This window comes from Clostridium beijerinckii (assembly GCF_036699995.1).
Lineage (GTDB): Bacteria > Bacillota > Clostridia > Clostridiales > Clostridiaceae > Clostridium > Clostridium helianthi.
The window spans coordinates 3,811,714-3,869,384 of sequence record NZ_CP144906.1 but is presented as its reverse complement, the minus strand read 5'-3'; the positions used below and the strand labels follow the sequence as shown (position 1 = coordinate 3,869,384).

The 57,671-nt window shown below is 28.7% G+C and carries 57 protein-coding genes (2 of these 57 only partly in view); 48 read left to right on the top strand and 9 right to left on the bottom strand.

What is annotated here, in order from left to right; translation table 11 throughout:
* Positions 1–66: the 5' portion of an FAD-dependent oxidoreductase gene (locus PZA12_RS17865; protein WP_103697798.1), read on the bottom strand. It extends 1,248 nt beyond the left edge of the window; only the first 66 of its 1,314 coding nucleotides appear in the window; the start codon lies at positions 64–66; its stop codon lies beyond the left edge, outside the window.
* 419 nt (positions 67–485) lie between these two features.
* On the opposite strand from PZA12_RS17865, the gene PZA12_RS17860 reads away from it, so the two are divergent.
* The 12 genes from PZA12_RS17860 (at position 486) to PZA12_RS17805 (ending at position 14,388) form a co-directional block, all read left to right on the top strand.
* Positions 486–1,208 (top strand): MBL fold metallo-hydrolase, encoded by a 723-nt coding sequence (locus PZA12_RS17860; RefSeq protein ID WP_103697797.1) that lies wholly within the window; start codon positions 486–488, stop codon positions 1,206–1,208.
* Positions 1,209–1,380: 172 nt separating this feature from the next.
* A complete protein-coding gene (locus PZA12_RS17855) occupies positions 1,381–2,292 on the top strand; it encodes a PhzF family isomerase (protein ID WP_103697796.1) in 912 nt (303 codons plus the stop codon).
* A 77-nt stretch (positions 2,293–2,369) separates the two neighbouring features.
* Complete coding sequence (locus PZA12_RS17850) at positions 2,370–3,587, top strand: MerR family transcriptional regulator (protein WP_103697795.1); 1,218 nt, start codon at positions 2,370–2,372, stop codon at positions 3,585–3,587.
* A 133-nt stretch (positions 3,588–3,720) separates the two neighbouring features.
* The gene (locus PZA12_RS17845; RefSeq protein WP_103697794.1) at positions 3,721–4,980 is read left to right on the top strand and encodes an MFS transporter; all 1,260 of its coding nucleotides are present in this window, start codon (positions 3,721–3,723) and stop codon (positions 4,978–4,980) included.
* A 297-nt stretch (positions 4,981–5,277) separates the two neighbouring features.
* Complete coding sequence (locus PZA12_RS17840; RefSeq protein ID WP_103697793.1) at positions 5,278–6,072, top strand: DUF692 family multinuclear iron-containing protein; 795 nt, start codon at positions 5,278–5,280, stop codon at positions 6,070–6,072.
* A gap of 128 nt (positions 6,073–6,200) precedes the next feature.
* Positions 6,201–6,800, top strand: coding sequence for a Crp/Fnr family transcriptional regulator (locus tag PZA12_RS17835; RefSeq protein ID WP_103697792.1), 600 nt, complete (start codon positions 6,201–6,203; stop codon positions 6,798–6,800).
* 64 nt (positions 6,801–6,864) lie between these two features.
* A complete protein-coding gene (locus PZA12_RS17830) occupies positions 6,865–7,665 on the top strand; it encodes an SDR family oxidoreductase (RefSeq protein ID WP_103697791.1) in 801 nt (266 codons plus the stop codon).
* Between the two features lie 122 nt (positions 7,666–7,787).
* Positions 7,788–8,294 (top strand): HTH domain-containing protein, encoded by a 507-nt coding sequence (locus PZA12_RS17825; RefSeq protein WP_103697790.1) that lies wholly within the window; start codon positions 7,788–7,790, stop codon positions 8,292–8,294.
* Between the two features lie 181 nt (positions 8,295–8,475).
* The gene (locus tag PZA12_RS17820; RefSeq protein ID WP_103697789.1) at positions 8,476–9,024 is read left to right on the top strand and encodes a flavin reductase family protein; all 549 of its coding nucleotides are present in this window, start codon (positions 8,476–8,478) and stop codon (positions 9,022–9,024) included.
* 715 nt (positions 9,025–9,739) lie between these two features.
* Complete coding sequence (locus PZA12_RS17815; RefSeq protein ID WP_103697788.1) at positions 9,740–11,455, top strand: methyl-accepting chemotaxis protein; 1,716 nt, start codon at positions 9,740–9,742, stop codon at positions 11,453–11,455.
* A gap of 496 nt (positions 11,456–11,951) precedes the next feature.
* Positions 11,952–12,773 carry a methyl-accepting chemotaxis protein gene (locus PZA12_RS17810; protein ID WP_077838416.1) on the top strand — a complete coding sequence of 274 codons (822 nt, stop codon included), beginning with the start codon at positions 11,952–11,954 and terminating at the stop codon, positions 12,771–12,773.
* A 418-nt stretch (positions 12,774–13,191) separates the two neighbouring features.
* Positions 13,192–14,388, top strand: coding sequence for an IS110 family transposase (locus tag PZA12_RS17805; protein WP_103697787.1), 1,197 nt, complete (start codon positions 13,192–13,194; stop codon positions 14,386–14,388).
* A 196-nt stretch (positions 14,389–14,584) separates the two neighbouring features.
* Here PZA12_RS17805 and PZA12_RS17800 read toward each other — a convergent pair whose 3' ends face one another.
* On the bottom strand, positions 14,585–14,905 hold the full coding sequence (locus PZA12_RS17800; RefSeq protein WP_077843988.1) for a winged helix-turn-helix transcriptional regulator: 321 nt from the start codon (positions 14,903–14,905) through the stop codon (positions 14,585–14,587).
* A gap of 148 nt (positions 14,906–15,053) precedes the next feature.
* On the opposite strand from PZA12_RS17800, the gene PZA12_RS17795 reads away from it, so the two are divergent.
* The 14 genes from PZA12_RS17795 to PZA12_RS17730 all read left to right on the top strand — a co-directional run bounded on the left by PZA12_RS17795 (position 15,054) and on the right by PZA12_RS17730 (position 27,514).
* Positions 15,054–15,605: a flavodoxin family protein gene (locus tag PZA12_RS17795; RefSeq protein ID WP_103697786.1), complete on the top strand. Its 552-nt coding sequence runs from the start codon at positions 15,054–15,056 to the stop codon at positions 15,603–15,605.
* 157 nt (positions 15,606–15,762) lie between these two features.
* Positions 15,763–15,999, top strand: coding sequence for a helix-turn-helix transcriptional regulator (locus PZA12_RS17790; RefSeq protein WP_041898271.1), 237 nt, complete (start codon positions 15,763–15,765; stop codon positions 15,997–15,999).
* Positions 16,000–16,452: a peptide deformylase gene (gene def, locus PZA12_RS17785; protein WP_077838415.1), complete on the top strand. Its 453-nt coding sequence runs from the start codon at positions 16,000–16,002 to the stop codon at positions 16,450–16,452.
* Positions 16,453–16,905: 453 nt separating this feature from the next.
* Complete coding sequence (locus PZA12_RS17780) at positions 16,906–17,535, top strand: class I SAM-dependent methyltransferase (protein ID WP_103697785.1); 630 nt, start codon at positions 16,906–16,908, stop codon at positions 17,533–17,535.
* A 24-nt stretch (positions 17,536–17,559) separates the two neighbouring features.
* Positions 17,560–18,009 carry a MarR family winged helix-turn-helix transcriptional regulator gene (locus tag PZA12_RS17775; RefSeq protein ID WP_078116660.1) on the top strand — a complete coding sequence of 150 codons (450 nt, stop codon included), beginning with the start codon at positions 17,560–17,562 and terminating at the stop codon, positions 18,007–18,009.
* 183 nt (positions 18,010–18,192) lie between these two features.
* Positions 18,193–18,498: a hypothetical protein gene (locus tag PZA12_RS17770; RefSeq protein ID WP_078116659.1), complete on the top strand. Its 306-nt coding sequence runs from the start codon at positions 18,193–18,195 to the stop codon at positions 18,496–18,498.
* A 239-nt stretch (positions 18,499–18,737) separates the two neighbouring features.
* Complete coding sequence (locus PZA12_RS17765) at positions 18,738–19,700, top strand: ketopantoate reductase family protein (protein ID WP_078116658.1); 963 nt, start codon at positions 18,738–18,740, stop codon at positions 19,698–19,700.
* 97 nt (positions 19,701–19,797) lie between these two features.
* On the top strand, positions 19,798–21,675 hold the full coding sequence (locus tag PZA12_RS17760) for a MutS family DNA mismatch repair protein (RefSeq protein WP_078116657.1): 1,878 nt from the start codon (positions 19,798–19,800) through the stop codon (positions 21,673–21,675).
* Between the two features lie 428 nt (positions 21,676–22,103).
* Entirely contained in the window at positions 22,104–22,883 is a 780-nt protein-coding gene (locus tag PZA12_RS17755) for a polysaccharide deacetylase family protein (RefSeq protein WP_078116656.1), read from the top strand.
* 263 nt (positions 22,884–23,146) lie between these two features.
* Complete coding sequence (locus tag PZA12_RS17750) at positions 23,147–23,719, top strand: CDP-alcohol phosphatidyltransferase family protein (RefSeq protein WP_078116655.1); 573 nt, start codon at positions 23,147–23,149, stop codon at positions 23,717–23,719.
* A gap of 29 nt (positions 23,720–23,748) precedes the next feature.
* On the top strand, positions 23,749–25,014 hold the full coding sequence (locus PZA12_RS17745; protein ID WP_078116654.1) for a ferredoxin reductase family protein: 1,266 nt from the start codon (positions 23,749–23,751) through the stop codon (positions 25,012–25,014).
* 204 nt (positions 25,015–25,218) lie between these two features.
* Positions 25,219–25,776 (top strand): DUF1697 domain-containing protein, encoded by a 558-nt coding sequence (locus tag PZA12_RS17740; protein ID WP_078116653.1) that lies wholly within the window; start codon positions 25,219–25,221, stop codon positions 25,774–25,776.
* 205 nt (positions 25,777–25,981) lie between these two features.
* Positions 25,982–26,449, top strand: coding sequence for a flavodoxin (locus PZA12_RS17735; RefSeq protein WP_077829824.1), 468 nt, complete (start codon positions 25,982–25,984; stop codon positions 26,447–26,449).
* A 315-nt stretch (positions 26,450–26,764) separates the two neighbouring features.
* Positions 26,765–27,514, top strand: a complete 750-nt coding sequence (locus tag PZA12_RS17730; RefSeq protein WP_078116652.1) for a MerR family transcriptional regulator — start codon at positions 26,765–26,767, stop codon at positions 27,512–27,514.
* Between the two features lie 219 nt (positions 27,515–27,733).
* On the opposite strand, the gene PZA12_RS17725 is transcribed toward PZA12_RS17730, so the two are convergent.
* Entirely contained in the window at positions 27,734–28,591 is an 858-nt protein-coding gene (locus PZA12_RS17725) for a LysR family transcriptional regulator (protein ID WP_078116651.1), read from the bottom strand.
* 199 nt (positions 28,592–28,790) lie between these two features.
* On the opposite strand from PZA12_RS17725, the gene PZA12_RS17720 reads away from it, so the two are divergent.
* The 15 genes from PZA12_RS17720 (at position 28,791) to PZA12_RS17650 (ending at position 45,462) form a co-directional block, all read left to right on the top strand.
* Complete coding sequence (locus PZA12_RS17720) at positions 28,791–29,339, top strand: DUF4865 family protein (protein WP_078116650.1); 549 nt, start codon at positions 28,791–28,793, stop codon at positions 29,337–29,339.
* A gap of 326 nt (positions 29,340–29,665) precedes the next feature.
* Positions 29,666–30,826 (top strand): hypothetical protein, encoded by a 1,161-nt coding sequence (locus PZA12_RS17715; RefSeq protein WP_078116649.1) that lies wholly within the window; start codon positions 29,666–29,668, stop codon positions 30,824–30,826.
* Positions 30,827–31,145: 319 nt separating this feature from the next.
* Positions 31,146–31,718, top strand: coding sequence for a class I SAM-dependent methyltransferase (locus PZA12_RS17710; RefSeq protein ID WP_078116648.1), 573 nt, complete (start codon positions 31,146–31,148; stop codon positions 31,716–31,718).
* A gap of 220 nt (positions 31,719–31,938) precedes the next feature.
* Positions 31,939–32,745 carry a type II CAAX endopeptidase family protein gene (locus PZA12_RS17705; RefSeq protein ID WP_103697784.1) on the top strand — a complete coding sequence of 269 codons (807 nt, stop codon included), beginning with the start codon at positions 31,939–31,941 and terminating at the stop codon, positions 32,743–32,745.
* A 622-nt stretch (positions 32,746–33,367) separates the two neighbouring features.
* Positions 33,368–33,979: a hypothetical protein gene (locus tag PZA12_RS17700; protein WP_078116647.1), complete on the top strand. Its 612-nt coding sequence runs from the start codon at positions 33,368–33,370 to the stop codon at positions 33,977–33,979.
* Positions 33,980–34,151: 172 nt separating this feature from the next.
* Positions 34,152–34,583 carry a hypothetical protein gene (locus PZA12_RS17695; RefSeq protein WP_078116646.1) on the top strand — a complete coding sequence of 144 codons (432 nt, stop codon included), beginning with the start codon at positions 34,152–34,154 and terminating at the stop codon, positions 34,581–34,583.
* Positions 34,584–34,639: 56 nt separating this feature from the next.
* On the top strand, positions 34,640–35,386 hold the full coding sequence (locus PZA12_RS17690) for an AAA family ATPase (RefSeq protein WP_078116645.1): 747 nt from the start codon (positions 34,640–34,642) through the stop codon (positions 35,384–35,386).
* 58 nt (positions 35,387–35,444) lie between these two features.
* Complete coding sequence (locus PZA12_RS17685; RefSeq protein WP_078116644.1) at positions 35,445–36,275, top strand: 4Fe-4S binding protein; 831 nt, start codon at positions 35,445–35,447, stop codon at positions 36,273–36,275.
* 98 nt (positions 36,276–36,373) lie between these two features.
* Entirely contained in the window at positions 36,374–37,210 is an 837-nt protein-coding gene (locus tag PZA12_RS17680) for a CPBP family intramembrane glutamic endopeptidase (protein WP_078116643.1), read from the top strand.
* A gap of 334 nt (positions 37,211–37,544) precedes the next feature.
* The gene (locus PZA12_RS17675; protein ID WP_078116642.1) at positions 37,545–38,177 is read left to right on the top strand and encodes a CatB-related O-acetyltransferase; all 633 of its coding nucleotides are present in this window, start codon (positions 37,545–37,547) and stop codon (positions 38,175–38,177) included.
* Positions 38,178–38,394: 217 nt separating this feature from the next.
* On the top strand, positions 38,395–39,504 hold the full coding sequence (locus tag PZA12_RS17670; RefSeq protein WP_078116641.1) for a C45 family autoproteolytic acyltransferase/hydolase: 1,110 nt from the start codon (positions 38,395–38,397) through the stop codon (positions 39,502–39,504).
* Between the two features lie 17 nt (positions 39,505–39,521).
* Positions 39,522–40,394 carry an AraC family transcriptional regulator gene (locus PZA12_RS17665; RefSeq protein WP_103697783.1) on the top strand — a complete coding sequence of 291 codons (873 nt, stop codon included), beginning with the start codon at positions 39,522–39,524 and terminating at the stop codon, positions 40,392–40,394.
* A 257-nt stretch (positions 40,395–40,651) separates the two neighbouring features.
* A complete protein-coding gene (locus tag PZA12_RS17660; protein WP_078116639.1) occupies positions 40,652–41,278 on the top strand; it encodes a hypothetical protein in 627 nt (208 codons plus the stop codon).
* A 74-nt stretch (positions 41,279–41,352) separates the two neighbouring features.
* Positions 41,353–41,799: a GNAT family N-acetyltransferase gene (locus PZA12_RS17655; protein ID WP_171983654.1), complete on the top strand. Its 447-nt coding sequence runs from the start codon at positions 41,353–41,355 to the stop codon at positions 41,797–41,799.
* Positions 41,800–44,091: 2,292 nt separating this feature from the next.
* Positions 44,092–45,462 carry a TPM domain-containing protein gene (locus PZA12_RS17650; protein ID WP_078116637.1) on the top strand — a complete coding sequence of 457 codons (1,371 nt, stop codon included), beginning with the start codon at positions 44,092–44,094 and terminating at the stop codon, positions 45,460–45,462.
* A gap of 195 nt (positions 45,463–45,657) precedes the next feature.
* On the opposite strand, the gene PZA12_RS17645 is transcribed toward PZA12_RS17650, so the two are convergent.
* The 4 genes from PZA12_RS17645 to PZA12_RS17630 form a co-directional block, all read right to left on the bottom strand.
* Entirely contained in the window at positions 45,658–45,975 is a 318-nt protein-coding gene (locus PZA12_RS17645; protein WP_078116636.1) for a hypothetical protein, read from the bottom strand.
* Between the two features lie 234 nt (positions 45,976–46,209).
* On the bottom strand, positions 46,210–47,010 hold the full coding sequence (locus tag PZA12_RS17640; protein ID WP_078116635.1) for an epoxyqueuosine reductase: 801 nt from the start codon (positions 47,008–47,010) through the stop codon (positions 46,210–46,212).
* 587 nt (positions 47,011–47,597) lie between these two features.
* The gene (locus PZA12_RS17635; RefSeq protein ID WP_078116634.1) at positions 47,598–48,308 is read right to left on the bottom strand and encodes an AraC family transcriptional regulator; all 711 of its coding nucleotides are present in this window, start codon (positions 48,306–48,308) and stop codon (positions 47,598–47,600) included.
* Positions 48,309–48,524: 216 nt separating this feature from the next.
* Positions 48,525–49,244 carry a helix-turn-helix domain-containing protein gene (locus PZA12_RS17630; RefSeq protein ID WP_243156841.1) on the bottom strand — a complete coding sequence of 240 codons (720 nt, stop codon included), beginning with the start codon at positions 49,242–49,244 and terminating at the stop codon, positions 48,525–48,527.
* Positions 49,245–49,938: 694 nt separating this feature from the next.
* Here PZA12_RS17630 and PZA12_RS17625 point away from each other — a divergent pair.
* The 3 genes from PZA12_RS17625 (at position 49,939) to PZA12_RS17615 (ending at position 52,636) form a co-directional block, all read left to right on the top strand.
* A complete protein-coding gene (locus tag PZA12_RS17625) occupies positions 49,939–50,961 on the top strand; it encodes a zinc-binding alcohol dehydrogenase family protein (protein WP_078116632.1) in 1,023 nt (340 codons plus the stop codon).
* Positions 50,962–51,135: 174 nt separating this feature from the next.
* Positions 51,136–52,143 (top strand): 3-dehydro-L-gulonate 2-dehydrogenase, encoded by a 1,008-nt coding sequence (gene yiaK / locus PZA12_RS17620; RefSeq protein ID WP_078116631.1) that lies wholly within the window; start codon positions 51,136–51,138, stop codon positions 52,141–52,143.
* Between the two features lie 19 nt (positions 52,144–52,162).
* Positions 52,163–52,636 (top strand): YhcH/YjgK/YiaL family protein, encoded by a 474-nt coding sequence (locus PZA12_RS17615; RefSeq protein ID WP_078116630.1) that lies wholly within the window; start codon positions 52,163–52,165, stop codon positions 52,634–52,636.
* A gap of 300 nt (positions 52,637–52,936) precedes the next feature.
* Here PZA12_RS17615 and PZA12_RS17610 read toward each other — a convergent pair whose 3' ends face one another.
* The gene (locus PZA12_RS17610) at positions 52,937–53,830 is read right to left on the bottom strand and encodes an AraC family transcriptional regulator (protein WP_078116629.1); all 894 of its coding nucleotides are present in this window, start codon (positions 53,828–53,830) and stop codon (positions 52,937–52,939) included.
* A 163-nt stretch (positions 53,831–53,993) separates the two neighbouring features.
* On the opposite strand from PZA12_RS17610, the gene PZA12_RS17605 reads away from it, so the two are divergent.
* The 3 genes from PZA12_RS17605 to PZA12_RS17595 all read left to right on the top strand — a co-directional run bounded on the left by PZA12_RS17605 (position 53,994) and on the right by PZA12_RS17595 (position 56,344).
* A complete protein-coding gene (locus PZA12_RS17605) occupies positions 53,994–55,241 on the top strand; it encodes an MFS transporter (protein ID WP_078116628.1) in 1,248 nt (415 codons plus the stop codon).
* 36 nt (positions 55,242–55,277) lie between these two features.
* Positions 55,278–55,892, top strand: a complete 615-nt coding sequence (locus PZA12_RS17600; RefSeq protein ID WP_077839914.1) for a sugar O-acetyltransferase — start codon at positions 55,278–55,280, stop codon at positions 55,890–55,892.
* 62 nt (positions 55,893–55,954) lie between these two features.
* The gene (locus PZA12_RS17595) at positions 55,955–56,344 is read left to right on the top strand and encodes a VOC family protein (protein ID WP_017210922.1); all 390 of its coding nucleotides are present in this window, start codon (positions 55,955–55,957) and stop codon (positions 56,342–56,344) included.
* Between the two features lie 296 nt (positions 56,345–56,640).
* On the opposite strand, the gene PZA12_RS17590 is transcribed toward PZA12_RS17595, so the two are convergent.
* Positions 56,641–56,757, bottom strand: a complete 117-nt coding sequence (locus PZA12_RS17590; protein ID WP_241407488.1) for a putative holin-like toxin — start codon at positions 56,755–56,757, stop codon at positions 56,641–56,643.
* 239 nt (positions 56,758–56,996) lie between these two features.
* Here PZA12_RS17590 and PZA12_RS17585 point away from each other — a divergent pair, with 239 nt between their 5' ends.
* Positions 56,997–57,671, top strand: the 5' portion of a protein-coding gene (locus PZA12_RS17585; protein ID WP_078116627.1) for a helix-turn-helix domain-containing protein. Its footprint extends 165 nt past the window's final position; only the first 675 of its 840 coding nucleotides appear in the window; it begins with the start codon at positions 56,997–56,999; its stop codon lies off the right edge, out of view.

Here is a 57,671-nt window from a genome sequence, read left to right as displayed (position 1 = left end):
TCTCAAAGTTGGATACTCTTTGTCTGAGGGAGTTATTACCCTTCCTGTTAATCCATTTAATCTCATTTTCTTTCTCCTTTGTTAAAATGCATTTTTCTTTATTTTATGTTGCGAGTATCATAGAAGTGATTATGTAGAAACTTAAAAAATACCGGTTATCACCATTATTTTGTATAAGAAGAATGTTAATGATAATTCTATGAATATAAGAATTTGTATATGATAATGAATAAGCTTAAGATTCTAAATAAAATATAAAATTGATAATAGGCAGAGTTGAAAAGAAATTATTTTTGGAAAAATTATTTGGAAATTGAATTTTCACATTTTTTTATTGAGTATTTGGTTTACCAAAATTTTAGATGTAAGTTTATCACTGCAATATATATGTGCATAAATGATACAGAAATATTTAAGAATTAACTATAGTGTTTTTGAACATGATATTATTTTCTATAATTGAAATCTTATTAGGAGGACTTAAAATGAGTAAAATAAACGTATTAGATATATTTTTCGATTTTTCAGGACAAAGTGATGCTATACATCCAGTTATATTGGAAGATGAGAATGAAATGATATTAATCGACTGTGGATATCGAAATTTTTTGAGTTTAATAGAAGAAGCTGCATTAGCTAAAAATATTAATATAAAAAATTTATCTAAAATAATTATTACACATCATGATTATGATCATATAGGAGCTTTAGCAGAATTTAAAAGAAAATATCCTAAAGTAAAAGTATTAGCGTCAGAAGAAGATGCTCCATATATTGGTGGAAGTAAAAAATCATTAAGATTACAACAAGCTGAAAATATATATGATTCATTATCAGAAAATGAGAAAGTAGAAGCAGATCATTTTCATAAAATGCTTCAATCTATAGAAAGTTGTAACGTTGATATAAAGTTAAAAGATAGGGATTATTTCGATTGTTGTGGAGGAATTGGAATCCTAGCTACACCTGGGCACATGCCTGGACATATATCCATTTATCATAAAGAAAGTAAATCATTAATAACAGGAGATGCCTTAGTTGTAGAAAACGGAGAACTTGTTATTGCAGTACCTCAATATACCCTAGATATGAAAGAAGCCCAAAATTCTGTTAAAAAGTTTTTGGATTATGATATTGAAAGAATTATGTGCTATCATGGTGGAATATTTGAGAATGAAATCAGTGATGCTCTTAAAAGAGTTTTTTAAGTTAGGCAATTTTTATTATTTTTTCAATCCAAACATAAATCTTACTTTTAAAATGCGCACTTGTAAGTGAATTAAAGTAAAACTATAATTAATTATATTACGGATAGGTATTAATTCCCATGGATTAAAGAAATGGTTTTAGCCTATAAATTAAAGTATATCTGGAGGTAACATGGCAAGAAAATATAATTTATATCAAGTTGATTCATTTACAAAGGAGAAATTTACAGGAAATCCAGCAGGGGTAATATCAAATGCAGATGGATTAACTGATTATGAAATGCAGAAAATTGCTAGAGAGCTTAACAATTCTGAAACAGCATTTATTTTCTCTTCAAATAGTAGTGAGTATGATGTTCAAGTACGCTTTTTTACACCTATAAGCGAGGTTCCTATTTGTGGACATGCCACTATTGCAGCTCATTATGTACGTGCTATCGAAAATGAACTGGAAACTTCAAGGATTTATCATAAGACAGGAGCAGGAATTTTACCTGTTGATATAATAAAAGAAAATGATGATTACAAAATTATTATGACGCAGGGAAAAATTGAATTTGGCAAAATTATTGATGGTATAAATAAAGAAGAACTTTTAAAAGCACTTAAAATTAAAGAAAGTGATTTACTTGATGATTATAAAATTCAAATAGTGTCAACAGGTCATTCTAAAGTTATGATAGGTATTAAAAGTATTGAAACCTTAAATACATTGCAGCCAGATTATAGTGCACTTTCTAAGTTAAGCGAGATCATTAAATGTAATGGATATTATATTTTTACTACTGATTCAAAAGAAAGTGATATTTTAATACATGGAAGAATGTTTGCACCATCAATAGGTATTAATGAAGATCCTGTTACTGGTAATGCAAATGGTCCACTAGGTGCATATCTTGTTCATCACAATCTTGTTAAGCATAATAATTCCTTATTTAGATTTAAAGCTAAGCAAGGAGAGGCTATAAATAGGCCTGGTATAATCGAAGTTGAAGTAAAGATAGAAGACAATGAACCAATAGAGGCCAAAGTTTCAGGAAACGCCGTTATAATATTTAAATCAGAATTATTATTAAATGATTAAAAAAGTTTATTCTATGAATAATATGTGGAGCAATTAAAAGAGCTGTTATCGAAGTTCATTATAGATGGAGGAGTTATATGAAGATTGGTAAATTCGTTAAAGCTAACAATTTAACTATTGATACTGTGCGTCATTATATAAATATGACTTTGATAATGCCTGAAAAACATGGAGGGCAATATGACTTTGATGATAGATGCCAAAGTGATTTGGAAGATATACTATTACTTAAAGGAATGGGATTTTCATTAAGTGAAATTAAATCAATTTTCATGTTTAAAAGATTAGCGAAGCTTACAAGATATGAGGAAAATGAATGTTTTAAAGCATTTTTCGTAAACAAAGATAAAGAGATAGAAAATAAAATAAGAGAACTTAAATTAATGAAGCAAAAGCTTAAAACAAAACTAGATTTGCTTTCAAATGTAGAAATTAAAGATAAATCTATTATAGGCATAGATTTTAAAGCTCTTGATCTTTTGAGATGTTTTAAATGTAAAAAGGATTTAAAGCTTCGTGAAGGAAATATAGCAAATAACCAAGTTATAAATGGGAAATTGATTTGCTCTTGTGGAGAGGAATACATAATTAAAGATGGAGTATTGAGAGTTTCTAATATAAAAATAGATTCTGATTTTAAGTTTGACTTTAATTACATCACAGATTATATAAATTCTACTGATACAACCTATCTTGATAATGTCTATCGTGGAATGGATTGGATTTATAAAAAGATTGATTTTGAAAATTTGCAAAACAAAGTTTTGCTTGAATTAGGTTCAGGAATTGGATTTTTTCTAAGAAATGTTTATAAAAATCTACCTGATGATTCAATATACATTGCTGTTGATAATGATATAAATAAGCATTTATTTTTAAAAAATATATTAGAGAGTATAAATTGTAAGAAAAAGATATTATTTATTTGTTCTGATTTTGAGCAAATTCCTATAAAAGATAAATCTATTGATATGCTTTTAGACATTTCAGGTACAAGCAATTACAGCTTTGATCATGAAGAGTTTTTATTGGAGCTAGCTGATAGATATGTAAAGGATAGTTCAAATATAATAGGGACGTATATTTTATTTAAAAATTTTGCATCAAACTGTTTAATTGAAGATAAATATCGGAAAAATTTTATTTTAAACAATGTTAAAGAACAGATTTCAAAACTTGACTATAATATTTTTGAGGAAAATGTATCAAACTATATAGAAAAAGGTGGAAAATATGAAAGCTATTTTAGAGATGGAGAAAAAGTATATTCATATTTAATCTTTGGTAAAAGGTAGGGTTAACCCTATCTTTTATTTATTTTATCATTAAACTTTGTTAATTAACCTATTGATATGGTGATAACACTACTATTTAAAATTAAATTGAATTTAAAAAATAGATTATCATTAAGAGAAAGCGAGATTAACAATGTTAATAAAAGTTCTATCACTAAAAAACTTTTCGAGGAATAAAGAGTTATTAAATATAGTTTTATTTTCAATTGCAAGCTTTATATCTGTATTTGGAACATCTATATATAATTTTGCTATTAGCTTGTATGTATTAAAAATTACTGGTTCAGGTCTAAATTTTGCTATGACTTTAGTAATAGGAGCATTATCTACTGTTCTTGTAAATCCATTTGCTGGAGTGCTTGCTGATAAAATTAATAAGAAACTACTCACAGTAATTACAGATACTTTAAATGGTATGCTATTTCTGGTTCTATACATTCTAACCATTGAACATCCTTTGAGTTTATCTATGATTTATTTAAGTACCTTTATATTGAATGTATTTTCTAATATATATGGGATAAGTATTGAAACTGCAAAACCAAATCTAGTATCAGAAAAAAAGCTACTTCAGATAAATTCTATTAGCAAAATAATTGAATCTGCATCTTCCATACTTGGGCCAATGATTGGTGGGATGATTTTCGCTTTATTAGATATAAGGCTTTTCATAATAATCAATAGTTTTTCTTTTGGGATATCCGCATTTCTTCAGTTATTTATGGATTTCCTATTTAATCACAGAAATGAAGAAAAAGATGGAGAAAAATTTAATATTTTCACTGATATAATTCACGGAATAACCTATTTAAGAAGTAAAAAAGGTATAGTGAATATGTTTGGAACATTTATTGCGTTAAATTTCTTTATCGGTCTTTCAATAAATGTACCAATGCCTTATATAGTAAATAATATTTTAAAATTGAGTTCTAATTTGTTTGGGATAATACAAGCTTTTTTCTCAATAGGAATGATTGTTGGCGCGCTTATAATAAGAAAATCTCTGAATAAATTCTCACATCAGAAAATCGTAAAAGTAATGACTAATATATTATCAATTTGCATGATAGCAATAGGTTTTTCTGTTATAATTCAGTATAAAATCTATGATAATAATAACCTCTATGTAATATATTTTTGCTCAATAATGTTATTAGCAGGCATATCCATATCAGTAATTGATATAGCTATATTTTATGAATTTCAACAAACTATTCCAGATGTCATTAGGGGAAGAGTACTGAGTATAGGAATCACCATAGCAAAAATAACTTTACCTATTGCACTAATTATAGCTGGCACCTTGATAAATCGTATACCAGCATATATTTTGCCTATAATAAGCGGTGTAGGACTTTGGATTTTTACTATGCTATATGTTAGAAATGACTAATTTTATGTGAGAAGAATATGATTATTAAATTTATCCGAGATTATGATGAGGATAAATGGAGATTGGCAGCAATAACGATAATTATATTATTATATTAACGATTAAATTTAGATTATTCATACAGCTATATAAATATGTAAATTTCACCGAGAAAGCTATAAAGACATGCTTTAGAAATTGAATAATAGAGTTTTATAAAGTATACTATAATTAAGTTACATAAAGTGGTTTATTAGTTAATTATAGTATTAACATATGCAAATAAATAATGTAATTATATAGGGAGGAAATTCTAAAATGTATATTGGGTGTAACTGGTCAAAAGCACTAAAATTTCTTATAGAGAAGAACTCGATAAGAATAGACTATATTAAATCATTTGGATATGGAAATTTTAAAGAAGACTTCAAAACGATGCGTTCAATGCGACCAATTTTAGTACATGGTTTAGGCTACTATGAAAATACAGGAATGAATGATCTAGAGAGGATTGATTTTAATTCTGCAAATAGTATTATAAGGGAATGTAATTCACCACATTATGGTCTTCATCTTGCTATAAGATCTAAGGACATGTTAACAGGTATGACAGAAGATGACATATATAAACGCATGTCTAATCAAATTCAGTTCTTTAAAAAGAGTTTATCAGTTCCATTATTACTTGAAAATTCTCCTGATACACCACATGACCGTGAAGCATTTGACCTTTATCCTTATGTAATGCCAGAACAGATTTATAAACTGGTTGTTGAAAATGATGTATCTTTCTTGCTAGATATAACTCATGCTAAGATTACTGCAAAATATCGGGGATGGGATGTTTTTGATTATATTGGAAGGCTACCACTTGATCATGTTGTAGAAATTCATACAAATGGTTCAGGTCATGATGAAAATGGTTTTCCAATGGATACACATCAGGCTATGGAAGAAGAGGATTACGAATTGTTAGAGTGGGTTCTTAATCGTACAAATCCGAAAATAGTTACATTAGAGTTTAATGAAGTAGAAACAGAGGATTATGACAAAGTAATTGATTCATTAGAAAAGCAATTAACTCGAATATATGACATATGCAGTACTAGATAAGTAAAATTAATAAATAAGAATAAATTTGCAATATTTTTAGTGGATTGTGATTGGATAATACTAAAGAAGAATAAAAGTATAAGAGTTGTAAGAATAATTATTTCAAACCAAAGGAACGAGGGCTTTAAATGAGTAAAAATGTATACGATGATTTATGGATAAATATTTTGAAAAACAATGAGATTTTACTCAGTGGAAAAAACATAATTTTATTAAAGAAAATTTTTAAGCCAAAGCTATTAAAAAAAGATATGTTCTTTTTACAGGAAGGTGAGAAGTCTACTGAAATAGGAGTTGTTGTTAAGGGAGTTTTTCGTTCTTATTATATTGATAAAGCAGGCAAAGATACAACAAAATATTTTTACAAAGAGGGTGGGGTACTATTCTCATATGTAGCACATCTATCTCAAAAAGAATCTATGTATTATATACAAGCATTAGAAGATAGCGAAATTATTGTAGCCCAAATTTCTGATTTTGAAAAAATAGTTGAGGGAAATTATGAACTACTTTTATTTTACAAAAAGATGATTGATAGTGTTCTTATTATGAAAGAAGAACATGCAATTAGTTTTAAAGCATTAGATAGCACTGAACGTTATAAGCAGTTCCTTAATGCATATCCTGGATTAGAAAAGCGTATTAAACAATATCATATTGCTTCTTATTTAGGAATGACCCCTGTGTCACTTAGTAGATTAAGAAAAAATTTTAATATTAACAAATGATAATGCAGCTAACCTCCATGTGATTTATGATGTACATAGATTTTATTAATGGGGGTCAATTTATATGAAAAACGAAACAGTTGTTTTAATTACAGGATGTTCAACGGGGATTGGACGAGAACTTTGCAACATATTATCTGAGAGAGGATATATAGTTGTGGCAACAGCCAGAAATGTAGAAACTTTAGAAGATTTACCTGTATCATTAAAGCTATCACTAGATGTTACCCAAAAAGACTCTATTTCAGTTGCTATGAAGGAAGTGATAGCACTATTTAAGAAAATTGATATTCTTGTAAATAATGCGGGATACTCAACTAAAGGTGCTTTAGAAGAAATTCATATAAATAGTGTAAAAAGCATGCTTGATGTGAATGTATTTGGAATAATTAATATGATTCAGGCAGTTGTTCCGGAAATGCGTAAGAAACAATTTGGCAAAATTATAAATATTGGCTCAATTTCGGGGAAATTTGTTCAACCTATTAACGGTGCATATTGTGCATCTAAATATGCAGTTGAAGCAATAAGTGATACGTTGCGTTTAGAACTGCACAACTATAATATTCAAGCAACTGTAATAGAGCCTGGACCAATAAAAACAAATTTTTTTAAAACTATGGTTAATAATTCAAATAATCTTATGACTAATCAAGATTCTTATTATTCAATTTTTTATGAAGCAGATGCTAAATATAGAAATAATCAAAATTTAACTGATCCTAAAGAAGCAGCAAAAGTTATTGCTAATATAATTTCGAAAAGTAGGATTAAACCTCGTTATAAGGTTGCTGTTCCGATGTCATATAATATAGCGATACACTTTCCTGACTTTGTAAGAGAATACTTTATGAAAAGGCGTTAGATTGATGAATAATTATATTATCGTAAGATTGATTAGTATTAATTGAGAGTGTTGAATAACTAATTTTCACAAATGTTTTTTAAAAAAATATAAAAATATATTACAGAATTAGGTGATAAGATATGGAATTAATAAATGGAAATTCTAATCAGATTGATAAAACAAGAGAAAGCATAAAAAAATTGATTGAAGATTATAAAATTGAACTTGAAACTTTGAGTAGAATGATAAATGTTGATTATAATTGGCTAAAAGATTATATGGATGGAAAAAGAAATTTGAATGAGTTTTATGCTAATGCAATGGATTCTATTAAAAACAATAGAGAGTTGGTGTGGAATCCAAAGTGTCCTGAGCCTTCATCATTATCAAATAAGATTTATATTCTGTCTGAAGGGATACGTAGTATAAATGAAGATGACAGAGTCAAAGGAATAATAGATGTATTGATAATTGACGTTGGAATTAGATACGATACTTTAGCTATGTATGCAAGTATCAGCTTAAAAGATGTTAAGAATTTTATGAAGGATACTAATTCTATTACATATGAAAATAAATATAAGTTAGCGGTAGCAAGCTTGTCTTTACACTTTTTGATTAATGGCAAGAAATCAGCTTTAGGCTAATTCATTAATAAAATTATTACCGTATTTATTAACAAATTTTAAAACAAAAAAGTATCCTAAGTTAGGGGAATACTTAATCTATATGATAACTCATAAGAAAGAAAAAGTCTATATTTTTATTATCTTATACTATATAATTTTCGTTGTTGCAACAAAATTATAATTAGATAGGAGAATGAATATGACAAAGAAAAAGATAGCTAATATTCCATTTGGACCATTTATCAGTGTTTTAGCAGGAGCTACTGTTAATGGAAAACCTAATTATGCTACAATTGGAGCATATGGAGTTGTAAGTCAAAAAAATGTACTTTATATATCGTTGAAAAACTCACATTATACAACAGCTGGAGTTTTAGAAAATGGATTTTTTACTGTAAATATTCCTAAATCCGATGACGTTGAAAAAACTGATTATTGTGGAACTGTTTCTGGAAGCAAAGTAGATAAATCAAATGTTTTTGAATCTTTTTATGATGAAGTAGGAAATGCACCAATGATAAAGGAATGTTCAATAAATTATTTGTGTAAAGTGATACAAACCATTCCTATATTTGATTTTACAATGTTTCTTGGTGAGATTGTGGCAACATATGCAGAGGAAGATTGTTTGGAAAATGGGAGACCAAATGCCCTGAAAGTTAAACCAATAATATTAATGGATACAGGTTATTTCGATTTAAATAGTAGAGTAGGGTCGATATTTAAATCATGTCAGGGTAATAGGTAATCATATTTATGTGAAATTTTAAAGTAATATAAGACAAAAAATAGCTAATATGAAAGTAATTATAATAAATAGTTGAGCGGTGAATATTTGATTGTTAGTTAATTTTATATTTTTTAAGACATATTTATATGAGCAAACTTAAACCCAATTTAGACTTGGTTTAGGTTTGATTTTCAGTAATAAAAGTATGGAATTCTTTTCACATGATTATGTATTAATTTAATAGTTATTTGAAATACAGCAAAGAGTAACAAACATATTGAGAATATGAATGTTACTCTTTGCTTTATATATTTGGGGAAATATATATGAAAAAAAGTTTTTATTAAGTTTATGATTTTATTATAGTTATTTATTATGTCAGAATAATGGCAAATGTGAAGTACAATGAGTAGGTTTACCGTAGTAAATAAAAAATGTGTTATTTGAAAATCAAATAGTATGGTATTTACTTTTTATGTTTGTTATAAATGATTGAGAATAGCAAAAATATAGGATGCGCTTTAAACTGATAAGTTATAATTTTAAATTTTATTATATTCATACTTGTGCTTTTTTGAAAAAAGTACTAATTAATAGGTGATAAAATGATTACAATTGTTTGATAACGTTTTAATTAGTTATATAATGACGAAAAAATGGTAAAAAAGATGGAGGAAAATATAAATATATTATATAATAAGGAATAATAGATGAAAAAATGGAGGAGATTGGGATGAGAAAATGGTTTAATAATCTTAAAACAAGGCAGAAGCTTATTTCCTGTTTTGTATTGATTGCATTATTTATTGGTGTTGTTGGGGCTATTGGGATAGTGAATCTTAGCAAAATTAATTCTAATGCAATGAGTATGCATGATAATGATTTAAAAACTATAAAGAATTTAACAGACATTGAGAAGAACACTGCAGGCATACGTGCTGATTTGCTAAAGCTTGTATATCAACGTAAGGAAGAACAGAAAGATTCAATTCTTAAAGAGATAGACACTTTAAATGGTTCTAATACGAAATTAATAGAAGAATACGAAAAATCATTTACATCAAAGGAAGAGAAAGAAATTTTCTCAAAATTTGAAAAGGATTTTGAAGCATATAAGGTAGCTCGTGATGTTGTGATTAAATTTGCAATGGAAAAAAATTATGAAGAAGCTGATGCAAAATTTAATGCTGTAACAGAAGCTAGAAAACAAGCATTTGCTAGTTTGGATAAGTTAATAGATATAAATCTAAGAGAAGCTGACGATGCTTATAATGAAAATAATGCTACTTTTAAAGTTTCATTATATACGATAAACATAATAACAGTCCTTGGGCTTCTTCTTGCTATCATATTTGGATGGCTAATCTCTGGAATAATTTCGAATCAATTAAAAAAAGTAGTAGTATTTGCAGAAGCAATTGGTGAGGGAGATTTAACAAATAAAATACATATAGATAGTAGAGATGAAATTGGAATGCTAGCAAAATCCCTGAATTTAGCTGGAGATAAAATTAGGATGTTAATTTCTGAAATAATAAATAGTTCTAGTGATTTGAGTGCTACAAGTGAGGAATTATCTGCTACAACTGAGGAAATTTCATCTAAGATGGAAATAGTCACAGAATCTATAAATCAAATAGCAAGAGGAAACCAGGATTTGAGTGCAACTACTGAAGAAGTATCTGCATCTGCAGAAGAAATTGGGTCTACAACAATGAAACTTGCAGAAAGCGCAGATGGTGCTAAAGAGTCCTCAAAAGAAATAACGAGCAGAGCTAAAAGTATTAAAAATAAAGCAGAAAATGAAATAAGCGTAAGCAACTCGATATACGAAAAACAACAGACAAATATAACTAAGGCTATTGAAGAAGGAAAAGTTGTTGAAGATGTAAAGGTTATGGCTGATTCAATTGCAAGCATAGCTGAACAGACAAACCTTCTTGCATTAAATGCAGCTATAGAAGCTGCAAGAGCTGGTGAGCAGGGCAAAGGATTTGCAGTAGTTGCAGATGAAGTAAGAAAACTTGCTGAACAGTCAACTCAAGCAGTTGGAAACATTCAGAATATGGTAGTTCAAGTGCAGAGCGCATTTGATAATCTTACACAAAGCGGGCATGATATGCTAGAATTTATGCTAAGTAATGTTAAACCAAGTTATATGCTGCTTTCTGAAACTGGATTACAGTATGAAAAAGATTCAGAGTATATTAATGAAATGGCTTCAGGAATAGCTTCTGCAGCAAAACAGATGTCAGAAACCATAGAGCAGGTGAATATAGTTATTCAGAATGTATCAGCTACTGCTGAGGAGTCCGCTGCAAGCTCTGAAGAAATATTAGCTAGTATAGATGAAACAAATACCGGTATTCAAGAGGTTAACAAAGCAGCACAAGGTCAAGCAGAATTAGCTGAAAAACTTAACCTTATAGTTCAAAAATTTAAAATTTAAGAAAATGCTTTTGTGATTTTTATATGCAAAATACTACGAAATTCTAAAATGGAACTAAATCCCTAAAAGCTATGTCTTAGTTTTACAATTAAACAAAAGTTTATATGAAAAAAATAAGAAGTGAGGTTCTTTCTCAAAGAGCTTCACTTCTAACATTTTACATACCTTTTAATGGAGTGATATCAATAGTAATCTGAAGTTTTTTTATATTAGAACTTTAAAAGGTTTTGGAATGATTTGAGAATTCTAAGACTTCGGTATGATAAACATTTACTCATAATAAAGAAAATCTATAATTACTCAAATAATAAGTACAGTATGGATTTAAAGGAGAAAGCTAAAAAAATCTCTTTTCAAAAGAATTATTAATTTCAAATTAAATAATACTAAAAAATAAAATGATATATTTTCAAAATCAACGCAAAAAAACAAGGAATATAGAAAGATTTATCGAATATATACCTATAATAGATTGGATTTATTGGAGGATGTATATATGGAAAATAGACTTGAGGCATTTTTAGAGGTTATTCCTGAATTAAAAGAAATATTACAAGATGATATAGCAGTTGCAGTAGCAGATACTAAGAAATTTATATATTATCGTGATGGTGATTCCATTAACTTGCCTATTAAAGTTGGACAAGAATTGACTCCTGAGGAACCTTTATATAAAAGTATAAAAGAAGGTAAGGTACACAGTGTGATAGTTCCCAAAGAAATATTTGGAGTATCATTTAAGGGAATTTCATATCCAATTAAGGATTCAAGTGGAAATGTTATTGGTGGAGTTGGAATTGGGAGAAGTTTAAATAAACAGTTTAAAGTAGAAGAAGTAGCAGAGAACATTTTTAGCTCACTGCAACAGACAAGTGCAAGTATTGAGGAAGTGGCTACTGATTCTCAAAGACTTTCATTTTCAATGAATAATATTGTAAATGCAACACAAAAAACGGAAGAAAAAATAAAGGAAACGGATACTATATTAAATCTTATTACCAGTGTTTCTTCTCAATCTAATCTTCTAGCTTTAAATGCAGCTATTGAGGCTGCAAGGGCAGGTGAGGCAGGAAGAGGTTTTTCAGTTGTTGCAGGTGAGATGAGAAAACTTTCGCAGATGAGCAGTGAATCGTCAAAAAAAGTATCACAATTGCTTCTTGAAATGAGAAATTCTATTGATGAAGTTATTAAGGAGATTAGCAATACAAACATGATAGCGGAATCACAAGCAGCAGCTACTGAAGAGATAACGGCTACTTTAGAAGAGATTACCTCAAACTCCAAAGAACTGGTAGATATGTCAAAGGTAGTACTGTAAAGATGATTATAGAATTTATTTCAGATACATATAATTTTAATAATTATCTTATTAGATTATTTAGTAACCTTCATAAAATTTATTAGGAAAATTTAATAGGATCATGGTATAAAATAAGCAGAAAATCGCATTGTTCAAAAAAATATGAATATGCGATTTTTGGTACTGTATAAGTGTAAGTATTAACTAAGAAAAATGGTTAGCACTTGCACTTATTTTATTTATAATTAAGGGAGTAATTGGTCTGGCGATGCGATTTTTGGGTTGATAACATCCGTCAGTAAAACTGCCAACCATCCCTTATTATAAATATTCGATTAAGCAGGTTGAAACCATAGAGGCTTTCGTGTAACTAACCAAAATGAATTGTAATAAGTGCAGGTGGAAACAATTACTAAAATAAAGTTGGAGGTTACTCATGATAAGTGTAGGAATTGATGTATCAAAGGAAAAAAGTACAGTATGTATTTTAAAACCATACGGCGAGATCGTTAGATCTCCATATGAAATCACTCATACAGAAAGTCAGATGGCGGAATTAGCATCGATGATAAATAGTTTTAATGATGAAGTGAGAGTCGTAATGGAGGCAACAGGAAATTATCACTTACCTGTGCTTAGTTTTCTTAAAGAGCGTGAAATTTTTGTAGCTGTTATTAATCCATTAGTGATGAAAAAATATGCGAGTGTAATTCTTAGAAAAGGAAAAACAGATAAGCTAGATGCTGTCAGGATTGCTAATTATGGATTAGATAACTGGTTACATTTAATTAATTATGAATCTAGTGAAGATATTTATGTACAGCTACGTCTTCTTGGAAGACAGTACGGTCATTACATAAAGCTTAGAATAGAGAGTAAGCTATCTTTAACTACAATGCTTGATTATACAATGCCAGGAATTAAAGCAATGCTTAAGAGTCGGTCAAGTAAACCAGAAAAAGATAAGTTAAATGATTTTGTTGAGGAATACTGGCATTATGATAATATTACAGAAAAAAGTAAAAAACAATTTATTAATAGTTATAGAAATTGGGCAAAAAAGAAGGGATATCAACAAAGCGAAGCTAAAGCTATAAAGATATATGACTTAGCCCAGCAAGGAATCCCTACTTTATCTTCCAATGCTCCATCTACCAAAATGTTAGTATTGGAAGCAGTTAGAGTTCTTCGCGAAATAGATAAAACTCTTGCATTGATTTTATCACAAATGCAGGAATTAGCAAAGTCTTTAAAGGAGTACAGAGTTGTACGTGAGATGGGCGGAGTTGGCGATATTATTGCACCAAGACTTATAGCAGAGATAGGTGATATTAGGAGATTTCATAGAGGAAAAGCTTTGATAGCATATGCAGGTATTGATGCCCCTCCGTATCAATCAGGACAATTTACCGGAACGCGAAGGCGGATATCAAAACGAGGTTCTGCGATATTAAGAAAAACTGGGTTTGAGATAATGAAATGTTTAAAAAGTAATAAACCTCAGAACAATGAAGTGTATTTATTTATGTTAAAAAAAGAAGATGAAGGAAAAGCTTCGAAAGTAGCTAAAATTGCTGGGTTAAATAAGTTTTTGAGAATATATTATGCAAGAGTAAAAGAAGTATATAAATAATATAGTAAATAGGGCTTGGACCAGAAAGCATCTGGTCTAATTAGCATGCAATAAAATAGAAAAAATAACTGAAAAAGCTGCGATAAAAAGTATTGACTTTTATTAGCAGGTTTTTCTGCGAAACTTTAAAAAAGCATGTAGCTATGAATTAGTATAAGTATATTATTCATGGTTGAAGAAAACTTTTGATTATTAATTATACAGATGTTTCTTTATATTTATGAACTTCTTCGCCCCATTCTCCAAGATATTGTAAAGCAACTATGAGTTTTTGACTAAGTTCTGATAATTCATATTCTACTCTTGGTGGAATTTCATTGTATTGATGGCGAATAATAAGAGCATCTTCTTCAAGTTCTTTTAAGTTTTTTGAGAGCATAAGACTGGATATGCCATCAACTTTTCGCTGTAGTTCATTAAAGCGAACAATTCCATTTTGAGATATAACCCAAATGATTAATAATTTCCATTTTCCATTTATAATTTTTAAAGCATATTCAATAGAACAATTTTCCATAAAAGCAGCCTCCATTACTTATATAAATATTAGTAGCTAAACATTTTTTGCGTACTTGTTGATTTATATGTTACTTAATATAATAAAGTCAGTCAATAGATAATTGATTGAATTTAGAGAATTTTATATTTAAAAGGAGAGATAAGATATGTCAAAGGTAGTTATTTTTAAAGGCAGTCCAAGAAAAAATGGATATACTGCAAGATTATTAGAACAAGTAGAAAAAGGAGCAAAATCCAAAGGTGCTGAGGTTATTGAATTTGATTTAAATGATTCTGGAATCCGTGGATGTCAAGGATGTATGTATTGTCGTACTCATGATGGTTGTGCAGTTAATGATTATTTGAAGCCAATGTATGATGCAATTAAGGAAGCAGATGCTATCGTATTTGGTTCTCCAATATATTATTATACAATTACAGGACAAGCAAAAGTTTGGTTTGATCGTACATTCCCAATGATTGGAAATGATTATAAGGCAAAATATCCAGGTAAAAAGTTAATAACAATATTTACTCAAGGGAATCCTGATCCTAAGATAGGCGCAGAAGGCGTTAAATTTGCGAATAATATGTTAGAAGAATTAGGCTGGAAGTTAGAGGATAGCATTCATTACTGTGGAACTAGTCATAATCCTGATTTAGCAATGTTTGATGAGTTATCTTTAAGAGCATTTAAGGATGGAGAAAATTTAGCTTAATAAATTTATAGTACAATGCCACTCGGACAGTATAAAGAATAATACTGAATTTGAAAAGTTGGAACTCAAAGACACACATCATGTAATGTTAACTTGACATTAAATTTAAAGTGGAATATACTTTTATGTAAGGTAAACATGACAGGAGTGGTTGTTAATGAAAAATAAACTAAAAGAATTCCGTGAAGCTATTGGATTAACTCAGGAACAATTGGGAGCTCTTGTAGGAGTATCAAGACAAGCAATAAACTCTATTGAAACAGAAAAATATGAGCCATCTATATGGCTAGCTTATGATATTTCTCAAATATTTCATTGTGCAATAGAGGAAGTTTTTCTTTTTGAACAAAGTGAGAGAAAGTCAAGAGCTCAATTAAGTAGAGGTGTAGTTTAAATGGCATTAAGGAAAATTAGATTATTTGGTGATGAAGTTTTAAGAAAGAAAAGTAGAGAAGTTGAAGTGGTAGACGAAAAGATCAGACAAATTCTAGATGATATGGCAGAAACCATGTATAATACAGAAAATGGTGGAGGCTTAGCGGCGCCGCAGATAGGAATACTTAAAAGGCTAGTTGTAATAGATATGGGACAAGGACTAATAAAATTAGTCAATCCAAAGATTATTAAACAAGAAGGAAGTCAAGAAGTTATAGAAGGATGTTTAAGTAATCCACATGTATTTGGAAGATTATTAAGACCAGAAAAAGTGACAGTTCAAGCATTAGATGAAAATGGTAAAGAAATAATACTAACGGGTACAGGAGATTTAGCAAAATGTTTTTGTCATGAAATTGACCATTTAGAAGGTATTCTTTTTACTGATTTTGTTACTAAATATCTAAAATAGTATATTAAACTTTTTGTTACTGTACTATTTAATATATAGTGTATTGTTAAATAAAAATTTTAAATAATAATTTAATACAATATTTATATAATCAAAAAATCACTAGGCAATGTCTAGTGATTTTTTGATGCCTAAATACAAGGGAAATTATTGGTTTTATAATATGGATGAAAAGTAATGAAATTCAACTAAAGAATTAATAATATTCTTGTATTTATATATGTTACAAAAATAATTCTTTATCATAATTCCCAAAATATTGTAAGAATTTTAGCCGTAATTCTGAATTGTGGAATGTGCATTGTTAATTATGATGTAAATTAATATATTTTGCATTTACAGGAAAATATATAAAAAATGGTTGTATTTTACTTTTGATAGTAGTAGTATCTAAGTATAGTTCGTATATGGAACTATACTAAAATAGAACTATTATTATGGGGAGTGATTTATGTGGAAGGTAATAATAAAAACATGTTTAAGGAAAATTCGAGAATAAACTTTAATAGGACAGCTGAAGTTTACGATGAAAGCAGTGATGGAAAGTTTGTAGCCCCAATGTATGATGAGATTGTTAGTAGGGTAATAAGTGCACATCCTAAAAAAATATTAGATGTTGGATGTGGGACAGGTAATGTATTAATAAAACTTAGCGCCAACTATAAGTTTGGTTTATATGGAGTAGATATCTCAGAAAATATGATTGGGATAGCTAAGAAAAATCTTGGGGATAAAGCGGAACTAAAAGTTGGTGATTCAGAGGATATACCTTGGGAAGATAATTCTTTTGATGTAATTGTATGTAATGCGTCTTTTCATCATTATCCAAGCCCAGAAAAAGTATTATTAGAGATGAAAAGAGTATTAAAGAATAGTGGTTTATTAATTATAGGGGATCCAACGGCACCAGTAATTTGTAGACAATTTATAAATTTATATTGCAAAATATCTAATAATGGTGATTATAAAATATATTCTGAAAAAGAAATTAAGGCACTTTTAGTAAAATGCGGATTTGAGCCATTTGATTTTAAAAAGATTAATTATAAGAGTTTTGCAATTAGCGCTAAGATAAAAAAATAATCATTAATAGATTGGAGTGACAATATGGATAAAGATTGTAAAAAGCAAATAGATGAATTTAATATATTATGGCATCGTATGTTATTTGAATCAAGCTATAAAGATATTGAAGCTAAATATACTAGAATAAAAGGACTTAGTGATAATGAAATATCTATAATTAGAATTATTTCCGAGAAAGAAGAAGTTATTATTAGAGATATTTTAGAAATATTGAATATTCCTAAAAGTACATTGACTAACATGATCGATAGATTAGAAAAGCGTAATCTTATAAGGAGATCTATTAGTAAAAGAGATAGAAGATCTTATAAATTAGAGCTTACGGAAGAAGGGAAAAAAGCGCAAGAGGAGCATATAAAATTTGAAGAAGAGATTTATGGAAAAATAATGATTTCTCTAGATACTTATGAAGAAAGAGAAAATTTATTAAATATTATGAGAAAGATTGTTTATAATATTTCTAATAGATAATGAAGTTAATAAAATATTATAACTAAGTAATATTCAGATTTTATGGAGTAATTAGTAAAAATAGATTAAGGAAAATTTAATGATTGGTATTTACAATTTGTGCTATAATTGAGTCATACTAGTAAGTTATTACGTGAAAATAATAATCTAGAATATGTTTTAAAGGCAATGAGGTGACTATTAATGAAGAAGGAAAAAATAAAGATAGATGAGCAGGCAAAAATCTTATTAAAAGAGTTTAAAGAAATATATGAACCTAAAAATAAAATTATTGATGAAATTATATTAAATGGAGAAAATGAATTGAGCAAAAATCAAATTCCTCAGGTTGTTTTAAAACATGTAGTCAGTGGTATCTGTCGAGTGATTTTTCTTGAAAGAATTACTGTTGGAGATAAAGCTGGTGAAATAATGAAAAAGATGGATAAACTTTCGAGATCAAATGGTTATTTGCTCTTTGTGAATCCATTTACCATTTCACAATTATAGCCTAAAAACAATATTACAAAAAAAGAGTATGATTTAATAAATTCTAAAATCGCATTATTCAAGAAAATTGAATTTGCGATTTTTTTTGTATAGTAAATTATAGATTTATTGAACGCTTACTATGTAACTCCATAAGATTTATGGAATTAAAATAATGATTTTTGAAAACATAAAAGGATAGTATTTACAAAATATGTTACAATTAACTGGAATATAAATGGAGATTTAGAGGTGTAAAAATGAAAGTTTTAATAATAGGGCTTGGAGTAATTGGAACAACTTATGGATATGTTTTTCAAAAAGAGGGGCACAAAGTAGAGCATTTAATAAGAGACAGCAAAAAAGCATTTGTAGCTGAAAATATAAATGTTAAGTTATTAGATGGAAGATTTAATAATAAAGGCGAAGAAAAAAATGATAATTATAAGATCCATATTGCAAATAAAAACAGTTCTTATGATTTCATATTAGTGAGTGTTCCAGCTGGAAAAATCGAAGGCGTAATAAAAACATTAAAAGAGAATGGCATTAATGGTACTTTGATAATTTTCAACGGAATATGGGAAGATAAAAATTATACTGAAAATTTATTTAAAGGATGGAAGTTCATACTTGGTTATCCAGTAGCAGGTGGAAATATAAGTGATCATGAACTAAATTGCTGTATATTTGATCATATTATGCTTGAAAGCAAAGAAAAAACAAATATTAAAAATTATGATAAGTTATTGGAATTGTTATCTGATTGCCATATTAAAGCTGAAATACCTTTTGATATGCTAGAGTGGATTTGGATTCACATGGCGATAAATGCAGCAGTTATAACAAACGCTGGAGAATATGGCGATATAAAAAATACAACTGAGGCAGCAGAAAAACTGATGGATTCCTCTAAAATTTTATCAGAAACAATATTAACTATAAGGGAAACTGTAAAAATAATTTCATCTAGGAATGTAAATCTAAAAAATTATAATAATGAATTATTTGCCCATAAAATGCCTTCAAAATTAGCAGGAATAGTTATGAAAAGAATGTTTAAAAATAATCAGCTGACTCGTAGAATTATGACTCTTCATAATAATATAAATGATTTATTATATGTATGTAAAAATGTATATGACTGCGGTAAAAATAATCAAATAGATGCGCCGATATTTTATAGAAAATACAATTTACTGGAAGAGAAGATAAATTGCTAAATTCCATACCCAATCAATTCAATATAAAGAAGCGTATCAAAATTATTAAAGAAGAATAGTCATTAAAAGGTGTTTAATCCTAAGAGGGGGAGTAGGAGTGATATCACAAAAAGAAAAATATGAAAAAAGAAAATCTCGCTATTTTCTATTACTCAAAAGGCAGCAAAAGAATCTTAATAATATAAGTATATTACGATTTTGTATGTTTTTACTTGGATTTGCAATTTTAATAATATCATATATAAAGAACAACTGTTACTTATTTTATTTTGGAATTTTAATAACAGTTCTTTTATTTTGTTATTTAGGTGCTTTGTATCAAGTAATTAAAAATAAGAAGTTGTATATTAATGCATTATATGACGTAAATGATACATCTATAAAAAGATTAACTGGGGAGTGGAAATACTTTGAGGATGATGGTGAAGATTTTATAGATAAAAACCATAATTATTCATACGATCTTGATATTTTTGGTAAAGGATCATTATTCCAATGGATGAATGCATCACATACTTACATTGGAAGACAAAAACTTAAAGAAATCTTAACAGAAAAGCCTAAAAATAATCAAAATATATACAATAGGCAATCTGCTGTCAAAGAACTGGCCCCAAAAATAAATTTTAGGCAAAGGCTTGAGGTAGAGGGAGAAATAATTTCAAACAATAAACAAAATCCAGATGAACTTTTTTTATGGATGAAAGAAAGAAGTAACTTTGTAATAAAAAAAGAAGCGATTTGGGGATTAAGAATTCTTTCAATAATAACTACAATAACTACCTTAATATTGATACTTAAAATAATGGATTTTTTACTAACGTTTCTGTTAGATATTCATATATTTGTGCCCAAAATATTTAATTTAGTTCCATTTTACATTCCTACTTTTTTGATTTTTATTCAATGTATCATTTTAATGATAAAAAAAGATGATAGAAGAAAAAATTTAATTATTGCTGAGAAATACAAAAATAGCATAGTAACATATAAAAATATGATTAAGTATGTAGAAGGGCATAAATTTAATTCAAAGTATATTATGAATTTATGTGAAAAATTTTATAATACTGATGGACAAAGTGCATCTAAGCAAATTGACTCATTTTCTAAAATCTGCGAATTAATAGCTAATAGGCGTAATATTCTATATCCTATTTTAAATCCAATTCTTATGATAGAATATCATCTGGCTATTTCACTTGAATTGTGGCGGATAAAATCAGGGGATAATTTTCAAAAGTGGCTAGATACAATAGGTGAGTTAGAAGCGCTAAGTAGTATTGCTGGCATTAAATATGATAATCCATATTGGAGCATGCCCCAAATTATAAATGGATCATCAAAGATTCTTGCTAAAAATATTGGTCATCCTCTTTTAGGGGATAAACGTGTATGCAATAACTTAAATGTAGAAGATCCATATCAGGTTATACTTATAACAGGCTCTAATATGTCTGGTAAAAGTACTTTTATGAGAACTATTGGTATTAATATTGTATTAGCATACGCTGGTGCTCCAGTATGTGCAGATGAATTTTCTTGTAATATTATGGATTTATATACATGCATGAAGATAAGCGATAATCTAGGACAAAGTATATCTTCATTTTATGCTGAGATACTAAAAATTAAGAATATTGTTAAAGCTTCAAAAGAAGGTAAGCAAGTCTTATTTTTATTAGATGAAATTTTTAAAGGAACCAATTCAAAAGATAGGATTGCTGGAGCGACAATTTTAATAAAGCAATTATGTAGAACTGGAAATTTAGGATTTGTATCTACTCATGATTTAGAATTAGGAGCGATGGAAAATAGTAAAAATTCAAAGATTAAAAACTATCATTTTTCTGAATATTATACAGACAATGAAATTCACTTTGATTATAAGCTGAAGGCAGGAATCTCACCTACAAGAAATGCTATATACTTAATGAAATTGGCAGGCATTGATATAGAATCAGAGAAAAAATGAAGGTATATAATTGTTATTAGAATGATGTTCAAGTATATATATAATAATAGATCTGTCGTTAAAAATTAATATAGAACTTAGGTATGTCTTTTTAGAGTTTTCATATTTAAATACAGTAACCTCTGTGGGCTGTTTTTTATTTGGTTTATTTTCTTGTCTTATATTGCTTAATGCTTCCCATTTTCAAGTACCTACAATTTTATAAAGAATGAATTAAGTTATTTGAAAATTAATGCTCCGATGTAATGAAAATCTACTATAGCTTTGATTTATAGCTGCTTCTAAGCAGAAAATCTTTTTATTTAAATAATTTTATATAAGAATTAACAGATGTATAAAATTGCTATAAATAAAAAGATTCAAGAAGCTAATAATAAAGTGAAATAAGCTTTAGATTTATGAGGCAAGTTACAAAGGAGGAAAACAAATTGAGAATTAAATCAAAACATATCTTATTTTTTTTGGCAAGTATATTTTTTATTCTAACTATATTTATAGACAATATAAATATTAATTCTAATTTATGTGATTTAGTATTCAATGAAGATGTTACTTTAAATGAAAAGATAAGTGAGCATAAGAAAAAAACAATTTATTTAACTTTTGATGATGGACCTAGTAGCAAAGTAACAAATAGTGTCTTGGACGTATTAAAGGAAAATAAAGTGCATGCAACTTTTTTTCTAATTGGAAATCAAATTGAAGGAAAAGAAGATGTGGTAAAAAGAATTTATGATGAAGGAAATGGAATAGGGCTTCATACATATACCCACAAAATAAGGAAAATTTATAGCAGTGAAGACGCATTTATAAAAGAAATGATTAAATGCCGCGATGAAATAAATAAGGCTATTGGAATCTCACCTAATATAATTAGATTTCCCTGCGGAAGTAACAAAAGATTGAACAAAAAATATTTAAAAAGATTACATGATGAGGGATTCAAAATATATGATTGGGATTTAGATAATACGGATGGATTAAATTCAAGGCTTTCGCCAGATACTTTATATAGAAAAGCAATAAAAGGAAGTGAAAATCGCCAAAACATAATATTACTTTTGCATTGTACAGATATGCATAAGAATACATGCAAGGCTCTTCCACAAATAATAAAATATTATAAATCTAAAGGATATGAATTTAAAGTTATTACAGAAGATACTCCAGAATTATATTTTCATATGAGAGGAAAATTATTTAAATAAAAATATATTTGCCTAAACAATATAACATTTAAAAATAAAGTCAGAATGTTATTCATGAAGATTAAGCATGAGAAATCTAGAAAATAGTAAATACTAGATGAGAAAAATTATATAAATTAAGCCTAGAATGCAAATTCTAAGAGCACCTATAGAAATATAGGTGTTTTTGTTGTAAACTTGTAATATATAGGAGAAAATTAGAAGGTTTTGTTTAATTATCTTAAAATGATTTATTAAAACAATGAAAAATGGGGAGGGGCTCTTTGAAAATTATAGTCAGATATGTACCTAATTTAATTACAATAACAAGAATAATACTATCAGTATTATTTGTTCAGAATATAATCGAGCAATTTATATATGCTAAGGAAAGAAATGTGAATTTGAGCGTTTTATTTTTATTAATATGTATTTCAGATTTATTAGATGGCAAAATTGCAAGAAAAACTAATTCAACTTCGATAATAGGAGCCAAACTAGATGTATTTGCAGATTTGTTTTATATTCTGATTTCATACATAGCGTTAATAAACATAAAAATTTTGCCTATATGGTATTTTGGATTTGTATGTTTTAAATTTATTGAATTTATAATAACATCAAAGCATATCAAAAATATTAAAAAGTCGGACAAGTCCTTTATTTTCGATAGAGCGGGTAGATTAGTTTCGGCTACATTTCTAGTAATTCCAGGGATTGTATGTATATATAGATATATTGGGGCTAATAATGCAATAATTACAATAAATTATATTATCTATGTAACATTTATAATTGGAGTTTATTCTTCTTATTCAAGAGTAAAACTTTGCTTTATCGAAAATAAACTTATATAAATATAGAGAGTTATGAAAGGATGATAAGTATGAAGAGTATATCGGGAAAGTTAGTTATACTTATGAGTATGATAATAACATGGGTATTATGGTTATTTGTTGAACCTATAAGAGAAATATCTGCAATGAGTGGATATTCTCAATTAATAGCTGCATTTGCATTGGTAGCATTTGCATTTATTAATTTCATTTCAACTAGGCATAAAATTTTAGATGGCTTATTTGATGGACTAGATAAATCATATATTTACCATAAGTATTTAAGTATTTGTGCGTTGGCTTTGGCTGTTATTCATAATATAACAATAAGTATGGGGAAAAAAATTGAAAGGGCCAATGGAATAAAAATTCCTAAAGATCCTTATGCCATGTATGGGACTTTTAGTATGTATATATTTATAGTACTTATATTAATCGCCCTTGTGGCTAAAAAATTAAATTATGAAAAGTGGAAAACAATTCATAAATTTATGATTATTCCTTATGCATTTGGAATTTATCACTATTATGGAAGTGCAACTTATGCTGTCTTTTCATTGGAACCTTTTTGTATATGGCTAAATCTTATAAACATCATAGGTATAATATCTGCAATTTATAGTGTATTCCTTTATGAAAAAATTTCGTTTAAGTATAAATATAGAGTGAAGAAACTAGAGATAGTAGCCAATGGAACCTTTGAGATTACAGGTGATTCTATTGGAAAAGAAATAAAATTCAAACCTGGGCAATTCGCTTTTTTGAAGATTTTAAATAATGAAAATGGATTTGTTTCACATCCATTTACAATAAGTGAAGCACCTAAGAGTGGAGAATTGCAATTCACTATTAAAGCATTAGGAGATCATACAAAGGAGTTGTTAAATACACTTAAGGTTGGAGATGAATTTGTTGTCTCAGGACCTCATGGTAAATTTAATTATAAAACTGGTGTCAAGAATCAAATATGGATTGCAGGAGGAATTGGAATAACACCTTTTAGGAGCTTTGCTCAATCAGGTGTAGGGGAAGAATTTTCGGTAGATCTTTTTTATGCATACAATAATGAAGATGAAGGCGCATATAAAGAAGAATTGCAGCTATTAAACAGTAATAATTTAAGAGTGCACTTATTTAATTCAAAAGAAAAGGGATTTTTATCAGTAAACGAAATATCTAAATTGGTGAATATAAAAGATAGTGTTGATGTTTACTTTTGCGGTCCAGCCCCAATGAGAGAAAATTTAAAAAAGCAGTTTAAAGATAGCAATTTTAATATCATAAATTTTAATTATGAGCATTTTCAATTTAAATAGATAAGATATAGATTTATTGAAATGTCACACTATTCAGAGGTAAGAGTGTGACATTTTTAATTGTATAATATGGAGATTTAACTTGGCAATTAACAGAATAATGTTACTTTAAAAGTGAGTAATATAATACTTACAAGCTATGTTATAATTAATCCCAAATAGTAAATTATTATAATTTATTTTCATATTAAGGAGGACTCAGATATGACTGTATATATAGCATTGTTAAGAGGAATTAACGTAGGTGGAAAAAATATAATTAAGATGGCAGATTTGAAACAAGTATTTGAATCAATCGGACTTTGTGAAGTAAAAACCTATATTCAAAGTGGAAATGTTTTATTCAAATCAGATGAGACAGAAGATATTCTGTGCAATAAAATTGAAAATGGGATTGAGGCAGTCTTTGGGATTTCTACAAAAGTCATTTTGAGGACTTCTACAGAATTAGAACAGATTATCTTAAATTGTCCATTCTCCAACGACGAAATAACAAAAGCAGAGACATTATCCAAAGTAGAGTGTTTATATGTTTCGTTATTGAAACATAATCCCTTAAGAGAAAAGATTGAGTGCATAGATGTTTATGGAAGCGAAAGTGATAAGTACCAAGTTATAGGAAGAGAAGTATATCTATTATTCCATCATAGTATTCGAAATTCAAAACTTGCTAATAATCTTCATAAATTGAATGTGCCAACAACTGTGCGCAATTGGAAAACATTAAGTAAACTTTCTGCATTAGCAAAAAATATGGAGTAATATTGTAATTTGCTATGAAATAAAATGCAATGTCAAAATACAGTCATTTCATCTTATCAAAGTATATTAGAGAATATGAAATAGTAATATGTATATGCTAAATAAAGTATAAAGATAAGTTGCAAAATCTTCTTGAATTATGTAAAAATATTGAGAGAAATATAAAAATATCATATAAAGACTTATAGGCTTTACGGAGGTAAAAATGAGCAAAATATTAGTAGTATTTTATTCTTTTTCAAATACAACAAGAATGTTAGCAGAAGAAATAGCAAAACAAACGGGAGGAGATATTAGGGAGTTAGTTCCTGAAAAGTCCTATGCATTCAATTATAATACAGCAGCAAAGGAAGTAAGGAATGAAATTGAAAATGGATATTGTCCAAAATTATTGTCTGGAGAAGAACCAGTCAAGTCTTACGATCACATTTTTTTAGGTACTCCCAATTGGTTTAAATCATTCGCTCCACCAATACTAAGTTTTTTAAGAAACGTGGATTTGCAGGGAAAGACTATTATTCCTTTTTGCACTCATGGTGGGGGAGGTTTTGGGCAAATTCAAATTAATATTGCAAAAGAATGTCAGAAATCAACAATCCTTCCTGGCTTTGAAGCTATGAGTAATTTTACTGAACAGCAGGTTAAAAATTGGATTGAGCAAATTGGTTTATAGGATGAAGAGAATTTGTAATTATTTATATATCTTTATGAGATAGAATGTTGATGCAATAAACAAAAAAATCCTCTTAATAATTGAATAATATTTCATTAGTAAAATGTATTACAAATTATTTGTAGCAGTGAAAATTATATATATATTGCAAAAATAATTCTTCATCATAATTCTAAAAATATTGCAAGAATTTTGTCCGCAATTGTAAATTGTGAAATGTGAATTGCAACATATATATTAATAAATAAAAGCTTAGAAATAATCTTGACCCTCACCTTACAGGAGGTCTTATTATTATAAACGAGGTGAAGAATTATGCTATACACGGTTAAAGAAGTTGCAAAATTTACAGGAGTCACTGTAAAAACACTACATCATTATCATAAAATAGGATTACTATTTCCACATGAGGTAAATGAAGCCGGCTACCGTCTTTATGGTGAAAAAGAACTTGAGCGACTTCAGCAAATATTATTTTATCGTGAGCTTGATTTTTCTCTTAGTGATATTAAAAAAGCACTTGAGGATGAGCCGAATCGGTTAGAGTGTTTAGTTAAACAACAGGAAATGCTAATTGCGCGCAAGCAGAGAACTGATCGTTTGCTAAAAACTATAAATGAATCAATTGTCCTTGGTAAGAGAGGAGAAATTATGGATAAGTCAGCAATGTTTAAGGGATTCAATAAAGAGGAATGGAAGGATGCACTTTCAAATCAGAAAAACTACCTTAAAGGTAAGTATAGATATGATATGCCTGATGTAGATGAAGATCAAGTTAATAATATGAATGAGGCAGCTATGGAAGCACAGCAGTTTATGAACTATATAAAAGATGCTCTAAAAAATGGTGTAAAGGCTAATGATACAAGTATACAGGAAACATTAAAAAATCATATTGAATTTCTAAATAAGCATGGTCATATGGTGGATGCAAAATCATTTGTAGCTCAAGCGAAGTTCTTTTTAGATGATGATTTTCATAGAAGTATGCTTGAAAATCAGTTAACTGGACTTTCTTACTACCTTTATACAGCAGCAGAAATGTATGCCTCTTTAAATCAGTAGATACTTATAGGCTCTATATTTAAAGAAGCATCAATATTTTATAGTGAGTGAATTTTTTAGAGTAGCGTTTTATAAAACCACTGTATTCTAATATGGTATACCATAAATATTGTTAAGAATATATATTCTTAACAATATTACCATATATATTCTTCAGAATATGCTTAAATAATGCGGGTTTGAAGCCTGTAATGACCAAACTATATTGTTAAAAATTAATTACTGAGAATTTAAAAGATAGTCATTTGTTACACTGATAAAACTTTTAAGTAAAAGATTGATTTTTAAATTCTTGTTGACTACAAATTTAATTTCTAATTCAGAAAAGTCATCTTTTAAATCATAAATGAAAAAATTATGATTTTTAGGCAAAATACTTTTTGGTAAAAGAGATATGCCAAGACCTTCACCTATGCCCCTAAGGATAGATTCTAGTGAATCAAATTCAATAATAGTATCTCCTTTAGAGGTGTTATAACTCAACCATTTTTGTAAGAGCTTACGATAAGGGCAATCAGCATCTGAATTTACTATTATAGGAGCTTGTAAATCATTAATGGAATCAATGCTTATAGAAGATACTAGTGCAAGCTTTTCTTTAAAGGTAACAACTTTTTTTACTTTTGAAGATGTAATTTCATCAGATATAAAAGCCCCATCTAATTCATTCTTTAAAATCATATCTAGAAGATTTTTTAGAGTTTCTGTTTTCAAGGTCAAAGATACTTCGGGATTTTTCTCATGGAATAAATAAAATAATTTAGGTAAAATAGATGCAGAAATAGTCTGAGTAGCGCCTATTTTAATAGTAGAATAAATTTTAGGAGTAAGAAACTCATCATTAACTTCATCAATTAATTCAAGAATTTTATCTGCATACTTAAGCAATTTTTCTCCATTAGGTGTAATTACAGTTCCTTTATTGTTTCTTATAAATAAAGTAGTGTTTAATTTATTTTCAAGTAATTTAATTCGTGCAGTTATATTTGATTGGGCATAACCAAGTCTTAAAGCAGCTTTTGATATAGATTTTTCATAAGCAACTATCTGAAATATTCTTAGATCATTAATTTCCATAGTATAGAAACCTTTCATTAAAATTAATTTACATTGCCATCACTATTAGTGATATTAAAGATTATTTATAAGTATTATACAATTTTTATAATGGGAGTTAAACTGTAAGTGTAAAAGGAAAGGCACGAGTTGAGCAATAATTTCATTTATGAATCAAAAATAAAGTTGGAACTAAAATTAAAAGGGGGGATAAAAAGAAATGATAGCAACTCAATATAAGATTATATTACCTAGCGATTATGATATGAGCATAGTAAAGGATAGAGTAAAAAACAACGGATATAAAACAGATGGATTTGAAGATTTAAAGTTTAAATTATATCTAACAACAGAAAAAGGAAAAAATGAGAATCTGCAAAATAGTTATTGTCCTTTATATGTTTGGAAAGATAGTAATGGGTTAAATAAATTTTTGTTTAATGGTTTTTATGACAATATAATAACTTCTTTTGGATGGCAGAAAGTAAATGTAGGAATACCATTAATTGATACAACAACATATAAAATTAAAGATAGTAAATATGTATTTGAGATAGAAAGAGAAATAAAACCTCAGGGAAGCCTTAATAATTTTAAAGATGAAGTAGAAAAAAATATTCCAAGCATTAAAGAAAGTGAATTCATAGTTATTTATAATCCTGACAAATGGAAATATCATGTGTTTTTCTTTATAGATGATTTAAGTAAGATAAAATCAGTAGAGGGAACAACTTATGATATACTTCACATATCACAAGAAAAAATATAGATGCAAATTCGTTTAGAATAATCTGGCGGAAATCTTCTTTTATTCAATAAGGTATATGGGGTGTATGAAAATCATGTTTTAGCATAAATCTTTACTTTTTGATCTAGGCTAGTATAAGTTTTTTCGATTTTTAAAGTCATTTATATCAATGGTTACGAGGATAGTTGATTGTAAAAGCATGATTAAGAACGAGCATGACGTAGCCACTTTATTTTGAATAAATTGATTGTTTTAGAACAAGTGTTCTGATAAAATATGTTTATAGTTCACTTTATAATTAAGAAAGTTAATAAACTCTAAGATTAGAAAATAAAGGACTGATTGTTATGAAAAAAGATGAAGAAAATCCAGAATACTTTGCTGAGCATAATAAGAAAATGGATGATAGTGATATCCTACCATCAATAGAATTTCTTGAAAATATAGTCTGTGAGTACAACCGTGATGGCACCGAGAGAAATTTTGCTGAAAAGCTGGAAGCATGCAGACGTGAGAAATACAGATCTGCCGACGCATCAGCCATCACAGGAGAAAGTGTGCGTATTGATTCTGAAAAATTAGATAGAGTTGCAGAAGGCAGGTTCAATACAGAGATTAACGGTGCTCATTTTGAATGCTTTTATCAAGCAAGTAAATATGATTATCTTTACGTTGTGCTCGATACAATGCGCGATGATAAGACAATTGCGAAAGGTCCACTTCCACGTTTTCATAAGTGGTCATGGTCTACGTTTCTAAAAGGGCATTTATTAAGTATTGAAGATCCGATGTACTTTGAATCTGACATCTCTGTTGGATGGTTTTATGGGACAAAAGAACGAGATTACCGTGACGCTACGGCAAAGCTTGTTATGAGAGTGGCAAAGCGCCTAGGCATCCCTAATGAGCATATCATTTTTTATTCAGTTTCATCAGGGGGAACATCTGGTTTATTTACGGCTGAAAAAATCTCTGGCAGCGTTGCAATAGCATCGAATCCACAACTTGATCTTACGCGTTTTCTTCCAAGTGCACTTGCTAATTTTAAAGAATGTACCGGTATTGATCTTGCCTATGAGAAGGAATATGGAGATGCATGGCGTGTGGATTTTGCTCATGTTTTATCTACAAATAGCCTTTCTAAATACTTAGTTATTATAAATTGTCGCTCAAAGATAGACTTTAATGATCAGCTCATTCCATTCTGTAAAGAACTTGGTATAACTCCTCGTTATGGTCTGCAAAAGGTAGGAAACTTAATTATATGGGTAATAGATGCCCCAGGTCCCCATCCGCATCTATATTATGAAAGTAAGACCATGTATTTCGCCATTGATTTCCTTGCAAAAACATTAGCAGAAGGTGGCGATATAGATAGGCTTAAATCACTATATATAATGTTTAGCGAGTTCTGGCATGAGAAGGCAGGACTAATTGCAGGAGATCCTGAATGTTTAGCTGACGCTGACCCAGTAGGAAAGTCGTTTGCTGAACAATTGAAAAGATAATAGTTGTCAAATTAAATAAACTATAGGTCTAAATATCCCAAATTCATTATTAATGATGAATTTGGGATATTTTTTGTTTAATAAATACTATAGAGTTCTGCAATGAAATTTGAAATTATGTGGATATAAGCCGAATTGAATACGTATTTGTACCATATGAATATGAAAATTTCGCTAGAAGGTTATTTATAAAAAGAATGGAGTTTTTATGGAAAATAGGAATATTTCTTTGAAAATTAAATACTATATACTTACAAAATATACTATAATTAATAAAGGATGACAAATAATTGTGCAATGTATTGTTGGAGGAAACAAGATGGAGTATATGGGAAATAGAGAATACTGGGATAATAAATTTGCTAATAGAAGTGATAGTCCACTAAATCCAGAAAAATCGGTAACTGAAAATATTACATATTTCAAAAAAGGATCTGTTCTTGATATAGCATGTGGAGATGGTAGAAATACTTTGTTTCTACTTGAAAATGGATTCGAAGTAACAGGCGTTGATTTTAGTAGTAAAGCTCTTGATAGGCTTAAGACATTTGCTAAAAGAAATAATTATCTAGTTAATACAAAGCAAGTTGACTTAAGTATATCTAATTCTTTAAAGGATATTGGAATATTTGATAATATCTTAATCAATCATTACAGGTTAAGTAAAGAGCAGTTCGGAGACTTGGAAAATCACATAACTAATGATGGAATTTTATTTATTTGTGGTTTTGGGCATAAGCATAAGGTTGATTCTAAAATTAGAAAAGAGGATTTTATTCAGCCAACCGATTTTGAAAATTTAAAGAGATCCTTTGAGTTAATTGAAAATATAGAAAATGAAGATAATAGAGGATTTCTTGTCACTTATATTTTCCGTAAAAGATCAGCGTAAAACACAATATATAAATAGAACTAAAAAATCATTATCTAACCAATTTGATACAGTAAATTATGAAGATGTTTTCTGGAAAGTTGAATGATATATGTTTATGTAATATTTTATATTTTGAATTTAAAAGAAAAATGTAAAAATAATATAGGTAATTTATTTTAATTATCGTTAACTTGATAGCAATAATATTAAGCTTATCCTTTGTAGAAAAGAGGTAACTATGACTGTTAAGAATTCTATAAGAAAAGATTCTGAAAAAGTATATATTATTACTGTTCTTTTAATTACATGGATTATTACAATTATGTTGTTTATTAATCCTACTATAGGTAAAAATGATTTTGCTTTAATCATGTTCATTCCTGCAATATTAGCTATTATCTTTAATAAGATTACAAATGATCATCAAGCAAATTTATTTAAAGACACAACTTTAAAATCAGTGTTGTTTGGAATTTTTTATCCTATTGTTTTTATAGGGATTTGCTCATTTATAGCTCACCTTACTGGTGTTGGAAATATTAGTGTTAATAAGGAATTGACATTCAAAACTATTATAATTCTAATAGTGTCTGTAGTTGTTGGTTTATTCTTAGCCTTGGGAGAAGAATATGGATGGAGGGGATATCTACTTCCCAGATTAACAAAAGATTATGGTAAAACGAAAGCAACTATAATAGTAGGTATAGTATGGGGATTGTATCACATTCCTGCTGTTTTTCTTTTGGCAAAAGCAACTGGAATAGGTAATCCATTATTCTTATGTCTTATCCAAGCATTTGCTGCCTTTACATATAGTTTTCCTTCATCTTATTGTTATTATTCTTCAAGGAGTTTATTACCAGTGCTATTTCTGCACTCGGTGTGGAATGTGGTTAATCCTTTGATGCTTGGTGATATTTATACAAACACATCTGGATTGATATGTGGAGATATAATAAAAATAAATGGAGAGGGTGTACTTGGATGTATTTTAGGTGCAATAATGATTTTCTATTTTGTAACGCAATTTAGAAAAGATATATAAAGAGAAATATCAGTATTTATAGGTTATATAGATAACCAAACTAAGACCTGAACTTATGTATATAACTCGCCGAAATGAATAACATACTTTTGTTTCAGTTTCTAGGTAATTCTGATGGGTGATTCTAAGGCTATAAAGTTGCACCCAAAGTGCTAGCCTCAAAGAACAAGCGCTCACAGAGAAAGTTCTAAGAACGAAATATAAAATGCTCATAGAGAAAGTTCTGCTTACCAAATGTAAAATTTGGAGCATCACTTTTCGATTATCACTTTTTGAACTAGCACATTTGGAACAACTTATAGCCAAAGAATCACATCCATCAAAATTACCAATGAAACATTCCATATTATGACCCTTGTGGTTACAAAAGTATATTACTCATTTCTGGTTGGGATATAACTTCATAGTATAAATCTAGCTAATAATTGGTTTATGCATATATACAACTTTAAAACTATATTTATGTAGTAACTTACCGAAATCATAAATATTTCGATTTCAAAAATACTTATAATTCTTAGTCAATATGTGAATTTAAAGTTTTAGAAAATTGGTAAATATGTTTATTTAATAAGTCAAATATTTAATTTGGCTATCAAGATTACAAATAAGGAGAAGAAAAATGAAAAAACTTGATATTAAAAGTATAACTATAGGCTTTGCGATTGGAGCAATAGGAGTTTCTGTAGTTTTTGCAGCAATAGGAAGAATATCAGCAACTACTAATGCGAAAAAGACTGTTGTAGTTTCATCTGAAGGAAAAACATCAGAATCTGCTAATGGTAAAAATGATAATGTGGCTTCAGGAGAAGCAATAAAATCAGCTGTTATCAATAATGATAAGGTATATTTTAATGGTAAAGAAATTGATTTAAAGAAACCACTAGTTACCATTGAAAAGGATGGTGAGTCAGAACCTCAATTGTATATGCCAATGGATGAATTGTTAGAATATATGCATTTTAAAGTTGAATTCAATAACAAAGATAATGCTGTGTATTTAACTATGGGCCAAGATAATCAACAAAACGCAGAAGCTATAAGTGGCATTTCAGCAAATGAAGCAGATGCAAAAGCTATAGATACCATTCAGAAAACAGGTAATTGGGGATATATTGAAAAATACATACCACATATGTCTGCTGATGGGATTAAACAGGTTGTAGATATATATAACTCTAAACATTCAAACCCATCTGAACATAAAAATGCATCAAATTATATAAAGAACTAAATTTAATTGGGGAAATAACCCGAAAGGGGGAAATGCAATTAAGAGGAAATATTTAATTATAGTAAGTATAATAGCTGTTCTAACTGGTATAGCATATATTTTATTTCCAGAGAAATATCTTTTTGTAAAAAGTACAAATTTGAAAGATGATAGTTTGGCTGGAGTTTGCTTAATGGAACAAGTTGATATACAGGCTTTAGAAGAGAAATTTGGAAAATTGACAAATGATAATATTAATAAAAATGGATTAAGGGGGTTAGAATTTGATAATTATCCGTATTATGCATATGTCCAAATAGATAAAGATAATGAAGCTGCTAGGATATCAGTTGGATATCCTAATAAGTCAGATAATACAAAATTTGTAACAAGTAGAGGCATAGGCTCAGAGTCTAAATTTTCAGATGTATTAAAGGCTTATGGTGATAATTATGCAAAAAAAACTTATTCAGATTTTATGGGTAGCGGTGATGGATATGATGTCACATATATTGATAAGGAGCAAAAGACTTCAATTAAATTTGAGTTTAATGAAAGTGATCCTTATTCAGATAAAAAGGAAGAATTTCTTCACTATATTACTCTAAAAAGGCTATTGGATTAATGGGATACGGAGTACGTTTCAATGAAATGGGAAAGTAACAATGAGGTGATATATGAGTGCTATATGATAATGTGTATATAAAGGAAATACGTCTCAAGAAAGAAATTCATAAAGATGACAGCTATATTAAAGAGTTACCTGTAGTTAATAACTTAACTAGCTTAGATATATCAAGAAATGTAACATTTTTTGTTGGTGAAAATGGTAGCGGAAAATCAACATTACTAGAAGCTATTGCTGTTAATAGTGGATTTAATGCAGAAGGAGGAACTAAAAACTTTTGTTTTTCATCAAGAGAAACACATTCAGATTTATATAAATATATTACTGTAGTTAAAGGTGTGCAGAGGCCTCGTGATGGTTTCTTTCTAAGGGCAGAAAGTTTTTATAATGTAGCCACAGAAATAGAAAAACTCGATTTAGAAAGCTCTGAGGGAGTTCCTGTTATAAAGAGTTATGGAGGTACATCATTACATAAGATGTCACATGGTGAAAGCTTCATTACACTAATGACAAATCGTTTTAGTGGGAATGGATTATATATCTTAGATGAACCAGAAGCTGCATTATCACCTACAAAACAAATGGCTATGCTTACTATTATTAATGAACTAGTAAAGAAAAAATCACAGTTTATTATAGCAACTCATTCACCAATATTAATGGCGTACCCAGGTGCAGATATATTTGTTATTGATGATGATGGAATTACGAAAACTCCTTATAAAAAGACTGATAACTATATGATAACAAGAAAGTTTTTAGAAAATCCTGAAAAGATGATGGGCTATTTATTTGAATAGATTATATAGTAAAACTAAATGGCGTATTAGTAATATAAATTAGGGGGATGGGAAAGATATGGATAAACAATATTTTATAAAAACCGCAGAGGACTTTGTTGAGAATTCACAAGATAACTATATAACAAAGGAAATAGCTATTTCGGAAAATGTTGTAGGAATGAAGATTTTTGATGCTCCAATTTTGGCATTTGGTTCTGTGGATGATGAGTACTTTACATTATTAAAACAACCATCAGCAATTGGGAAACACTTCATGCTTCCAAAAGAATGGTTACCACAATCAAAGACTGTTATATCATTTTTCTTACCATTTAGCGAAGAGGTTAAAAAAGGAAATAGAAAGAATATGTCATGGCCTTCTGAAGAATGGCTTCATGGACGTATTGAAGGTCAGGGTTTGTTAAATAAGTTGTGTATGCATTTAAAATCTGAATTGATCAATGCAGGATATAATAGTGTCGTACCTACCTTAGATGAAAGATTCTGGTCAAATGCTAATCATCCAAATCATGAAGAAAAATTTACAAGCAATTGGTCTGAAAGACATGCTGCTTTTGTATGTGGGCTTGGAACATTTGGACTTTCTAAAGGACTTATAACAAAGAAAGGTATATCTGGAAGACTTGGTAGTATCATCACAGAATTATACTTATCACCTGATAAGAGAGAATACGAAAATATATATGAGTACTGTTCGATGTGCGGTAAATGCGTAAGAAATTGTCCAGCTAATGCAATATCTATAGAAAATGGGAAGAATCATATTATATGCTCTGAATTTTTGGACATAACAATGGAAAAACATAAGCCTAGATATGGCTGTGGAAAGTGTCAGATAGATGTACCTTGTGAATCTAGAATACCAAAACAGCATAATATAAAATAAATATTATATTTATTTTAATTTTTAGCAGGAGCAACGTTATAATTTGCTTTGCTTTTAAAATTACGAATTGACGTAAACTATAGAAGGGGAACTTGAAAATGAGTATTATAGAAAGGGTTAATGAACACAAAAAAGTTGTATATTTAATGAGTACTTTTTTGCTTACGTGGATGTTTTGGGTTCTTTCATTTACATCGAACAGTTTTAGTTTAAATGCAATTTTTCGTACAGTTGGTTCATTAATGCCAAGTATTATGGCTATAATTTTTACTAATTATTTTTATGGAAGAATAGGGTTAAGAAAATTCTTAAAAAAGTTAACTATCTGGAAGGTCAATCCGCTTTTTTATGTTTTTATACTTTTTTATTCAATATCATCATTTTATGTACCATCCTTTATTTGTCTTATAGCAGGGGCAGACTATAAAATACATATCAAAAATCAAATATTTGGTTTTAATCTCGATAATCCATTATCGTTATTAGCATGTTTATTAGTTATCTTAATTTTTGGAGGACCGCTTGGTGAGGAACTTGGATGGAGAGGTTTTGTATTGCCAATACTTCAAGAAAAGTATAGCCAATTGCTATCAGGCGTAATAGTTGGAGTTATTTGGACTTGCTGGCATATACCAATGTTTTTATTTCATATTCAAGGATATGATAATTTTATAGTATATCTTCTGCAAACTATTTCTTTAAGCATTATATACACATGGATTTATAATCATGTAAAGGGAAGTTTGCTAATCCTAGTTTTATACCATTGCATTGATGATTTTATTCCATCTATATGTTTTCCTGAATTTTTAAATTACTTTAATATGTATTCAGCTATTTATTGGGTAATACAACTAATAGTTTTACTATGTATTATCTTTAATATGACTCGAAAAAAATCAAGTAAACTTCAGAATTTTGATTTAAGTCAGTAATTAGAACACTATAATATAAGGACAATCATTTTATGTTTCCGGAGTTATCTCATACTTAATATATAAAGGGTGAGTATAATAGACAAGTAATTAAATTTAATAAAATGGAAAATACATCTATAAGAATTTTAAAAATTATATTAAAATTGGACAACTGTATGTCTCAAAGACATTTTTACAAAGTTAGTAATATGAAGAAGAATAATATAAAAAATAGAACAATAAGACCCTAAATAAAAAATGAAGATTATCGTACTGGGAGTGATTTGATGAAAAAATACATTGTAGTAATGGGATAGTCAAAAGCAACTTAATATAAAGGAGAGAACTAAAAATGACTATTCCAAATGCAAATAAAATATATCCAAGAAGTAATGATTGCCAAACTATATATCTTAAAAATGTAATTACAAGGGCTAATATAAAAGTTGGAGATTATACAATATATAATGATTTTTATGATGATCCAAGAGAGTTTGAAAAGAATAATGTACTATACCAGTATCCTATAAACAATGATAAATTAATAATTGGCAAGTTTTGTTCAATTGCATGTAAAGCAAAGTTTCTCATGACTAGTGGAAATCACACAATGAGATCACTGTCTACTTATACATTTCCAATATTTTATGATGAATGGGGTTTGGATGTCAGCCTTATAACAGATGCTTGGGATAATAAAGGCGATATTGTAATTGGAAATGATGTATGGATAGGTTATGACGCTATAATTATGTCAGGCGTGAAAATAGGTGATGGTGCAATTATTGGTACTAGGGCAATAGTTACTAATGATGTGCCACCTTATACTATTGTTGGAGGAATACCTGCAAAAGTTATAAAAAAAAGATTTGGTGATGACATAATTTTAAAGTTGCTAAAAATTAAGTGGTGGGATTGGCCATATGAAAAGATCAAAGCAAATATTAAATACATTCAGTCAGGGGATATTGATAAATTAATGTAACATGTTGTGGCTAAATATTCTTAAAAGACGTATCAACGGTTGATATGTCTTTTTTTTACACAATAAATTATATAAGCATGACATTTACAAAATATGTTACAATCAAGTGGTGGTAAATGGTAATTTTAATAAAAGATTATATAAAAAATCCGCAGAAAATATCAAGTATGTCATCTTATCTTAGCTTATAATTCTTTTGAAAGATGAGGTGTTTCTTATGAAAAAGACAAAGACATACTTAAAGAATTTTGTAGGAACAAGTTATGAGGTTGGAACGCGGATTGGGAATTGGATTTTATCTGAACCTAATTTATTGAAAAAGATAATTTTACCATCTAATGCCTATCCACAAAGTAAATTAAAAGAAATATTCAATTTGCTTGATCGATATTGCAGTGGTGTAAATGAGGAAATCGAAGGATTCGTAGATACAGTTGGAATTTCCAAAGAACAAGCAATTTTTTATGCAATGACATATTTAGAACGTGGATGTAGCTTAATGTCTGCAGTACCAAACAAGATTGAAAATGGACACACTTTGATGGCACGTAACTACGACTTTAATGATGAGATGGAAGAGATGTGTTTTGCGTATACGGCCATTAGAGGGAAATATCGTTATATCGGTTCTACACTTAATCTATTCGGACGATGCGATGGGATGAATGAATATGGATTGGCAGCTTGTAAAGCTAGTAATGGATTACCTGTTGGGAATTTTGAAGGGGGACAGAAAGCTGGCATAACTGGGTTTTCTTTTTGGGTTGTTATCCGAAGTATTTTGGAAAACTGCAAAAATGTTGAGGAAGCTATTGCATGGGCAATGGATGCACCTATTGGATATAATATAAATCTAATGCTTGCTGATAATAGTAATAAAATTGCATTGTTACAGTGTATAGATGGTCATAAATCATATCGTATTTTGGATAATGAATCTAAGCAGAAATTTCTTATTTCTACAAATCATACAGTTTTACCGGAAATAAAGCCATATGAAAAGATGTTAATTGAAAACTCGGTGATTCGTTACAAAGCAATAGAAAAAATGTTTTGTGAAAAAGAAAAAATATCAGAAAAAGATTTAAAAGATATCTTATCTACATCCTATCCAAAAGGATTGTGTTGTCACTATTATCCTGAATTTTTTGGAACTTTACGCTCTATGGTATTTAATACAACCGAGAAAAAAATAGAAATGACATTTGGTTCGCCACAAGCAAATGAATGGAAAACTTTTATGGTAGAAAAGCTACAAGAGCAAGAAATTATTGTGAATCTTCCTTGTGAAAAAGCGGGAAAAGATTTTTATAATATTATGCCTTAAATAAGGAGGAAACTGTATTGAAAGACAAGCAAATTATTGGTAGAGCAATTATATTTATTGAAACGAACTTGTATGAGCCATTGACTGTAGAATCAGTTGCGAGTGCAGTTTCCTATTCTTATTATCATTTCCATCGTTATTTTCAAGTAGTAATGGGTGAAACTATTGGCAGCTATATTCGAAGCCGAAGATTGACTCAAGCGGCATATAATCTTGTACATAGTAACAAAAGGATTTTAGATATAGCAATTTCACTGTATTTTGAGTCTGCTGAAAGTTTTACAAGAGCCTTTAAGAAGAGATATGGAATTACACCGATGGAATATAGAAAAAATGGTATTGATGTGTTGATTGGAAATCATAATCCAATGCAAATTGATAAAATCACTGAATCCAATTATGCAAATCTTCAACCAGAAATAGTAACATTTCAACCTAAATGTGTTGTTGGATTTAGATATTACATGAGTATTGAGAAAAATAACAGTATTGAAATGTGGGAAAAGTTGAATGCTCAATTAGAGAAGCAAAAGTATATTTCAATGAATAATAATAGATATAGTATTTATGAAACAAGTGGTACATGCCTGCAAAATACATTTAATAAAAATAGTGAAACCACTTTATTTATAGGAATTGAAACATCGGGTGACAATAATATTTCAGAAGGTATGGAATTAAAAGAAATTAGCGGCGGAAAGTATGTTAAATTCATACATAAAGGTACAGTAAAAAACTTGCTTTCTACATATTATTATATTTGGGGTGTCTGGTTTCCTAATAGTGCTTTTCGATTAGATGACAGAGATGATTTGGAATGCTACACAGAGAAATTTTTAGGAGCTGAAGATGAAGAATCAAAGATTGAAATTTATTTTCCGATCCAATAGCATATATACAACAAAAATTTACTAAATCTCAATTTATAGGGCAGTTATAAATCTTATTATTTCTAATTAATTAAAATAAACTTTGAAAATTGTATGGTATAGTATTTATACTTCATAGAATAATTATTTAACAATAGTTAATAAACTGTGAATTTTATAAGTTGTCCCATGAGTCGCTGTTTACTATGCTATAATTTACTATAATGGTATTAAATTGCTATTGGTATGATAAATATGATTATGGTGAGGGCGAAATAATGAACTATTATAAAGAAAAATGTATTTTAGGTGAATGGAAATCTAATGATGGGAAAGTAAACCTTAATATTGAAAAGATAGGTGAAACATATAAATGCACTTGGAGGAGAGATGAAGAAAATTCCAGTCATGAGTACTCTGGAATTGGAATGTTGATCGATGACAAGTTACTTGTATCAAGGTGTTTAAAGCAAGTTCCAATAGCTGGAGTTGGTGTGTATAAACAAATAGGAGATTTACGGTCAAATTCAGCTCTTTGGGCTTCAACACAGAATTTCGATACATTAGGTTCTGGGATTGCATTAAGGAATGAAACAAGCGAAAATTTTGAGGGAAATTATAAGGTTAGGTACTTTATAAAAGAATATGAATCTCCTGTTTTTGATCTAAAAATTATAAGAAGGGATCAAAGTGATGATTTATATGACTTAAGTTGGTCCGTAAATAATCAAGTTCAATTGCATGGAATTGGTACAACTCATGATAGACAGATGCTTTTGGCATATGGTGGAATAAATTTTGAATACGAAGTAGTTATTTTAAATATCGATAATCAAGGTAAATTAAGTGGAAAATGTGCTTCTGTAAGAAATAGTAGCGTTAATGAAGAAATATATATTAGATAATATGCTATAATTAATACGGAATAGTAAATTTTAATTGTGTAGTAGACAAATTGTAATTTACAGGAGGAAATATGATGAATTATAGAAAAGCAGATATGAAAGACATACCTTTACTTGTGAGTATTAGAAAGAAGCAACTCATTGATGAAGGCATAGAGCCCAATATTGATATTGATGAGGAATTGACGAGATATTTTAATAACAAACTGGCTAATAATTTATTGGTTGAATGGATTGCAGAAGAAAATAACCAAATTATAGCTACAGCTGCTATTGCATTTATTGATTTTCCACCAACATATACTAATAAAACTGGAAGAAAAGGTTATATAACTAATATGTATACAGAACCGACTTCTCGTGGTAAGGGTATAGCTACAGGAATGTTAGATAGGTTAGTAAATGAAGCAAAGGAACGAAACATTCATAAGATTTGTTTAGTAGCATCAAAACTTGGAAGACCTGTTTATAAAAAATATGGATTTCAAGATACAGATGAATGGTTGGAATTAAATTTATAAGTGTAAATTCAAATTTATCGTTGAGGTAATTCGTAATGTTCCTAAGTTATGAATCAATAAAATTAAATAACAAATTGTAAAATCGTATTATTCAAAAGAAATTGAATTTACGATTTTTTTATGCGCAATTCTATTATTTTACGTAGTAAATTACATTGATATTTTTAAAAATTAAATAATACTACCTTTACAAAATATATTACAATTAGTGAAGAATTGTGGATTTGAGCAAGATTTTTAGTCAAGAGTGAATTTTCACTTATAATATGAATAAAGAAAGGTGTGATTACTATAAATAAATTTTTTAAGCCAATACTAGCTTGTATAAGTAAATTAAGTCTATTTATAGTAAACCTATTAATGAGTATAATCGTCTTTTTCTATATGTCTTTTTTGCATGACTTAAGTCAATTATCGGCAGGGGTTTCACTATGGCATAGTACTGTTTTAGAGATGAGTACACTAGCGATTATTAGTTTAATTGGAGCTATATTAGGTTTTATCACAAAACGCAATCACATGAAAAAGTTTTGTACATGTACAATTTTGGGATATTTATTATCAATTCTATCCACAAATGGCTATTATCATAAAAGAATCTACTTTAACTTTCCAATGCAAATGCTGGTAGGATTTATTTGTATAATTTCATTCATTATTTCTTTTCATTATATTTTAGATAGAAAAGACAACTTAAAATAATGAAAACTTTTTTATGTTATTTATTACAGGAATGCTTGGCTTTGAACCAGTAATGTTAAAATAATAGCATGGAATATTAAAAACATAATTCTAGTTTAAAATGATTAGTGCCCTGACAAGGGGAAGCAAGTAAGACAAGTTAATTGTATAATTCATAACAGTAATTTATTAGGAATTGATAATACATGAAAAGTAATAAGATGTTTCGAATAATATATTCTCTAACTATATTAGTGTAATTTTTTTTTATTTTCTATACAGGATTTAAATTATCAAATTGAAACACAATATAATTAGTTATATTATATTAGCAATTATAAGTGGCTGTTTGCTACAGATATGTGTAAAAATATTTAGTAGAAGAAATAAATGATATATTTCTTGAATTTTGGACAAATAAAAAATGCATTTACAGTAGATGTTATAATAGAAATATAGAGGAAGAATAGGTTAATTGCATTATTTACATTATAAGGGGAATGATCTTCATGAATAGCTTGTTTTAGGATTTGTAGCTTGCTTTGTAGCATATTTTATAACGGACTTTTTTTGTCAAAAATTAGGCATAGAAAGATTAATAAATAGTAAAAGACATATGAGAATTAGCTTATTTCTAATTGCTGCGGTATTTAATATTATTTTCACATCAATTATTGAGAATTTTGTTTCAAGAGAATATCACTTTTTGCTTAAATCTTTTTTAGCTGGAGCAACTTTCTACTTTATTGTTTTTATATTACCATTTAATAATAAAAAGATTAAATAACAATATATTTACGATAACTATAAAGATAACATACAATATAGTGAAATAATTAAAGCATAGTTTTATGTAATGTATAAGCATAGAATTATTTTAGAAGAGATATGCTCCTTTTAATGTAAACAGATTAAAAAAATAGAAATCTGTCTACATTAAAGGGAGTATTTTTGTACTCTTACAATACTGGTTAATATTGGAAGATAGCATATTATATTTAAAATGAACAATGACAAAAAATGATATAATTTGAAAGTCTAATAATAAAATTATTACAAATTATGCTATAATTGATTCATAATAGAAATTTAGTTTAAATTTACAGGAGAATGCATGATGAGATCTTTTTTATGAATATAGTCAATTTAGGTGTTATAGTATAGAATGAAAACAATTACTTATAAAACTTTTTTATATATTACTATAATTCTATTGACTAACGGAACTACAGCATTTGTTGTATTTTATAACAATAGATTATAATGCTTTGTATTAAAATCAAAGAGCAGTCAATAAGATTGTATATATAAATTAGATTCAGACTGACGGATTAAGTGGTACAAGCTGCTGGTTTTAGCATATATGAAGATGGTAAATATATAATTTATAATTTATAATTTATAACAATTTACAGTAATTTTTGAATTTAATAATTAATATAATCAAGAGTAATAATTTTGAAATTGAAAAGTATTATGGTGAAAAGATATTTGAATTTAAGTAAATTGAATACTCAATAGAATTTTCAAAAACTAAGATAAATTATAGTTAGTTTATAGTATATAAATTTAATATATAAAAAATAAATTATAATAAAGAGAGGAAAAGAGATGAAAGTAAAGAGAATTATTTTATCGAGTTTAATATTATTATTACTAATGTCAATTGGGGTGTATTCAGCAGATAAGCATATAGTAGATGATGCTAAAGTCCTAAAACAAGATACTATTAATACTGTTGAACAAAACTTATCAAAAATAGAAAAGAATACAGATGTAATAGTTAAATTTGATGTAGTCAAAACATTGAATGGAAAAAGCATTGATGATTACTCGAAAGAATATGCAAAGAGTAATATAAGTGGAGAGCAATACATTTTATTTGTGACATCAATAGGTGATAAGAAAAATAAAATTTTAGTTGGCGATAAGGCAAATGACATTTTGTCTCAATCAGATATATCCAATATTGTTGCATTACCTAATTCAGACTTTAAAGCTAACAATTTTGATAGCGGAATTATGAAAGTTGGAAAAGCACTTGATGAAAAAGTTACAACTAAGGCAGTTAATGTTGGTAAAGCTGAAGTGGTAAAAGACGGGTATTCAAAAACTGTATCGCATAAAACAAATTATTTTGGAATATTTGTTATTATAATAGTTATCATAGTAATTGCGATGATATTATTTAAAGTAATAAAAAATAAAATGAATAAAGATTATGAAGAAAGAAAAAGGAAATTCGCTGAGGAAAATAATTTAGAATCATATTTAGATTCTGATGATAACTCATTTCATTCAGGTAATATAAGTAAAAGTGAAACAAAACAAAATTATTCAAGTCATGGAAATGGCTCGGATTATAGAAACAATAATGAATCTTCTTCTAACTTTAATAATAACTCAACAAGGACATCAGATAATGCATCAAACAATTATGATACATATCCTTCAGGCAGCCATGTAAATAATACTACTATAATAAATAACAACAATAGTAATAGTGATTTTCTAGAAGGTATGATCGTAGGTGAAATGGTATCTGAATCTTCACGTAATCATCATGAACATTATAATGAGCATTATCATGAAGAACATGGATATAGAGATGATAACGAACATTATAGGGACACTTCATCATATAATTCCAATAGCTTGGATAACAACAGTTCTAAGGAGTCTGACTCATCATCAGATTCAAGTAGCGATTCAGTATATTTATCTGGTAATTGGGATTCAGATAATAGTACAAGCAGTTGGGAATCAGATGATGATTCAAGCTCAGATTCAGATGGTTCATCATCTAGCTGGGGATCAGATGACGACTCAAGTTCAAGCTCAGAAGAATCATCATCTAGTTGGGAATCAGATGATGATTCAAGTTCAGGCGCAGATGAATCATCTTCTAGTTGGGAGTCAGATAGCGACTCAAGTTCAGATGACTCATCATCTAGCTCAGATTCTGGATCAAGTGATTGGTAAAATAAGATGGACAGAACCAGCCTATCATTAAGTAACTTTAAAGCAAAAGTAATTAATGGAATTACATCATAGTAAGAATTTATATTTATCTTATTGTTGAAAGAGAATTAGCGGCATATTTTATAGCTGAAATAATGCATAATTATAGCAAATTGAGCATTAAAGTAAATTAAAGAGGCACTGCATAAGTGCCTTTTAAGAAAATGTCAAAAGAACATTATTATATATTATAAATTTATAATCATATTTAAGAGGTGCTATAGGAATTTCAGTGGAGTTAGCGGGTATTCGAATAAGTTGTTGTATTTTTCTATCAGCATCAACAATAATTAATAGTCCGTCAACGTAGGGCTCATGATTCTGAACCTTATAACTAATATTTTCTCTTAAATTCAAATCTTTCATGGCATAAAAGCCTTGAGAATAAGTTTTTAACTGGGCGGTAATTGTTATTGTATTAAAGGTAAATGATATAAGTAAAAAGACAGAAAGAGTATATATGAATTTTTTCATTTGATAAGCCTTCTTTCATAATTTTAAGGTATATACTATATAACTAAAATTATTATGCGAGGATGTAATAAAAATATTCATGAAAAGTTATGCCCTAAAAGTGAGAAGGCAAGTTTTATATTTGGGTTCTCACTTTTAGGGCATTTTATATTGTGGTAGAAGAATTTTATATATAAACTTTTGAGTTTATTAAATAGTCTATTTATAGTAGAGAGGGAAGGCCATAGATGCAAGCTATTTGATAAAAAATGTGCATGGTGTATTTACTACGCACTTTCCACATACTTCACTACCTATACTGTTTGGCTCATCACCAGATTCGTCGGTGTAAGAACTTCCAAACTCTGTATATAATTCTGCATTTTTCATTAGTACCACATAGCATTTGTGTCTGTCATATCCATCTAAAGTCAATGCACCTGATGGACAATGTTTTACACATACACCACAGCTTCCATTCTTTTTATACAGGCAAAGATCTTCTTTTAAGGGCGAATCTGCTTTTACATCTAGATTTGTTACAATGGTGTTATACCTTCCGCAGCATCCAACCTTAGTTATAAGCATATTATTGATACCAAAGGTTCCAAGACCAGCAGCTTTTGCAAAATGACGATGAGACCAATTGCTTTTTAATATCTTCTGGTCAAATGTAGAAGCCTCTGGTGAAATATCTGCATGATATCCGAGTTTTCGTAGTTCTGATATCATATATCCATTAAGCTTAACAAACATTGCATTAGTTTCTTCATAAGCTAATGCCCATTCAGGAGAGGAAATATCCCCAGGAGTTCCATTGGTTATAGCCAATTCTTTAGTGAATGGGACAAAGTATGCTATGACAATTGAGGCATCGGAAAGAACATCGGTTGGTAATTTATGAGTTGGTGTAATAAGCTTCTTAAAATTTAAAATGTAAGGATTATTAGCATCAGCAAAACCTACTAAAGGCTCACCCCATTTTGTTGAAATATTATCTTGCTCCTCATATTCTTTAACAAAGTTTTTTATCAATTTAGTAATTTTTTCTTTCATACTAAAGCATATCCTCTCTTTATATAAACTATTTCTTTTAACATTTATAATTTTAGGTAAGTTCATACAATAAGTACGACTACTATTTTGGAAATCTATATAGATAAATCAATTCAGAATTAGGCTTATTAGATGAACATATTTACAAAGTTATTAAAACTTTAAGTTTGTATCTTCATTAGAAATCAAAAATATATTTTCATAGCTTTTCGGAATCAAAATATTTATGATTTCGGTAACTTATCACATAAGTCTAATTATAAATTAGATTTATACTATGAAATATATCCCGACTAGAAATGGGTAATATATTTTTGTGGAATGTTTCATTGGTAATTTTGATGGATGTGATTCTTTGGCTATAAGTTGTTCCAAATGTGCTAGTTCAAAGCTTGTTCTTTGAGGCTAGCATTTTGGGTGCAACTTTATAGCCTTAGAATCACCCATCAGAATTACCTAGAAACTGGAACAAAAGTATGTTATTCATTTCGGCGAGTTATATGCATAAGTTCAGGCCTTAGTTGGGTTATCTATATTATATCGCTTCTGTTAGATAAATCTTTGCTAAAATACAGTTGGTTTTTAGTCTATTCTTTGATGTTTCTTCTAAACTCGGCAGGTGATATTTTTTCTAGGTTTTTAAATACCTTGGTAAATGATGAATTGTGTTCATAGCCAACCATTTGAGAAATTTGCAAAACTGTTAAGTTTGTATTTAAAAGGAGTTCTTTTGCTCTTTTTACTCTTAAATTTTGTATGTATTCAGTAGGAGAGACATTTATATTATTTTTAAACCATTCACTATAATAACTAACGTTGTAATGCTCTATATCTGCTAGCTTTTTTAAATCAATATCTTCGGTAAAATTATCATTAATATATTTAATGGAATTAGGTGAATTTTCAGTAGTAATAAAATTATAAAAGTAGAGGAATAAGTTATTTAGGGAACTAGATGTTTTGTGAACATCAGCTTCATTTAACAATAAATATCTTATTGCCTTCCATTTTTCATCAAACAAAATATCCTGTCCACCACACATTTTTTCCATGTCATATTTGTTGAGCATCTTATCAGGTATATCCAATACTAAGAATTCATTAGTATTATCAGCATTAAAAGTATGTTTGCAATCTGGAGGAAGAAAGAATAATGAATCATCTTTTAAATCTAATTTCTTATAATCAGTTTCTATAGAAAGGGAACCTTTAAGTGGCAAGATAAGTTGTCCATATTCATGAGCATGAGTATTACTTTTAAAACTATATATTCTACGCTCACATTTTATATTATCCAAGAGTATTACTCCTTCCTTTTATTATAATTTACGATTTATATATTAAATTTATTATAACATAAATATGGAGATGCTATCTTAGATACTATACCTCCAATAAGCTATTATGATAATAGTTGGTCATACAATTTGTGATTCATGTTATTTAACAAAACTATTAAATTAAAGAGTTTAGAACTGCTAAGATTTACAACACTGTATATTGCTCTTCTTAAATCATTCCATCGAACTTATGTTAATTGATTTGTATTGAGAAGGAGATACTCCTACATATTTCTTAAAACATTTGCTAAAGTAAAAAATATCATTAAATCCTACTAAATATGAAACATCAGATACTGTGTGACCATCCTTTAGTAAATCTTTTGATTTACGAATTCGTATATCAATTAGATATGAAATAGGAGATTTTCCCGTTACGTTCTTAAAAATATTTTCTAAATAGGATGGGCTTATATTAATGGCCAATGACAGATCATTCAATGTTAACTTATCAGTAAAATGATCTGTCATATACGAAATTACTTTTTCAACTTTACGTATATTATCGTAATTAAAATCGTTTTCGAAATTTCTTTGTAAAAGTAGAGATAAGATTTCTGAAAATATAGATCTACCCTTAATAACTCGATTATGTTTTTCAAATAGCCAGGTTCTTGTGAATTTAGAAAATAAGTCTAACAGATGAGAAAATAAGAACTTATCTTCAATCTTATTTATGCTGGAAAAAGGTAATTCTGCATTACGCAGTTCCCAACTATCACCATTAAAATAAGGTAATGTATATAGGAAATCTATAGTATAACATTTCATTAAGTTATCTGGAAAAGTATATCCTTTACGAGAATCGCCTGGTCTGTAATATACAAGACTTCCTTTAGCAACTTTAAATTCATCGTTATTACATGTTAATACAGCTTCACCATCATAAACCAAAATAATGTTATGTTTATCGTAGATGGGTGAACCTTTGAATTGCCAATTAGGAGTACATTCACGATTGGCCACATATGTAATTTGTGTAAAGATATTTTCGAAATCTTCTATTTTGAATAAGTTAATAAGAATCGCTCCTTTCTAAATGTTATGTTTTTAATTTATGTAGGTAAGTAATTTAAATTATTGACTTATATATGGCTAGTATTCGATCAAGTATTAAATAACTGAGCATGTATAAGTTCTCTATAAGATATAGTAATATAGTACAAATATAATCACATTGTACATGTTTTATGTAATCGAATTAATATACAATATACCTGAAGATAAAGAACATAATATCAGAGTCTAGATAGCTGCTTCTATTATAATTTCTTATTCTATGCTATTGCAATAGTTCTAGAAAAAGTTTCATTAGATTAAATGAAATTATACAAATAATATATGTTTGAAAATCATAAATTAATGTCTGAATTTGTTAATTTTGAAAAGTATGAACTACAAAAGGGCTATCTTAAAAAACTCTTATAAATCAAATATTTAAACGAGGTGATTACAGAACTATTATAAGTTGAAAATGTAAAATTTAAGATAATGATTTAGTATCTTAATAATACGCTGAGTTTTACGAAAACGTTGCCTATTCTTCTGTATTAATTAGAAGCTTGGCTATAAAAAGGGGGAAAGTCTTATGAAAACAGTTATAATTAACAAACCAAATGATTTGCAAATAATAGAAATGGATAAGCCTGTAATAACTGAGCATGATAATGTATTAATAAAAATGAAAGCAGCCGGAATTTGTGGCTCTGATGTTCATATTTATCATGGGCAGAATGCAGCAGCAACTTATCCAAGAGTTATTGGTCATGAAATGGTAGGCGAAGTAGTAGAGGTTGGTAGTAATGCTACTAAGATTAAAGCTGGAGATAGAGTAATTGTAGATCAAGTGGTAAATTGTGGCGAGTGTTATGCATGTAGAAAAGGAAGAGGAAATGTTTGTGCTAACCTAAAGGTAAGAGGAGTACACATTCATGGTGGATATCGTGAGTATATTGCAGTACCAGAATCTGATGTATATATATTACCAGATAATTTATCATATGAAGATGCAGTAATGATTGAGCCTGCTACTATTGCAGTACAAAGTTGTTCAAGAGCAGAACTTACTAAAGAAGATACATTACTTATTCTTGGATGTGGTGCTCTAGGCAGTAGCATATTAAAGATTGCAAGATTAAGTGGTGCCACTATTATAGTAGTAGATGTAGTAGATGAAAAAATAGAAGAAGCGAAGAAAAATGGTGCCACATATGGAATTAATCTTTTAAAAGAAGATGTTGTAGCAAGGGCTAGAGAATTAACTGGAGGATACGGTCCAACAGTTTCTATAGATGCAGCTTGCACAAAAGATTCTCTTGCTACACTTTTAGAATTAACAGGAAATGCAGGTAGAGTAATTACAATGGGATTCTCTATAGAACCAACAGCTGTTACACAATTCAAAATTACTGCAAAAGAATTGGATGTAAGAGGATCTAGATTACAAAATAAAAAGTTCCAGGAGGTTCTTAACTTAGTTGCAGAAGGAAAGTTAGATTTAACAAATAGCATTTCTCATAAATTTAATTTCTTAGATGCACAAAAGGCATTTGATTTCGTAGATAGTAGGGATCCTAGTATTAGAAAAATAGTACTGACTTTTGATAATTAAATGAAATTTATAGAGTAATAACATTGTAAATTAATAAAAAATAAAAGTTTATAAAAAATTATCTAGTGTTAGAAAACTTACACAAGCTATAAAATTATCAAACAAAAGTATTAATTATGTAAAGGTTTAAGTAATGCGAGAATTTACACAAAAAATGAATTGGAGGATTTGTTTATGACAAGAGTATCTTTTGAAACAATGAAAAATGAAATTAAGCGTGTGTTGTTATCAGTTGGAATGGATGAGAAAAAAGCTGATATTTGTGCACAAATTCACACAGAAAGCAGTGCAGATGGAGTTTATTCACACGGGTTAAATCGTGTTAGCAGATTTGTTGATTACGCAAAAAAAGGGTGGGTTGATGTTAATGCGGAGCCTACTTTGGTAAATAAATTTTCTTCAGTAGAAAACTACGATGGAAATATGGGGCCAGGAATACTTAATGCTAAGTTTGCAATGAATCGTGCAATGGAAATAGCTTCAAGTCAGGGAATTGGACTTGTTACTCTAAAAAATACAACTCACTGGATGAGAGGCGGAACATATGGATGGGATGCTGCTAATAAAGGGTATATAGGTATTTTGTGGACAAACACAGAATCTTGTATGCCTGCATGGGGAGCTAAAAGCACTTGTGTAGGAAATAATCCTTTTATTATGGCAGTTCCAAGAGAAAAGGGGAATATCGTTCTAGATATGGCTATGTCTCAATATTCTTATGGGAAATTACAAGTTACACGATTAAAAAATGAATTGCTTCCTTTCCCTGGAGGATTTGATAAAGAGGGCAATTTAACTTCAGAACCAGGGCCAATTGAAGAAAGTATGAGAATATTACCTATGGGTTACTGGAAAGGATCAGGGTTTTCGATATTATTAGATGTAATATCAGCTGTAATATCAGGTGGATTAGCTACTGCTGAAATAGATAAAGTTCAAAAAGGAAGCTGTGGAAGTTGCAATCAGGTATTTATTGCAATAGACCCATATAAAATATTAGGAAAAGAGCAGGTTGAACAATTACTTGACAACACTGTAGAATATATTAAATCGGCTCAACCAACAAAAGATGGTGGAGAAATATATTATCCTGGAGAAAATTCAAAGAATAAAAGAGAAGATCAAATGAAAAATGGAATTATTGTAGATGACGGTGTTTGGAATGAATTGTTAAATTTATAGATGAAGGAGTGATTATAAAATGATATTTGGAGATTTGAATCATTTAGAAATTGAAAAGAATATATATCCAGCAGCAATAGTTAAAGCTCTTGAGTTTTTAAAAAATACTAATTTTAGTGCATTAGAAAATGGAACCTATGAAATTCAAGGAAACGAAATTTTTGCAAAGGTATTTGAAACAGAAACTGCGCTTTTGGATGAAAGAAAGCCAGAAACGCATGGTAAATTTATAGATATACAATATTCTCTTGAGGGCAAAGAGATTATTGGGTTTGCTAGAAAGACAGGAGAGCAGAAAGTTAGTGACAATCTATTAGAGAAAGATGATAATGTCTTTTATGAAAATGATATTAAAGATGAAATCTATTTAAAAATGAATCCTGGTACTTTTGCTATATTTTTTCCTTATGATGTCCATAGACCTGCATGTAATTATGAAAAAAATGAAAAGATAAGAAAAGTAGTAATCAAAGTATCGGTAAATTGTGTGTAGCACTAATGATATAAATAATGTCTGAAATTATAAAAATAAAACAGACCATAGAGGATTAAAATCTGTTAATTGAAGATTAAATGGTAGAATAAAGTCAAAAAGAGTTATATAAAAAGTAGACAAATTCTATCTTCCTAATAAGTTACTGTATTAAAAGGTATTAAAGATCAAGGAGGATAGGATGTCTACACAAAAATATGTACCAACATTTCTTATTTACAGATGAGGGGAATGGAATGCCAACTTTCAGAATATTTCTCTGACTACAATGTTTTCCTCATCATGTACTAATCTTTTTTATCATAAAATATTAAATTTCTTTTTTCTGTATTCTGAAGGAGTACACCCTATTGTTTTATGAAATATTTCCGTAAAATAGCTTGAGCCTGTAAATCCACATTGAAGTGCTATTTCAGTAACTGAAAGGGAAGAAATCTTTAGGAGTTCAATACTCTTTTCTAGACGATATTCTGTTAAATAGGAAACAGGAGTCTTATTCAAAATGAGCTTAAAAATATCACAACAGCTACTACGACATACATTTCCAGCAGCAGCAATCTCATTTAAAGTGATTCTTTTTTGATAATTTTTCTGTATATATCCTGTCATATTATGCATAGCTTCAAGTTTTTTATCATTAGCTGTTTCTTGAATGGAAATGCTATCTTTTATATTGTTATAAAGGCTAAAACATATTGTATTAAAAAGGCTCATTACATATAATTCAAATCCATCTTTTTGTTCATTACATAATTCATAAATGTTTTTCAAAATTTCAATCAAGTTTCTTTGCCAAGTGATTTCGGGATGAAATATAAAAAATGGATTGGATGTGTCTTCACATACTGGCAGTATATAAGTTTCCTTGATTCTTGTAATGCTAGAAATAAGGGATGGGGGAAACAAAATACATATAAAATTACAATCAGAACCATCAGCAGAATATCCATAATGCATCTGCTCAGAATTTATAAAAATTGCCTGCCCTTCTTGTAATTCATAGCTCTTACCATTTACAGAATAAGACATTTTACCATTTAAAAGTAAGATGAATTCCCAGTCAGTATGCCAATGGTTAGAAGCAGCCATAGCTGGATAGTCTGAAAGCAAAGACTTTTTTGCACGAATAGGAAAATCCGCGAAGTTATAAGATACAACTTCTGAGTTATCATTTAATAGTGTCATCTTTAACATAGTTTCCCCTCCAAACGGTATGAATATCAATTAATATACTATTGTTATAAAAATATAGCTTATTCTTATATTTTTATTAGTTGTTATGGAATATTATTATAATATAGACAGGCTCATAAAGCAATTTGAAAATGGCAAATATTCAAAAGGTGGAAAAAGAGATATGAAAATCAAAAGACTAAACTTAGATAAAGCAAATATAGTATTTATTGGACTTGTTATAATAAATATATGTACATCCTACCTTGTTAGCAGCACAGGAATTTATGCGGCTACAGCTTTTCGTGAATATGGCAGGATAGATTTGTTTAATGCTATGTTTGTAATAGAACCACTAGCAAGAAGCATATCATTACTTATGTCTGGTAGAGCAGGAGAATATTTTGGACGTAAACAATTGTATATATGGAGTGTAGGCGCTTTTGCTTTAAGCGTTGGAATTAGTGCAGCAGCATCAAATGGAACTGTATTTCTTATTGCTAGAGGAGCTTCAGGTTTCTTTTGGGGACTATTTTTTGCAAATGTATTTACAATGATAAACGATATAGTATCTGAAGAAGAGTATCCAGTTAGGATTGGAATTATGCAGACAGTTTATTCATTGACGCTCATTTTGGGTCCAGTACTTTGTGGAATATTTACAGAGAGATGGAGTTGGAGGATATCCCTTGCTATACTGTTTCCTTTATTTATAATTGGAATGATATTTGTGGGATTTTTTATGCCAAGAAGTAAAACAAAAAATAGAATCATTATAAAAAGCAGCATAAAGGAATATGATAAAGGAGAAAATCTTCATATAAATGGAAGCAATAAAAAAGAATTATTTATTGTAAAATTACTAAAACAAAAGGGATATTTAACAATTATTTTAATTACTTTTATAGCTACATGCATTTCATGTAGTGGTAATTACATACCACTTTATGCACAGACAGTTTTAAGAGCAAACACTACTATTAGTGCTGTTGTTCTTGCTCCTTGCAATATATTTGTTATGATATTATCGAGTGCCTCTGGCATATATATTTCAAAGAAAGGTTGTACAAAGGCAATTTTTATACTGATGTCAGGCGCTATTTTGATAGGAACACTTATTTATGTATTAACATTGTTTATATCAAGTTACTTTGTGATCATATTATCTACTGCAATTATTGGTATTGGAGTTGGAATACATCAAGTTGTTCCATTTGCGTTTGCACAGAGGCATTTAGATGATAAACTAATTGCAGAAGGAATATCATTTATTAGCTTTGTACAAGGCATTGCAGGAGTTATTGCAGGAATGATATATTCAGCAACAATGAGAAATGGAATAGCATTTTCATTGGCATTTACAGTTGTGTATAGTGTTTCTTTAATATTAATTGCTATATTTAAATACAAAGTACCTCAAGGTGAAGAATAAAATAATTATATAGATAAAGAAAAGGGGAATAGAAAGATGAATCAAAAGGAAAGAATGCTAGCAGGATTACCATATAAAGCTTGGTTAGATGGACTTGGTGAAGAAAGAATGGAAAATAAGCTAAAAATACATGAATATAATTTACTTCGTCCAGATGAAATGAATAGAATGGAGGAACTTATTAAAGATATTCTAGGTAAGACTGGTGATAAAGTTTGCATAGAGCAGCCATTTCACTGTGATTATGGTAAAAATATTGAAGTGGGCAATAACTTTTTTGCTAATTATAACTGCACGATATTAGATGTAGGGAAGGTAATAATAGGTGAGAATGTTTTGTTTGCACCTAATGTATCAATTTATACTGCTGGGCATCCAATTCATCCAGAGTCAAGAAATTCGGGTTATGAGTATGGAATTGACGTTATAATTGGAGATAACGTGTGGGTAGGTGGAAGTGTTGTAATAAATCCAGGTGTTAAAATAGGGAATAATGTTGTAATTGGTTCTGGAAGTGTAGTGACTAAAGACATTCCAGATAATGTGATAGCAGTAGGAAATCCATGTAAGGTTGTACGCGAGATTACAGAAGAAGACCGCAAATATTATTATAAAAACAATGAGTTCGATGTTGATGATTACAACGTTTAATTAAATTTAATAAATTAGCGCAGAAATTTAAAGTTAATACTAAAGGTAAAGGAAGTGTAAATATGAAAATTGAACATGTGGCTATATGGACTAAGGATATAGAAAAATTAAGAGACTTTTATGTTACTTATTTTGAAGGAGTTGCTGGAGATAAATATACTAATCATAAAAAACAATTTGAATCATATTTTATTAAATTTGATTCAGGAGCAAGACTTGAAGTTATGCAGATGCCAACAATTCCTTCAAATTTAAATGATACTATTAATCAATATATTGGATTAATTCATATTGCCATTTCTGTTGGCAGTGTTGAAAAAGTTAATAATCTTACTGAGTCATTAAGAAATGCAGGTTATGAAGTAGTAAGTGAACCTCGCTATACTGGAGATGGATATTATGAAAGTTGTATTTTGGATCCAGATGGGAATAGAATAGAAATAACTGAGTAAGACTAATAACTTTAGTAAATATAATAATATACAGGATCCTTTACAGAGGTAATTTTCAATAAAAATATGTGTTTATTTTTTAGTGAAAATTGATATAATATAAGTAAGAGTCTAAATCTATGATTTATTTAATAAAACTTGCATATAGTGTAAGGAAATAGTATAAAAATGAAAATAGTGAAAAACATACTGCAATATGCTTTTCACTATAGTATATAATTCTAGTTGCTTAGGCAACTGGTATCACTAAGATTTTTATTTAAAAAATAGTAGCCTTCCAATTGAACCTGGGGCTACTATTTTTTTGAGATTTTTTCTATAAGAACCACTATCAATGTTAACAGCGATATTAAGAATAATCCACCTTGAAATAGTAATGTTAAAACGTCATTACTGATAAGTATCACCTCCATTCAAAAAAAGAGGTAAGTGATACCAGTAGCCCACAAAACTATTGAATTATACATGGAAATTATATCATAATATTTAAAAGGTTTCCATATGAGCGGTGGCAAGAATATATAAAAATCTATTATTGTACATATTAATTTCTGAAATCATGGTAAATAAAAAGTTGAACAACATCATACAAGAACTATTTTAATTTCTATGATATTCTTAGAAAATAGACATAAGGAAAGGAGGAAAATAGATGTTAAACGAAGTTAGGACTGTTTGTTTTGATACAGAGCTAAGCATAGAGGCTTATAACTTTAAAGGTATCATGCAGAAGTTTCCAAATCACTTTCACGACTATTATGTTATTGGATTTATTGAGAATGGGAAAAGATATTTGTCTTGCAAAAATAAGCAGTACATTATAGAAACAGGGGATTTAATAGTGTTCAATCCTGGTGATATTCATACATGCGAACAAATTGATGACAGGGCGCTTGATTATAGGTGCATTAATATTAAGAAAGATGTTATGAAAAAAATCACATTTGAAATAACAGGAAAAGAATATCTGCCTAATTTTATGGAATTTGTTTTATTCCGTAATGAACTTACATCTTCTTTAAAAGAGTTACATCTTATGATAATGGAGGAGGAGAGGAATTTAAAAAAAGAGGAATTGTTTCTATTCATAATTGAGCAATTGATAAGGGAATATTCAAATCCAGTTTCTGAAATGACTATACAGGAAGCTAGTGTGGAAATTAAGACAGTGTGTGATTATCTAGAAAATAATTATATGGAAAATATCACATTAAATCAATTAAGCAATTTAACTGGATTAAGTAAATATTATTTGTTACATTCTTTTACTAAGCAAAAGGGAATATCACCATATAATTATCTTCAAACAATTAGGATTAGTAAGGCG

What these genes read in the sequence shown, in the direction of transcription:
- PZA12_RS17860 (WP_103697797.1), top strand. Translation starts at nt 486, where the DNA reads ATGAGTAAAATAAACGTATTAGATATATTTTTCGATTTTTCAGGACAA.
- PZA12_RS17855 (WP_103697796.1), top strand. Translation starts at nt 1,381, where the DNA reads ATGGCAAGAAAATATAATTTATATCAAGTTGATTCATTTACAAAGGAG.
- PZA12_RS17850 (WP_103697795.1), top strand. Translation starts at nt 2,370, where the DNA reads ATGAAGATTGGTAAATTCGTTAAAGCTAACAATTTAACTATTGATACT.
- PZA12_RS17845 (WP_103697794.1), top strand. Translation starts at nt 3,721, where the DNA reads ATGTTAATAAAAGTTCTATCACTAAAAAACTTTTCGAGGAATAAAGAG.
- PZA12_RS17840 (WP_103697793.1), top strand. Translation starts at nt 5,278, where the DNA reads ATGTATATTGGGTGTAACTGGTCAAAAGCACTAAAATTTCTTATAGAG.
- PZA12_RS17835 (WP_103697792.1), top strand. Translation starts at nt 6,201, where the DNA reads ATGAGTAAAAATGTATACGATGATTTATGGATAAATATTTTGAAAAAC.
- PZA12_RS17830 (WP_103697791.1), top strand. Translation starts at nt 6,865, where the DNA reads ATGAAAAACGAAACAGTTGTTTTAATTACAGGATGTTCAACGGGGATT.
- PZA12_RS17825 (WP_103697790.1), top strand. Translation starts at nt 7,788, where the DNA reads ATGGAATTAATAAATGGAAATTCTAATCAGATTGATAAAACAAGAGAA.
- PZA12_RS17820 (WP_103697789.1), top strand. Translation starts at nt 8,476, where the DNA reads ATGACAAAGAAAAAGATAGCTAATATTCCATTTGGACCATTTATCAGT.
- PZA12_RS17815 (WP_103697788.1), top strand. Translation starts at nt 9,740, where the DNA reads ATGAGAAAATGGTTTAATAATCTTAAAACAAGGCAGAAGCTTATTTCC.
- PZA12_RS17810 (WP_077838416.1), top strand. Translation starts at nt 11,952, where the DNA reads ATGGAAAATAGACTTGAGGCATTTTTAGAGGTTATTCCTGAATTAAAA.
- PZA12_RS17805 (WP_103697787.1), top strand. Translation starts at nt 13,192, where the DNA reads ATGATAAGTGTAGGAATTGATGTATCAAAGGAAAAAAGTACAGTATGT.
- PZA12_RS17800 (WP_077843988.1), bottom strand. Translation starts at nt 14,905, where the DNA reads ATGGAAAATTGTTCTATTGAATATGCTTTAAAAATTATAAATGGAAAA.
- PZA12_RS17795 (WP_103697786.1), top strand. Translation starts at nt 15,054, where the DNA reads ATGTCAAAGGTAGTTATTTTTAAAGGCAGTCCAAGAAAAAATGGATAT.
- PZA12_RS17790 (WP_041898271.1), top strand. Translation starts at nt 15,763, where the DNA reads ATGAAAAATAAACTAAAAGAATTCCGTGAAGCTATTGGATTAACTCAG.
- def (WP_077838415.1), top strand. Translation starts at nt 16,000, where the DNA reads ATGGCATTAAGGAAAATTAGATTATTTGGTGATGAAGTTTTAAGAAAG.
- PZA12_RS17775 (WP_078116660.1), top strand. Translation starts at nt 17,560, where the DNA reads ATGGATAAAGATTGTAAAAAGCAAATAGATGAATTTAATATATTATGG.
- PZA12_RS17770 (WP_078116659.1), top strand. Translation starts at nt 18,193, where the DNA reads ATGAAGAAGGAAAAAATAAAGATAGATGAGCAGGCAAAAATCTTATTA.
- PZA12_RS17765 (WP_078116658.1), top strand. Translation starts at nt 18,738, where the DNA reads ATGAAAGTTTTAATAATAGGGCTTGGAGTAATTGGAACAACTTATGGA.
- PZA12_RS17745 (WP_078116654.1), top strand. Translation starts at nt 23,749, where the DNA reads ATGAAGAGTATATCGGGAAAGTTAGTTATACTTATGAGTATGATAATA.
- PZA12_RS17740 (WP_078116653.1), top strand. Translation starts at nt 25,219, where the DNA reads ATGACTGTATATATAGCATTGTTAAGAGGAATTAACGTAGGTGGAAAA.
- PZA12_RS17735 (WP_077829824.1), top strand. Translation starts at nt 25,982, where the DNA reads ATGAGCAAAATATTAGTAGTATTTTATTCTTTTTCAAATACAACAAGA.
- PZA12_RS17730 (WP_078116652.1), top strand. Translation starts at nt 26,765, where the DNA reads ATGCTATACACGGTTAAAGAAGTTGCAAAATTTACAGGAGTCACTGTA.
- PZA12_RS17725 (WP_078116651.1), bottom strand. Translation starts at nt 28,591, where the DNA reads ATGGAAATTAATGATCTAAGAATATTTCAGATAGTTGCTTATGAAAAA.
- PZA12_RS17720 (WP_078116650.1), top strand. Translation starts at nt 28,791, where the DNA reads ATGATAGCAACTCAATATAAGATTATATTACCTAGCGATTATGATATG.
- PZA12_RS17715 (WP_078116649.1), top strand. Translation starts at nt 29,666, where the DNA reads ATGAAAAAAGATGAAGAAAATCCAGAATACTTTGCTGAGCATAATAAG.
- PZA12_RS17710 (WP_078116648.1), top strand. Translation starts at nt 31,146, where the DNA reads ATGGAGTATATGGGAAATAGAGAATACTGGGATAATAAATTTGCTAAT.
- PZA12_RS17705 (WP_103697784.1), top strand. Translation starts at nt 31,939, where the DNA reads ATGACTGTTAAGAATTCTATAAGAAAAGATTCTGAAAAAGTATATATT.
- PZA12_RS17700 (WP_078116647.1), top strand. Translation starts at nt 33,368, where the DNA reads ATGAAAAAACTTGATATTAAAAGTATAACTATAGGCTTTGCGATTGGA.
- PZA12_RS17695 (WP_078116646.1), top strand. Translation starts at nt 34,152, where the DNA reads ATGGAACAAGTTGATATACAGGCTTTAGAAGAGAAATTTGGAAAATTG.
- PZA12_RS17685 (WP_078116644.1), top strand. Translation starts at nt 35,445, where the DNA reads ATGGATAAACAATATTTTATAAAAACCGCAGAGGACTTTGTTGAGAAT.
- PZA12_RS17680 (WP_078116643.1), top strand. Translation starts at nt 36,374, where the DNA reads ATGAGTATTATAGAAAGGGTTAATGAACACAAAAAAGTTGTATATTTA.
- PZA12_RS17675 (WP_078116642.1), top strand. Translation starts at nt 37,545, where the DNA reads ATGACTATTCCAAATGCAAATAAAATATATCCAAGAAGTAATGATTGC.
- PZA12_RS17670 (WP_078116641.1), top strand. Translation starts at nt 38,395, where the DNA reads ATGAAAAAGACAAAGACATACTTAAAGAATTTTGTAGGAACAAGTTAT.
- PZA12_RS17660 (WP_078116639.1), top strand. Translation starts at nt 40,652, where the DNA reads ATGAACTATTATAAAGAAAAATGTATTTTAGGTGAATGGAAATCTAAT.
- PZA12_RS17655 (WP_171983654.1), top strand. Translation starts at nt 41,353, where the DNA reads ATGAATTATAGAAAAGCAGATATGAAAGACATACCTTTACTTGTGAGT.
- PZA12_RS17650 (WP_078116637.1), top strand. Translation starts at nt 44,092, where the DNA reads ATGAAAGTAAAGAGAATTATTTTATCGAGTTTAATATTATTATTACTA.
- PZA12_RS17645 (WP_078116636.1), bottom strand. Translation starts at nt 45,975, where the DNA reads ATGAAAAAATTCATATATACTCTTTCTGTCTTTTTACTTATATCATTT.
- PZA12_RS17640 (WP_078116635.1), bottom strand. Translation starts at nt 47,010, where the DNA reads ATGAAAGAAAAAATTACTAAATTGATAAAAAACTTTGTTAAAGAATAT.
- PZA12_RS17625 (WP_078116632.1), top strand. Translation starts at nt 49,939, where the DNA reads ATGAAAACAGTTATAATTAACAAACCAAATGATTTGCAAATAATAGAA.
- yiaK (WP_078116631.1), top strand. Translation starts at nt 51,136, where the DNA reads ATGACAAGAGTATCTTTTGAAACAATGAAAAATGAAATTAAGCGTGTG.
- PZA12_RS17615 (WP_078116630.1), top strand. Translation starts at nt 52,163, where the DNA reads ATGATATTTGGAGATTTGAATCATTTAGAAATTGAAAAGAATATATAT.
- PZA12_RS17610 (WP_078116629.1), bottom strand. Translation starts at nt 53,830, where the DNA reads ATGTTAAAGATGACACTATTAAATGATAACTCAGAAGTTGTATCTTAT.
- PZA12_RS17605 (WP_078116628.1), top strand. Translation starts at nt 53,994, where the DNA reads ATGAAAATCAAAAGACTAAACTTAGATAAAGCAAATATAGTATTTATT.
- PZA12_RS17600 (WP_077839914.1), top strand. Translation starts at nt 55,278, where the DNA reads ATGAATCAAAAGGAAAGAATGCTAGCAGGATTACCATATAAAGCTTGG.
- PZA12_RS17595 (WP_017210922.1), top strand. Translation starts at nt 55,955, where the DNA reads ATGAAAATTGAACATGTGGCTATATGGACTAAGGATATAGAAAAATTA.
- PZA12_RS17590 (WP_241407488.1), bottom strand. Translation starts at nt 56,757, where the DNA reads ATGGAGGTGATACTTATCAGTAATGACGTTTTAACATTACTATTTCAA.